Annotated in this window: 57 protein-coding genes, 4 tRNA genes, 12 pseudogenes and 2 riboswitches (2 of these 75 running past the window's edge); of the genes and pseudogenes, 21 read left to right on the top strand and 52 right to left on the bottom strand. The window is 42.8% G+C overall.

Annotated elements, in window-relative coordinates; translation table 11 throughout:
- Together JCM19055_RS07975 and JCM19055_RS07970 are read left to right on the top strand one after the other, a co-directional pair.
- Positions 1–289, top strand: a pseudogene (locus tag JCM19055_RS07975) (arsenic resistance protein) (it extends 672 nt beyond the left edge of the window).
- An 89-nt stretch (positions 290–378) separates the two neighbouring features.
- Complete coding sequence (locus tag JCM19055_RS07970; RefSeq protein ID WP_042359362.1) at positions 379–1239, top strand: hypothetical protein; 861 nt, start codon at positions 379–381, stop codon at positions 1237–1239.
- A 65-nt stretch (positions 1240–1304) separates the two neighbouring features.
- On the opposite strand, the pseudogene JCM19055_RS07965 reads toward JCM19055_RS07970, so the two are convergent.
- The 4 genes and pseudogenes from JCM19055_RS07965 to JCM19055_RS23265 all read right to left on the bottom strand — a co-directional run bounded on the left by JCM19055_RS07965 (position 1305) and on the right by JCM19055_RS23265 (position 3640).
- A pseudogene (locus JCM19055_RS07965) lies at positions 1305–2223 on the bottom strand (ABC transporter substrate-binding protein).
- A gap of 78 nt (positions 2224–2301) precedes the next feature.
- Positions 2302–2404: riboswitch (TPP riboswitch) on the bottom strand.
- A 111-nt stretch (positions 2405–2515) separates the two neighbouring features.
- On the bottom strand, positions 2516–2695 hold the full coding sequence (locus JCM19055_RS07960) for a hypothetical protein (RefSeq protein ID WP_042359361.1): 180 nt from the start codon (positions 2693–2695) through the stop codon (positions 2516–2518).
- A 62-nt stretch (positions 2696–2757) separates the two neighbouring features.
- On the bottom strand, positions 2758–3270 hold the full coding sequence (locus JCM19055_RS23270; protein WP_052366092.1) for a LysR family substrate-binding domain-containing protein: 513 nt from the start codon (positions 3268–3270) through the stop codon (positions 2758–2760).
- Positions 3215–3640, bottom strand: a complete 426-nt coding sequence (locus JCM19055_RS23265; protein ID WP_052366091.1) for a LysR family transcriptional regulator — start codon at positions 3638–3640, stop codon at positions 3215–3217. Before JCM19055_RS23265 ends, JCM19055_RS23270 begins: the two co-directional genes overlap by 56 nt.
- A 126-nt stretch (positions 3641–3766) precedes the next feature.
- Between JCM19055_RS23265 and JCM19055_RS07950 the strand changes: the two genes are divergently transcribed.
- Genes JCM19055_RS07950 through JCM19055_RS07945 form a run of 3 tightly spaced genes read left to right on the top strand, consistent with a single transcriptional unit; the run spans position 3767 to position 6536 of the window.
- Entirely contained in the window at positions 3767–4825 is a 1059-nt protein-coding gene (locus tag JCM19055_RS07950) for a Xaa-Pro peptidase family protein (RefSeq protein WP_265181937.1), read from the top strand.
- Positions 4797–4949, top strand: coding sequence for a hypothetical protein (locus JCM19055_RS28945; RefSeq protein WP_265181936.1), 153 nt, complete (start codon positions 4797–4799; stop codon positions 4947–4949). The genes JCM19055_RS07950 and JCM19055_RS28945 overlap by 29 nt, the downstream gene beginning before the upstream one ends.
- 15 nt (positions 4950–4964) lie before the next feature.
- A complete protein-coding gene (locus JCM19055_RS07945; RefSeq protein ID WP_042359360.1) occupies positions 4965–6536 on the top strand; it encodes a glutathione ABC transporter substrate-binding protein in 1572 nt (523 codons plus the stop codon).
- A gap of 132 nt (positions 6537–6668) precedes the next feature.
- On the opposite strand, the gene JCM19055_RS07940 is transcribed toward JCM19055_RS07945, so the two are convergent.
- From JCM19055_RS07940 to JCM19055_RS07920, 7 genes and pseudogenes are all read right to left on the bottom strand, one after another.
- Positions 6669–7787 carry a DUF418 domain-containing protein gene (locus JCM19055_RS07940; RefSeq protein WP_042359359.1) on the bottom strand — a complete coding sequence of 373 codons (1119 nt, stop codon included), beginning with the start codon at positions 7785–7787 and terminating at the stop codon, positions 6669–6671.
- 159 nt (positions 7788–7946) lie between these two features.
- The gene (locus JCM19055_RS23260; RefSeq protein WP_052366090.1) at positions 7947–8300 is read right to left on the bottom strand and encodes a gamma-glutamyltransferase; all 354 of its coding nucleotides are present in this window, start codon (positions 8298–8300) and stop codon (positions 7947–7949) included.
- Positions 8301–8307: 7 nt separating this feature from the next.
- A pseudogene (locus JCM19055_RS23255) lies at positions 8308–9305 on the bottom strand (gamma-glutamyltransferase).
- Positions 9306–9811: 506 nt separating this feature from the next.
- Positions 9812–10087: a GNAT family N-acetyltransferase gene (locus JCM19055_RS07930; RefSeq protein ID WP_042359358.1), complete on the bottom strand. Its 276-nt coding sequence runs from the start codon at positions 10085–10087 to the stop codon at positions 9812–9814.
- Positions 10088–10112: 25 nt separating this feature from the next.
- Positions 10113–10547, bottom strand: a complete 435-nt coding sequence (locus JCM19055_RS07925; RefSeq protein WP_052366087.1) for an NADPH-dependent FMN reductase — start codon at positions 10545–10547, stop codon at positions 10113–10115.
- Positions 10528–10677, bottom strand: a complete 150-nt coding sequence (locus tag JCM19055_RS27235) for a hypothetical protein (RefSeq protein ID WP_193745360.1) — start codon at positions 10675–10677, stop codon at positions 10528–10530. The genes JCM19055_RS07925 and JCM19055_RS27235 overlap by 20 nt, the downstream gene beginning before the upstream one ends.
- Positions 10678–10790: 113 nt before the next feature.
- Positions 10791–11390 carry an alpha/beta hydrolase gene (locus JCM19055_RS07920; protein ID WP_042359357.1) on the bottom strand — a complete coding sequence of 200 codons (600 nt, stop codon included), beginning with the start codon at positions 11388–11390 and terminating at the stop codon, positions 10791–10793.
- 88 nt (positions 11391–11478) lie between these two features.
- Here JCM19055_RS07920 and JCM19055_RS07915 point away from each other — a divergent pair.
- Positions 11479–12428 (top strand): annotated as a pseudogene (locus JCM19055_RS07915) (ring-cleaving dioxygenase).
- Positions 12429–12461: 33 nt separating this feature from the next.
- Here JCM19055_RS07915 and JCM19055_RS07910 read toward each other — a convergent pair.
- The 4 genes from JCM19055_RS07910 to JCM19055_RS07895 all read right to left on the bottom strand — a co-directional run bounded on the left by JCM19055_RS07910 (position 12462) and on the right by JCM19055_RS07895 (position 14285).
- Positions 12462–13001 carry a TSUP family transporter gene (locus JCM19055_RS07910; protein WP_265181935.1) on the bottom strand — a complete coding sequence of 180 codons (540 nt, stop codon included), beginning with the start codon at positions 12999–13001 and terminating at the stop codon, positions 12462–12464.
- Positions 12998–13228, bottom strand: a complete 231-nt coding sequence (locus tag JCM19055_RS07905; RefSeq protein ID WP_042359355.1) for a hypothetical protein — start codon at positions 13226–13228, stop codon at positions 12998–13000. Before JCM19055_RS07905 ends, JCM19055_RS07910 begins: the two co-directional genes overlap by 4 nt.
- A 148-nt stretch (positions 13229–13376) precedes the next feature.
- Positions 13377–13694: a hypothetical protein gene (locus JCM19055_RS07900; RefSeq protein WP_042359354.1), complete on the bottom strand. Its 318-nt coding sequence runs from the start codon at positions 13692–13694 to the stop codon at positions 13377–13379.
- 72 nt (positions 13695–13766) lie between these two features.
- Positions 13767–14285: an STM3941 family protein gene (locus JCM19055_RS07895; protein WP_042359353.1), complete on the bottom strand. Its 519-nt coding sequence runs from the start codon at positions 14283–14285 to the stop codon at positions 13767–13769.
- Between the two features lie 175 nt (positions 14286–14460).
- On the opposite strand from JCM19055_RS07895, the gene JCM19055_RS07890 reads away from it, so the two are divergent.
- From JCM19055_RS07890 to JCM19055_RS07870, 4 genes and pseudogenes are all read left to right on the top strand, one after another.
- Positions 14461–14958: a biotin transporter BioY gene (locus tag JCM19055_RS07890; protein WP_193745359.1), complete on the top strand. Its 498-nt coding sequence runs from the start codon at positions 14461–14463 to the stop codon at positions 14956–14958.
- Positions 14959–14962: 4 nt separating this feature from the next.
- Positions 14963–16447 carry an AMP-binding protein gene (locus JCM19055_RS07885; RefSeq protein ID WP_042359351.1) on the top strand — a complete coding sequence of 495 codons (1485 nt, stop codon included), beginning with the start codon at positions 14963–14965 and terminating at the stop codon, positions 16445–16447.
- 4 nt (positions 16448–16451) lie between these two features.
- Positions 16452–17610, top strand: a pseudogene (locus JCM19055_RS07880) (thiolase family protein).
- 1024 nt (positions 17611–18634) lie between these two features.
- Positions 18635–19045: a GNAT family N-acetyltransferase gene (locus tag JCM19055_RS07870; RefSeq protein WP_042359349.1), complete on the top strand. Its 411-nt coding sequence runs from the start codon at positions 18635–18637 to the stop codon at positions 19043–19045.
- A gap of 245 nt (positions 19046–19290) precedes the next feature.
- On the opposite strand, the pseudogene glmS reads toward JCM19055_RS07870, so the two are convergent.
- The 11 genes and pseudogenes from glmS to JCM19055_RS07815 all read right to left on the bottom strand — a co-directional run bounded on the left by glmS (position 19291) and on the right by JCM19055_RS07815 (position 27104).
- A pseudogene (gene glmS / locus JCM19055_RS07865) lies at positions 19291–21092 on the bottom strand (glutamine--fructose-6-phosphate transaminase (isomerizing)).
- 363 nt (positions 21093–21455) lie between these two features.
- Positions 21456–22803, bottom strand: a pseudogene (gene glmM / locus JCM19055_RS07860) (phosphoglucosamine mutase).
- Positions 22804–22837: 34 nt separating this feature from the next.
- Entirely contained in the window at positions 22838–23713 is an 876-nt protein-coding gene (locus JCM19055_RS07855) for a YbbR-like domain-containing protein (RefSeq protein ID WP_042359348.1), read from the bottom strand.
- A gap of 55 nt (positions 23714–23768) precedes the next feature.
- Positions 23769–24092, bottom strand: a complete 324-nt coding sequence (locus tag JCM19055_RS07850) for a hypothetical protein (RefSeq protein ID WP_042359347.1) — start codon at positions 24090–24092, stop codon at positions 23769–23771.
- Positions 24085–24906 (bottom strand): diadenylate cyclase CdaA, encoded by an 822-nt coding sequence (cdaA, locus tag JCM19055_RS07845; RefSeq protein ID WP_042359346.1) that lies wholly within the window; start codon positions 24904–24906, stop codon positions 24085–24087. The genes JCM19055_RS07850 and cdaA overlap by 8 nt, the downstream gene beginning before the upstream one ends.
- 337 nt (positions 24907–25243) lie before the next feature.
- Complete coding sequence (locus JCM19055_RS07840) at positions 25244–25873, bottom strand: anti-sigma factor (RefSeq protein ID WP_042359345.1); 630 nt, start codon at positions 25871–25873, stop codon at positions 25244–25246.
- Positions 25870–26456: pseudogene (gene sigW, locus JCM19055_RS07835) on the bottom strand (RNA polymerase sigma factor SigW). Before sigW ends, JCM19055_RS07840 begins: the two are co-directional and overlap by 4 nt.
- Before the next feature lie 200 nt (positions 26457–26656).
- Positions 26657–26730: transfer RNA gene (locus JCM19055_RS07830), tRNA-Gly, on the bottom strand.
- Positions 26731–26775: 45 nt separating this feature from the next.
- Positions 26776–26850 (bottom strand) — tRNA-Gly (locus JCM19055_RS07825).
- A 7-nt stretch (positions 26851–26857) separates the two neighbouring features.
- Positions 26858–26942: transfer RNA gene (locus tag JCM19055_RS07820), tRNA-Tyr, on the bottom strand.
- Between the two features lie 87 nt (positions 26943–27029).
- A tRNA-Glu gene (locus tag JCM19055_RS07815) sits at positions 27030–27104 on the bottom strand.
- Positions 27105–27384: 280 nt separating this feature from the next.
- Here JCM19055_RS07815 and JCM19055_RS28940 point away from each other — a divergent pair.
- Entirely contained in the window at positions 27385–28041 is a 657-nt protein-coding gene (locus JCM19055_RS28940; RefSeq protein ID WP_052366085.1) for a 3-hydroxyisobutyryl-CoA hydrolase, read from the top strand.
- Complete coding sequence (locus JCM19055_RS28935) at positions 27984–28433, top strand: enoyl-CoA hydratase/isomerase family protein (RefSeq protein ID WP_370543051.1); 450 nt, start codon at positions 27984–27986, stop codon at positions 28431–28433. The genes JCM19055_RS28940 and JCM19055_RS28935 overlap by 58 nt, the downstream gene beginning before the upstream one ends.
- A gap of 52 nt (positions 28434–28485) precedes the next feature.
- Here the strand turns inward: JCM19055_RS28935 and JCM19055_RS07805 are convergent, their stop codons facing one another.
- The 13 genes from JCM19055_RS07805 to nagA all read right to left on the bottom strand — a co-directional run bounded on the left by JCM19055_RS07805 (position 28486) and on the right by nagA (position 40621).
- Entirely contained in the window at positions 28486–29934 is a 1449-nt protein-coding gene (locus JCM19055_RS07805) for a CoA-acylating methylmalonate-semialdehyde dehydrogenase (RefSeq protein ID WP_042359344.1), read from the bottom strand.
- The gene (locus tag JCM19055_RS07800; RefSeq protein WP_042359343.1) at positions 29931–30839 is read right to left on the bottom strand and encodes an NAD(P)-dependent oxidoreductase; all 909 of its coding nucleotides are present in this window, start codon (positions 30837–30839) and stop codon (positions 29931–29933) included. Before JCM19055_RS07800 ends, JCM19055_RS07805 begins: the two co-directional genes overlap by 4 nt.
- A 14-nt stretch (positions 30840–30853) precedes the next feature.
- Positions 30854–32470: an acyl-CoA dehydrogenase family protein gene (locus tag JCM19055_RS07795; protein ID WP_042359406.1), complete on the bottom strand. Its 1617-nt coding sequence runs from the start codon at positions 32468–32470 to the stop codon at positions 30854–30856.
- A gap of 119 nt (positions 32471–32589) precedes the next feature.
- Positions 32590–34101 carry a sigma-54-dependent Fis family transcriptional regulator gene (locus JCM19055_RS07790; RefSeq protein WP_052366083.1) on the bottom strand — a complete coding sequence of 504 codons (1512 nt, stop codon included), beginning with the start codon at positions 34099–34101 and terminating at the stop codon, positions 32590–32592.
- A gap of 2 nt (positions 34102–34103) precedes the next feature.
- Positions 34104–34310, bottom strand: a complete 207-nt coding sequence (locus JCM19055_RS07785) for a CBS domain-containing protein (protein WP_042359342.1) — start codon at positions 34308–34310, stop codon at positions 34104–34106.
- A 145-nt stretch (positions 34311–34455) separates the two neighbouring features.
- Complete coding sequence (locus JCM19055_RS07780; RefSeq protein WP_042359404.1) at positions 34456–35463, bottom strand: NADP-dependent oxidoreductase; 1008 nt, start codon at positions 35461–35463, stop codon at positions 34456–34458.
- 109 nt (positions 35464–35572) lie between these two features.
- On the bottom strand, positions 35573–35884 hold the full coding sequence (locus JCM19055_RS28930; RefSeq protein WP_265181951.1) for a hypothetical protein: 312 nt from the start codon (positions 35882–35884) through the stop codon (positions 35573–35575).
- Positions 35815–36786, bottom strand: a complete 972-nt coding sequence (locus JCM19055_RS07775) for a D-alanine--D-alanine ligase (protein ID WP_265181933.1) — start codon at positions 36784–36786, stop codon at positions 35815–35817. The genes JCM19055_RS28930 and JCM19055_RS07775 overlap by 70 nt, the downstream gene beginning before the upstream one ends.
- Positions 36787–36825: 39 nt before the next feature.
- Positions 36826–38424 carry a UDP-N-acetylmuramoyl-tripeptide--D-alanyl-D-alanine ligase gene (locus JCM19055_RS07770; protein ID WP_042359341.1) on the bottom strand — a complete coding sequence of 533 codons (1599 nt, stop codon included), beginning with the start codon at positions 38422–38424 and terminating at the stop codon, positions 36826–36828.
- Between the two features lie 4 nt (positions 38425–38428).
- A complete protein-coding gene (locus JCM19055_RS28925; protein WP_265181932.1) occupies positions 38429–38686 on the bottom strand; it encodes an alpha/beta fold hydrolase in 258 nt (85 codons plus the stop codon).
- A complete protein-coding gene (locus tag JCM19055_RS07765; RefSeq protein ID WP_265181930.1) occupies positions 38655–39200 on the bottom strand; it encodes an alpha/beta fold hydrolase in 546 nt (181 codons plus the stop codon). Before JCM19055_RS07765 ends, JCM19055_RS28925 begins: the two co-directional genes overlap by 32 nt.
- A gap of 252 nt (positions 39201–39452) precedes the next feature.
- Positions 39453–39602 carry an amidohydrolase family protein gene (locus JCM19055_RS25285; RefSeq protein WP_081833534.1) on the bottom strand — a complete coding sequence of 50 codons (150 nt, stop codon included), beginning with the start codon at positions 39600–39602 and terminating at the stop codon, positions 39453–39455.
- Positions 39599–40621, bottom strand: a complete 1023-nt coding sequence (gene nagA / locus JCM19055_RS07760) for an N-acetylglucosamine-6-phosphate deacetylase (RefSeq protein WP_052366082.1) — start codon at positions 40619–40621, stop codon at positions 39599–39601. The genes JCM19055_RS25285 and nagA overlap by 4 nt, the downstream gene beginning before the upstream one ends.
- 106 nt (positions 40622–40727) lie before the next feature.
- Between nagA and JCM19055_RS07755 the strand changes: the two genes are divergently transcribed.
- The 4 genes from JCM19055_RS07755 (at position 40728) to JCM19055_RS23225 (ending at position 42471) form a co-directional block, all read left to right on the top strand.
- Positions 40728–41006 carry a hypothetical protein gene (locus JCM19055_RS07755; protein ID WP_042359340.1) on the top strand — a complete coding sequence of 93 codons (279 nt, stop codon included), beginning with the start codon at positions 40728–40730 and terminating at the stop codon, positions 41004–41006.
- Between the two features lie 112 nt (positions 41007–41118).
- On the top strand, positions 41119–41562 hold the full coding sequence (locus JCM19055_RS23235; protein WP_052366081.1) for an MFS transporter: 444 nt from the start codon (positions 41119–41121) through the stop codon (positions 41560–41562).
- Between the two features lie 179 nt (positions 41563–41741).
- Positions 41742–42119, top strand: coding sequence for a hypothetical protein (locus JCM19055_RS23230; protein WP_052366080.1), 378 nt, complete (start codon positions 41742–41744; stop codon positions 42117–42119).
- 19 nt (positions 42120–42138) lie between these two features.
- The gene (locus tag JCM19055_RS23225) at positions 42139–42471 is read left to right on the top strand and encodes a hypothetical protein (protein WP_052366079.1); all 333 of its coding nucleotides are present in this window, start codon (positions 42139–42141) and stop codon (positions 42469–42471) included.
- Between the two features lie 334 nt (positions 42472–42805).
- Here JCM19055_RS23225 and JCM19055_RS07745 read toward each other — a convergent pair whose 3' ends face one another.
- From JCM19055_RS07745 to thiD, 3 genes and pseudogenes are all read right to left on the bottom strand, one after another.
- On the bottom strand, positions 42806–43576 hold the full coding sequence (locus JCM19055_RS07745; RefSeq protein WP_042359339.1) for a DNA glycosylase AlkZ-like family protein: 771 nt from the start codon (positions 43574–43576) through the stop codon (positions 42806–42808).
- Entirely contained in the window at positions 43542–43943 is a 402-nt protein-coding gene (locus JCM19055_RS07740; RefSeq protein WP_042359338.1) for a DNA glycosylase AlkZ-like family protein, read from the bottom strand. The genes JCM19055_RS07745 and JCM19055_RS07740 overlap by 35 nt, the downstream gene beginning before the upstream one ends.
- Before the next feature lie 22 nt (positions 43944–43965).
- Positions 43966–44768: pseudogene (thiD, locus tag JCM19055_RS07735) on the bottom strand (bifunctional hydroxymethylpyrimidine kinase/phosphomethylpyrimidine kinase).
- A gap of 72 nt (positions 44769–44840) precedes the next feature.
- Positions 44841–44946: riboswitch (TPP riboswitch) on the bottom strand.
- A gap of 90 nt (positions 44947–45036) precedes the next feature.
- Between thiD and cls the strand changes: the two are divergent.
- Positions 45037–46483 (top strand): annotated as a pseudogene (gene cls, locus JCM19055_RS07730) (cardiolipin synthase).
- A gap of 50 nt (positions 46484–46533) precedes the next feature.
- Here the strand turns inward: cls and spoIIP are convergent.
- Positions 46534–47673: a stage II sporulation protein P gene (spoIIP, locus tag JCM19055_RS07725; RefSeq protein ID WP_052366078.1), complete on the bottom strand. Its 1140-nt coding sequence runs from the start codon at positions 47671–47673 to the stop codon at positions 46534–46536.
- A gap of 165 nt (positions 47674–47838) precedes the next feature.
- On the opposite strand from spoIIP, the gene JCM19055_RS07720 reads away from it, so the two are divergent.
- Positions 47839–48135 carry a hypothetical protein gene (locus JCM19055_RS07720; protein WP_042359337.1) on the top strand — a complete coding sequence of 99 codons (297 nt, stop codon included), beginning with the start codon at positions 47839–47841 and terminating at the stop codon, positions 48133–48135.
- Positions 48136–48137: 2 nt separating this feature from the next.
- Here JCM19055_RS07720 and JCM19055_RS07715 read toward each other — a convergent pair whose 3' ends face one another.
- The 4 genes and pseudogenes from JCM19055_RS07715 to JCM19055_RS07700 form a co-directional block, all read right to left on the bottom strand.
- Positions 48138–48482, bottom strand: a complete 345-nt coding sequence (locus JCM19055_RS07715; RefSeq protein ID WP_052366077.1) for a YolD-like family protein — start codon at positions 48480–48482, stop codon at positions 48138–48140.
- Positions 48483–48505: 23 nt separating this feature from the next.
- A pseudogene (locus tag JCM19055_RS07710) lies at positions 48506–49745 on the bottom strand (DNA polymerase IV).
- A 216-nt stretch (positions 49746–49961) separates the two neighbouring features.
- A complete protein-coding gene (locus JCM19055_RS07705; RefSeq protein WP_042359336.1) occupies positions 49962–51071 on the bottom strand; it encodes an ABC transporter permease in 1110 nt (369 codons plus the stop codon).
- Positions 51068–51817, bottom strand: a complete 750-nt coding sequence (locus JCM19055_RS07700; RefSeq protein WP_042359335.1) for an ATP-binding cassette domain-containing protein — start codon at positions 51815–51817, stop codon at positions 51068–51070. Before JCM19055_RS07700 ends, JCM19055_RS07705 begins: the two co-directional genes overlap by 4 nt.
- A gap of 145 nt (positions 51818–51962) precedes the next feature.
- Between JCM19055_RS07700 and JCM19055_RS07695 the strand changes: the two genes are divergently transcribed.
- From JCM19055_RS07695 to JCM19055_RS27230, 3 genes are read left to right on the top strand one after another with little or no spacing between them, the layout of a single operon-like run.
- Positions 51963–52670: a LytTR family DNA-binding domain-containing protein gene (locus JCM19055_RS07695; protein ID WP_042359334.1), complete on the top strand. Its 708-nt coding sequence runs from the start codon at positions 51963–51965 to the stop codon at positions 52668–52670.
- A 10-nt stretch (positions 52671–52680) separates the two neighbouring features.
- Positions 52681–53199: a hypothetical protein gene (locus tag JCM19055_RS07690; protein ID WP_042359333.1), complete on the top strand. Its 519-nt coding sequence runs from the start codon at positions 52681–52683 to the stop codon at positions 53197–53199.
- A 47-nt stretch (positions 53200–53246) separates the two neighbouring features.
- Positions 53247–53402 carry a hypothetical protein gene (locus JCM19055_RS27230; RefSeq protein ID WP_193745357.1) on the top strand — a complete coding sequence of 52 codons (156 nt, stop codon included), beginning with the start codon at positions 53247–53249 and terminating at the stop codon, positions 53400–53402.
- A 40-nt stretch (positions 53403–53442) separates the two neighbouring features.
- On the opposite strand, the gene JCM19055_RS07685 is transcribed toward JCM19055_RS27230, so the two are convergent.
- The 5 genes and pseudogenes from JCM19055_RS07685 to helD all read right to left on the bottom strand — a co-directional run.
- Entirely contained in the window at positions 53443–54339 is an 897-nt protein-coding gene (locus tag JCM19055_RS07685; protein ID WP_052366098.1) for a glycine betaine ABC transporter substrate-binding protein, read from the bottom strand.
- Between the two features lie 20 nt (positions 54340–54359).
- Entirely contained in the window at positions 54360–55007 is a 648-nt protein-coding gene (locus JCM19055_RS07680) for an ABC transporter permease (protein WP_042359331.1), read from the bottom strand.
- Positions 55007–56145: pseudogene (locus JCM19055_RS07675) on the bottom strand (betaine/proline/choline family ABC transporter ATP-binding protein). The gene JCM19055_RS07680 and the pseudogene JCM19055_RS07675 overlap by 1 nt, the downstream one beginning before the upstream one ends.
- 368 nt (positions 56146–56513) lie before the next feature.
- Positions 56514–56816 carry an ATP-binding domain-containing protein gene (locus JCM19055_RS23220; protein WP_052366076.1) on the bottom strand — a complete coding sequence of 101 codons (303 nt, stop codon included), beginning with the start codon at positions 56814–56816 and terminating at the stop codon, positions 56514–56516.
- Positions 56817–56824: 8 nt separating this feature from the next.
- Positions 56825–57671: the 3' end of an RNA polymerase recycling motor HelD gene (helD, locus tag JCM19055_RS07670; protein WP_052366075.1), read on the bottom strand. The gene runs 1064 nt beyond the window's last position; the window shows 847 of its 1911 coding nt (coding positions 1065–1911); the start codon falls outside the window, past its right edge; its stop codon occupies positions 56825–56827.

Genomic DNA, 57671 nt, shown 5'->3' with positions numbered 1-57671 from the left:
GTCCTATGGTTACTGCTTCTTCCGCTGTTGTTGTTCTTTTTGATTAACTTTTTTTTATTTCCTTACTTGCTGGAGGATTCTTCGTTTTCGCTACGAAGACACCGCAAGTTTAAACTTGACGATCATTGCAAGAAACTCTCCAGTGGCACTTGCGATTGTGTTAGCCGCTTTTCCAGAGCAGCCACTCATTGCTCTTGCACTCATTATTGGTCCGCTCATTGAACTGCCCGTACTCGCAGTCATTTCTCAAGCATTATTAAAACGAAGGAAGAAACATTTAGGTCTTTAAGATCTATAATTTCCAAAATCTAGATTGCTCTTCGCGATTTCCGGGTACATATACAGAGTAATAGATAAAGAGAAAAGGGAGCGGTCAGCTTGAAGAAAATGTATCCACTAGTTGGAATGACGAGTGTTTCGATGATTCTCGCGGCATGTGCGACAGACGAAGGAACTAACGACGAGCAGCAAGACGATCCGATTACCGAGAGCGATGAAGAAGTCGCAGACGCAGATGAACCAGAAGACAGTTCAGATCATCACCAAACAGCAGAAGAAATTATTGAAGCTGCAATTGCTGCAGAAGAAGAGCGTCAAAGTTTTTCCATGCACTCAGTTATGACGATGGGGATTGACGCTAGTGTTGATGAAGACATTCCCGAAGAAGAAGACGGTGAAGCTGAAGAGCGGGAATTCGTTGAGTACTCCTACAGTCATGAAGACGGAACCGTTAGCACTCGAAATGAAACGATGGTCGACGGAGAACCGACTGAATATACAGCTGGAGACAGTGAGTATACGTTGTTCTACACAGAAGGTGATGACGTTGCTTACCGCGTTGAACAATTTGAGATTGAAGATGACCCTGCAGACGTCAATCCAATGGCAAATCAATTTGAGCAATTCCTTGAAGACTATGAAGTAGAACTAGTCGGTGAAGAAGAAGTCAACGGGTTCATGAGTTACCACATTACATTTAGCGATGACGTCGAAGTTCGCCATTATTGGATTGAACAAGAGACGTACGAAATTGTGAAGATGGATAATGAACATGAAGACAACCCGTTCCGCATCGGATTAGACGTATTGGAATTTGAAGAGAGCATTGACTATGATGAAGCTTTCTTCAAACTTGAAGATGTACTACCAGAAGACGTTGAAATTGAAGACCGAGATGAAGATGAGCATCTAGAACAAGAACTTGAAGATTCACTAGATGATCTAGACGAAGATCAATAAAGTTACAAAGTGAATGAAAGCGATTGAGCACAACCCTGAGGGTTGTGCTCAATTTTTGCCAACGACTAACGGGTTGTAACTGAACGTACCGTATGAATCAGCTCATTTGTCCAATAGTTGGTAGGCTCAATCACTTGAGCAATTTTTCCTGAGTTCTTCAACCACGTTTGCAATTCATCATAATACGCTTCTGTCATCGAAAAGTCGTACGTAAAACACGGAAGGGTTGCGTTCATAATTGACTGGTTAAGTGGATCGCTTTCATCAGCTTGTGTGAATGCATAATAAATTGCTTTCGCTTCATCAGGGTTCTCATAAAGATAATCAATTGACTTTCTAATTACTTTCATAAATGACGCGAGCACATGTTTTTGTTGTTCGAACACCTCTGGGGATGTAATAAAGATAAGCTGGCAAAAGTCAGGAACTCCAAAGTCCTTTAAAGCAAAATAATCAACATCCAGTCCTCGATGCTTCGCTTCTGCCACTTCAAAATTTCTAAAAACTAAAGTTGCAGCATCGGCCTTATCTTCTACTAATGCATCCGTATGGTAAAAGCCGTTATTCACGGGCTTAAACTGTTCCAACTCACACGCTCCACCGTCATGTTCAACCATCGTTTTGACAATCGCAAGCCCACCTAACCCTGGTGCGCCTGGTATTGGATTCTCTTTCCAATTAGATCGACTGGGCGTTTAATCCCTTTTGCTTTGTTATACATCACACCGCCATTGGTATGTAGAAATCTTGCAAAACCTAGCACCGGTTCGCCAGCTGCACGGTCTTCGACGAGGTGTAACGGTTCTGTAATTGCAATATCCATCTTACCTGCTTTAATTTCATCAATCGCATCGAAATGATCTTCTGGTTCAATCATCGTCACATCTATGCCTTCGTTCGCAAACCATCCTTTTTCCATTCCGATCATCAACGGAATGTGATCTGGTTCATGAACCATTCAAGCCCTACTGAAATCTTTTGCATCTTTCATTACTCCCTTATTAAATAATAAAAAATCCACTTCTTGTCGTAAGAAAGAAGTGGATTTACGTAAACGGGTTATGTAAAAACAACTCACTTCCCTACGCTGGGTTCAACCAGATCAGGTTCTAAGGGTCAAAGCTTTGCTTTTCTCAGCCTACAGTTGGCTCCCCCAGTGAAAGATTGAACTTTTCTAACTTTATTAAAACACAACCGTTTGCCGTGTACAAACTGATTGCATAAAAAAGAAAGGCACACTCAGTGCCTTTCTTACACCGCATACGATTCAAGATTATCAATCTATTGATCGGTTCGTGAAGATGATTTTGATGCTTTTTTTGTCCTTTTGATCTTTCTCTTCACGATACACTTCATCTACTGGGACAGGGTCTTCAAACTCGTTATCTTCAACATCGTTTTTCTTCGGACGATTTTTCTGGAATTGAATAGGATCGTTTTGTTTGCGATTCTTCATTCAAATCACCTCTTAATACTTGTTTTCCACGAAACGACAGTTACGAAACATCCCCAAGTTAATTAAACTTTGAATGTTTTTAGTAACTCAACAACACCGTGAACGAGTGGTGTTTGCGTATGTTTATGCCATGTTAAAACAGTTTTTTTATAGTGAGTAATGTCAATTTCTTTATAGACAACGTTATGATGCTGGATATGTGATGTTGATTCGGGTACAAACGAAATGCCAAACTCCGCGGCAACAAGAGAAACCATCGTTTGTTGTTCTGTTGAATATTGTGCGATATTCATGACAGTGTTCGATTTGATATATAAAGAACGCACCGCTTCAAAGTACCCTTCTCCTGCTTCTCTTGGACTTATGATTAACGGCTCATTAGATACGTCTTCCATTGCGATTGGTCCAGTCGACGAGGCTAGCGGATGACTTTTAGGTAAGCAGACGATAAACTTCTCTTCATAGAACGGATGCGTATTTAACTCTTCGTCACCTACAGGTGGGACAAGAAGCGCTAAATCAATGTCTCCCGTTAATAACGCTTGAATTTGCTGCTTTGTCGTTAATTGTGACACGTGAATTTCGAGCTTCGGATATTGTTTTTTTTATTAGCGTTAAGACCCGTGGCAAAATTTGAAAAACTACCGATCCTCCAAAACCAATCGCTATTTTCCCTCGTTCTCCTCGGTCAATTTCTTGTAAAATTGCAGTCTCCTTCTCAAGACGAGCAAGCATCTGAACAGAGAGCTCATACAAATACTCACCAGCTTCTGTTAAGGCAACAGAACGATTCGTTCGTTCCAATAATTGTACATTTAAGTTCTGTTCGAGCTCTTTGATTTGCGCACTTAATGGCGGTTGTGAAATGTTCAAACGTTGTGCAGCATTACCAAAGTGCAGCTCTTCAGCGACAGCGATAAAGTAACGCAAATGACGAAGTTCCATCTTTAATCCTTCTTTCCATACGTAATACGTATCAACCTCATAGTAAAGAGTATCATTATTTTGTACAAGGTTTGTTAGGATAGATTAAACACTGAATTGCTAAAATTTTTAATCAGAGGAGATCACATGGTTTTAAAAATACCAGAGACAGAGATCTTGGCACGTCAACAATCCTTCAAAGAAAAATTCAGAAAAGAAGGAATAGATGGTGCCATTATACACGCATCGATTGATATATTTTATTTAACAGCATTTCACTTCAGGCCATCAGAACGACCGATTGCACTCATTTTTGATCCTCAAGGAGATAGTCACCTCTTCGTACCACTTATGGAGAAAGGACATGCCGAAGCTTATGCGCATGTTGACCATGTTCACGATTATCCTGAGTATCCAGGAATCCAGCATCCTATGAATATTTTAAAAGACTATTTAACCTCAATTGGCATGGCTAACATTCATGTTGGCATCGATGGAGACGGGTATTCCTCTCCAAAAGGTTATCGGGGACCGAAGCTAAGTGATATTCTCGTTAATCAGTATACGTCGATCTACGGATTCATTGAATCGATGAGAATGATAAAGTCTGAAAACGAATTGGCACTTATTAAAACGTCTGTACGTTGGGCCAACTATGCACATGAGCTTCTCGTCAACTATTCAAAGGTTGGTCGTTCAGAAATTGAGATTGAAACGAAGGCAACATCCGAAGCAACCATCGCCATGGTTGAGACACTTGGCCCAGATTACATTCCTAACGGGTCACCTGCTCATGCCTTTTACCGAGGACAGATTGGACCACACTCTGCATTTCCACACTCACAAACGCAAAACTTACGACTTGAAACAGGATATAATGTCGTTTCTCAAGCAGCCGCTCACGTGTACGGCTATATTAGTGAACTAGAGCGAACGATGTTTATCGAAGAAGTAAGTAAAGAACAAGAGAAGTATTTTCATCACATAAAGACCGCCCAAGAAATTGCATTTGAACATATTAAGCCTGGTGCAAAAGCTTCTGCTGTGGATGCTGCTGTGCAAGCTTATTTCAAAGAAGAAGGCGTACATCATTTAACGCTTCACCATACGGGTCATGCACTTGGACTTGTTCATACGCACGAAGCTCCGTTCTTCGACTTAGGAGACGATACGACGCTTGAAGCTGGAATGGTTTTTTTCCGTTGAACCGGGTCTATTCGTAGAAGGACTTGGAGGGTTTCGTCATTCCGATACGATTGTCGTTACCAAAGACGGAATGGAACCACTAACCTATTATCCACGAGATCTAGAATCATTAATTATTACATAAAGGGGACAAAACAACATGAAAAAGCAGATGATCTTTTTACCTATCTTTTCTGCAATTGCACTTGCAGCATGCTCATCTGATCCAGGGGACAGCACAAATGCGACCGATTCTTCCACTACTAGCGATTCGTCAGACGAGACGATCACGATGGCAATTACAGCAGATATTCCTGACTTAAACCCACAAGGGGCGAGTGAGCGAATGTCTGGTTCAATCAAGTTCCATGTTTTTGAAACACTCGTCGCACCTGATGAGAATATGGATTTACAACCTTTACTAGCTGAAAGTTATGAACAATTAGATGATTTAACGTGGGAGTTCAAACTCAAAGAAGGTATTTCGTTCCATGACGATCAGCCGTTCAACGCTGAAGCGGTGAAAACCAATTTCGACCGAGTTCTCGATCCTGAAATTGCCTCTCCGATGTTCGCCCAATTCAATGTAATTGACGAAGTCGAAGTCATCGATGATTATACAGTGCACTTTATTACTGAGGAACCGTTTCAATCATTACCGAACAACTTATCACACTTTGGCGGGGCCATCATTAGCCCGAAAGCAATAGAAGACGCTGAAAACGGAGACCACAACTTAGACCTTGATCCTGTCGGCACTGGCCCCTTTGTCTTCGACTCTTGGACTCAAGGGGAGAGCATCAATTTTGAGAAGAATGAAGACTATTGGGGAGATGCTGTTGATTTTGATGCGTTAACCTATTTGATCGTTCCTGAACAATCGACACGTATTGCAATGCTCGACACGGGTGAAGTAGACATTATTGACGACATTGAGCCTGTTAACACCGGACAAGTCGACGCGATGGACGGCGCAAGTCTAGTAGCTGTTGAAAGCATGCGTTCCAACTATATCGGCTTTAACTTAGATGTTGAGCCGTTGGATGATGAACGAGTACGCCAAGCATTCGCCCATGCGATTGACCGTGATACACTCGTCACCGGCTTCTATGGTGAGTATGGCTCAAAAGCAACGGGTCCAATTAGCGATTATATCTTCGGTTATAACCCTGATTCTGACTTTCCTGAATACGACATTGAACGTGCCAGAGAACTTCTTGCCGAAGCAGGGCTTGAAGATGGATTTACAACGTCCATTTGGTTAGAAGAAAGTGATTCGGTGGCAGTTCAAGTCGCCCAGCATGTTCAAGATCAAGTGGCTGAAATCGGTATTAATCTTGAAATTCAACAATTAGAATGGACGACGCTGATTACCGAGACGACTGAAGGTAACCACGATCTCTTCTTACTCGGATGGTCGAACAACTTAGGGGATCCTAATGACGCCATTTACCGCCAGTTCCACTCTGATAACATCGGTGCAGCGGGTAACCGCATGTGGTACAGCAATGATGAAGTTGATGAACTGTTAATTGATGCACGTAAAGAAAGTGACGACGCTGTACGTGAAAGCATGTACCAAGAAGTTCAGGCGATCCTCGCTGAAGAAGTTCCACGAATCGATTACGTTCACCCATACTATATTCTAGGTGTAGGTGACCACATCGAAGGATTTGAACAATTCGTAAGCGAGCATCATTCCTTTAGAAACGCCTCCATCATCGAAAACTAACTGGGGACAGTCCCCCATTGCTTTATAGCGCTAAAGTTAATAGATCAAAAGGCACTTCTGCTAGTTATGCAGAAGTGCCTTTCTCATGAACGACCACTCATGATTGAAAGTTACAGTTAATTTTCCACTGCGTCACTTTTTCTTCTTAATTGAAACACATGACCAGTACGTACCCATTCTCCACAACCACTCAAATGGTCCGTAGCGAAATGGTTTGAGCCACAAGTAGCTAAATAGCATCTGGCTAATAAATAGAAGGATACCAATACTAAGCGCAAAAATGTAACTCGGTTCTGTCCAAATCCCTACGTCTTCAAAAATCGTTCTTCCGCTTCCCCGGAATAAGCAAACGAACACGAGCGATTGCAAGAGATAGTTTGTAAACGCCATCTTCCCAATTGAATTGAAAGGAAGAAGTGCTTTCGACATTGCCGTCTTACTCGTCCCCCACAAAACAATGAACAAGATCATACCAATCGTCACAACGAAAGGGAAAAATCCATTTAATACTTGAATTGATTCATTATAATGAAGCACCGTCTTTCCTGCTAAACCAATCGCTAGGCTAAGGAAAGTAAGTACCCACATTTGCGTTCTACGATTTGAGATAGCGGTGAATATGCCCTTATGAAAGGCAAACATCCCAAAAAGGAAGTAACCTAAATGCTCAACCATCGAAGCAAACTCTATAATAAGATATTCCGTTCCTTTAAACGGTTCTTCAGAACCAACAAAAACGCTTTTCAAACCTTCTTCGAGGGAAAGCTCACCAGAGAAGAAGTAGCTAACGACTTCAACTCCAACTGTATAGCCTAACCAGAGGATTAACGCAGCGAACAACAAGCCTCTCGCAGGCAACGTTGTAAATAACAACAGAACAAATCCTGCCATTGCATACATTAATAAAATGTCCCCTGCCCAAATCGCATAACCGTGTACAGCACCGACAATCGCTAACAAGAAAAACCTTCTTAACAAAATAGGATAGGGATTCATACCCTTTTCTTTTAATCGGTTATAGATGAGCATTACACTCATCCCGAACATAAATGCAAATAATGGCCTTGCGCTATCCGTCAAAATGATGGATAGAACATCATTTAATCCTTCATTAAGTGCCGATGGATGTTCCTTATTAATCTCTGCAAGACCAGGTATATTGGCTAAAAAAATGGCGAGTAATGCAACTCCACGCATTTGGTCTAATATCGCAATTCTTTGATGTTTATTGATATCATTACTCTTTGTCATAGAAACCTCTTCAGTCATTAAGCTTGGAAAGAGTCAAGCAAACGATCGATGTACTCGAAAACAAAACTACTTATACCTACTCTGTCGTCTCCTTACGCCAAGCACCTTCACGTCTATCGTCGGTTGCTCCTTCTAATTCACCAGTTTCTCGGTCGATGGCTAATGCTTGAATCGATCCAAAATATAGCGGTGTCGGAGGTTCACGAACATCTTGATAACCTTTTTGAAGAAATGCTTCACGTTGGTTGGATCAACGTCTCCTTCTATAACTAGCTCATCTTCAGTCAAATGAAAACGTTCCGTTTCCACTGCTTGCTCTAGACCGGCTTCTCCACCAACCCAATCGGCAATCACTTGCGTAAGCATAATAGGAATCCGCTCTCCCCCGGGGCTTCCAATCCCCATCACCGGACCTTTTTCATCAGCTAAAATAAGCGGAGAAGACCACGTAATGGATCGCTTCCCTGGTTCCGGTTCATTATTCCCCTCACTACCTATGCTAAACCTCGACATCTGATTGTTAAGAAAGAAGCCCTGGGTATAGTCTCCTGAGCCAAAAAAAATCAGTCAATGTATTTGTCATTGAAACGACGGTGCCTTCATCATCTATAACGGTAATATGAGTCGTATTCGGGTCTGAGTCATGAACAACCAGCTCATCTCCAGACAACAAACGGTCAGAAGAGATCTTTTCTGCCAATGCTTTGTTTTGTTCTGCGTTTGTAAGGTGATCAATTGTAACATCAACGAAAGAAGGATCATCAAATTCTGTTTGAATCGTGTGGTGTGCAATTCTCCAAGACATCGCAATGTCATGAATAAAATCTGTGCTATTGCGACTCTCATTGAGAGTCCCTAGTTCTTCAATGATTTGCAACATTTGGATGACGCTTGCGCCAGGAAGAGGTAATGGAGCACCAATCACGTCATATCCAGCAAACTCTCCAGTGACCGGTTGATGACGTCCAACACGATAGTCTGAAAGTGAGTTCATGTTTAAGCCTTCGATTTCAGATACAAGACCTTCAGCAATTTCTGCCTCGTAAAACGATTCTCCCCCACGATCGCGGATGAGACGTAACGTATCCGCTAGTTCTGATTGTTCGATGTCGTCTCCCGCAGAAAGGGGGGTGCCACCAGGGTAAAAGTGCTCTAATCGTTCAACTGGCAATCGACCTTGAGCGGACTGAAGTTGCTCAGCGAACGTTTCTGAAACTGTCGCATGTTCAGCTAATTCAATGGCTGGATTAAGCACCTCTTGCCAATCTGATCTTCCATAATCATCGTGCATCGTCGTCATGCCAGCAACAAAACCCGGGACACCACTATTGGATGAGGGAATGCCGTCTTCTGGTACCACTTCACGATAATCATAGGCTTCAGCGTCTTCTCCTTGCTCTTGCACGAGCGTCACTCCGCCACCACCAATTCCTGAAGCAAAGGCTCAACGACCGAAATCGCATACGCCGCGGCGATGGCAGCATCCACTGCATTCCCGCCACTTTCAAGCACCTTCATTCCAGCTTCTACAGCATCTGGATGACCAGCACTCACACCATATGAAGTTAGGCGTTCCGCCTCATCTACAGACCGCTCAGTTGCACCTTCATCTTCTGCATTTGGCTTCTTAGAAAGTTCGATTTCGTTCTCCTCCTCTCCACCTGATGCACAACCGCCAAGCAAAAACACCGCCATTGACGCTTGAATAAAGAGAACGTGGTAGTTGACCTTGATTCTCTTCATTTTTAGTTGCAATCCATCCACCTCATCATCGCTACAGATTCTATCAACATCGAATTGCTTAGTCTTTGTCATTTAACTTGCTGTCATTTTACAAGTCGTGATCAACATGTCAATAGAATAACTTTTAAAGAATACGAATGATCTACTTTTAAAAGTTGAAAAATCAACGTCTCTAGTCTAATACGTCTACCTTTTACTTCTAGTGATAAAAAGGGGCTATAAGCGTTATCCTCATATAAAAAAATTAAGCCATAGCGATTTGCTATGGCTTAGTTCTCAGGCTATTTCTCTACTTGGATGTCTTGATACGATGGATTGCGCTCGAATTCCGCTTTTGCAAATGGACATAAAGGAAGAATGACCTTCTCCTCGCTTCTCATTCTTTCAACAACCGAATGCACCAACTCTTCAGCGATCCCTTTTCCTCGATGCGCTTCCTTTACGATCGTGTGGTCAATGATGATTTTCTTAGAACCGATTGGCTTAAACGTTATTTTACCCATTTCTTCTCCATGCTGATCTTGATATACATGTTGTTTCTCTTCCTTACTAATCATGTTACCCTTCACCTCACATGTACGTTTATTTAAAATGCAACATCCATTCCTCAAAGGCACCGAGGAACTTTTCGACACGTTTAATTGTGGCTTCATCCGCAATTTCAGACTGATCTTCATTGAGTTTGTTATGAACAGAGCCGACCATAATCTTTGGACCTGGCATAATATAGGCGTCTAGCGTGAGTAACGTTTGACGCGTTTGCCCTTGGGATTGCACTGTGCCTGCCCCTCCTGGACTTGCACCTGCTAACGCAAATGGTTTGTGTTTTAGGACTGTGCCTTTGGCAGGGCGTGATGCCCAATCTAAAGCGTTTTTCAGAACAGCTGGACTGCCAGAATTGTACTCTGGTGAAACGACAATTACACCATCCGCTTCATCAATCGCTTCTTTCAACTGTTGTACACTTTCTGGATCCCCTTCTGCTTCAACATCTTGATTAAAAAAAAGGAATCGCATCAATTTCAATTTCTTTCATTTGCCAATGGCTCGGTTTCTTTTCAATCATGACTTCCATTAACTTCCGATTGTACGATTGCTTTCGTAGACTTCCACAAATCATTGCAATCTTAAGATTTCTATCCGCCATAACAACCTCCTAAATGATTAAACGTTACGCTTCTACTAGATTGGTTAAATCATAGCACAGATCGCCCACAACTCGTATAAGCTACACAATTGCCGCGTCCAGTGCTACGAGCATTACGCTTTCACCTCAGTGTTCCACCAACTTGTCGCCTGTTTTATCTCTTCATCCGTTAATTCATGCCCGTAATCAGTCAGTTTCACCGTCACTTGCGCACCGTTATCACTTAATTGCTTCTTCACAGCCATCACATCCCCTGGCGTTGTGATCACATCCCTTGCTCCAGATGTAATGAATACAGCAACATTGTCGAGTGACTTCGCTTCAACATGGGAAAATAAATGACTCGGATGAAGTAAAATCGCAGAATCAAACAAGTCGCTATGTGAGAGCAATAAACTAATCGCTAGATTTGCTCCATTAGAATAGCCAACGAGGTGAATGGATCGACCCGTTCCTACTTGTTCTTTAATAAAGGAAGCGATTCTGTCTGTATTCTCTTGGATCTCTGCATAATCAAACTGTCCGTCTACCGGTCTGTTAAAGTACCGAAAGCCTTTGTTATTGTTCGATACATCACCGCGAATTCCTAACACAGAAAGGGAATCATCGATTTCACCAACGACATGTAGTAAGTCTGTTTCTCTTCCTCCGCTACCGTGTAAAACGATGAAGACATCTTGACTCGTTTGGCTATGATGATAGAACGATTTCATTGTGTTATCCCTCTCTTTCATAATATTGACTTACTATAGTTTAACTGTAAACTGATAGTAAGTCAATGTAGACGAAGGAGGAAGCTTCATGAGATTAAAAGGGTTGCACCACATCTCTTCACTGTCCGCCAATGCTGAGAAGAATCTCGCGTTTTACAGAAACATCCTTGGTATGAATCTTGTTAAAAAAAACAGTAAACCAAGAAAACACATCGAACTATCACCTGTTTTATGCTGACCAACAAGGATCACCAGGTACAGAGCTCACATTCTTTGAAATTCCTAACCTTGCTGCAAAACGAGACGGCACGAACCGTGTGTCTTCCATTTCATTACTCGTACCTTCGATAGAATCACTCACATTTTGGAAAGACCGCTTTACACGATTTCAAGTGAATCATGAAAACATTCAAGAGATAAATGGCATACCTTCACTGCCATTCGAAGATCCTGAAGGTCACCGGATGGTTCTTACTCCAGATGTTCACGCTACATTAGACGTTACTAATCAGACCGATGACATTCCACAGGATCAAGCTATTCTAGGTTTAGGACCTGTAACGTTAGTCGTTCAATATTTAGAAGCGACAAGTCAAGTATTAACGAATGTTTTAGGTTTAACACAAGTCGGCTCTTATGAAAAAAAACGACACGTCTGTCCATGTCTTTGAAATGAGCGACTCTGGGTTAAATGGTCAAGTCCATGTGGAACAACAAAAAGACACCCCGAAATCTCGAGAAGGACGGGGAAGTGTTCACCATATCGCTTTTCGGGTGGAGACAGAAGAAGAATTAAAACAGTGGGTAGAGCGACTCGAAAATGAAGGATTTCAAACTTCTGGATTCGTCGACCGCTACTACTTTAGATCGCTGTATTTCAGAGAACCGAACGGGATCCTCTATGAACTAGCAACGGATGGTCCAGGATTTGATATTGATGAAGACTTAGCGTCCTTAGGAAAGAAGCTCTCTCTTCCTTCATTTTTAGAGCCGGACCGAAAAGAAATCGAAGCTAAATTAAAACCACTTAGAACGTAATAAAAAGGAAGCGAAGTAACTACTTCGCTTCTTTTATATGATAGAAATTAGATCAACAATAACGGTCATAATAATAATAAACAATAGTGTATTTAGACTAAGTTTTAAGATTGCATCAGGAATTTTTGCACTTAATGAAGGTGCGATTAAACCCCCAATCAGCCCACCAACTCCTAGTAAAATAGCAAACTCCCAGTCCATTGAGCCCGAAGGTATTCTTGCAATGATTGCAAACAACGAGATGAAAACGCCAGTGAATGTCGTAATGGCAATCGTCGTCTTGAGTGAATAGTGAAGAACATACACCATATATGGAATGATTAAAATCATACCACCAACACCGATCACCCCTGTGACCACACCTAGAAAAAACATCAACCCCATCCCAAAAATCATAGACATCCGCTGATTCGGGTCGATGTTCGGCTTTCTAAAGGGAATTAAATTAAACGTTAACGAAATGATAGCAATAAAAAGAAATAGGCTAAGAAACACCAATTGATTCACATGTTCAGCCAGAAACATGCTCGACAAAAAAGAACCAATCGACCCGAACAACACATAAAAAATCACTTTTTTTTATAAGGAATTCGCTTGGCAAAATGATGACGTACTGTTGCAGCACCCGTTGAAAATAACGTAAGAACAAGCGCCGCCGACGTGATCGTTTGTACCGTTAACGACTCCCCTACCAATGATGGATATACATATTCGAGCAACGGAACGACCAACATGGAGCTTCCCGCTCCTAATATGCTTGCAATTAGACCACAGATCAATCCGATGATAATTAGAATCATGACAACCACTCGTTTCAACAAAGCTACAACCATATTTGACCATGTAATCGTATCATAATTCTTTTAGAGCAACTCGTTAATTTAGCTACATGGGAAGCTTATCAAGAGGAGGAGGTATTTCGGTTTGTACTTTATTTCTCACAACTCGCTACTCATTTATTCTCTCAATCGAGAGTGCATGAACTTGAGGAGGATCACTTTCCATTATTGAGCCATCGAAACCAATGACCACTGTATCCCCAACTTTCGCCCTTGAAGGAATGTCACTATTTCTAGTGTTTACGACTAATTCATCAAACGATTCATGCTCTGGTGCGATAGAAAAGCTATTTGAAAGAAATCCCATACTAATTATTTTTCCTTCTATTGAATGAGAAGCTACATGATCAGTTTGCTCAATTGCGGTTGTTGAACAACCCATAAGTAATAAACATAAAATTGGGATAATCATTAATTTATTCATCATAAGTAAAAATCCCCTTTAATTAATGCACGCAGTGTACTACTAATATTTCCAACCTAAGACACTTCCTTATGCTCACGGTTCATCAAACGTCCTTTTTTTATCGTAAACAGGGATGCCTTTATCCATGAGCATTTGAAGCAATACTTTAGGTTCTGTCACTTGTTGATAACCCAAACTGAATACAGGGAATCCAGCCTTCGTTAAGGTATCGTAAATATAACCAGGAATTTGCCCAGAAAAGTGGTGTTCATACTTCGTATCATCATCCGTAATAAAGAAGATGACCGTATGCAAATTGAAATGAAGCAAGCGGACAGATTGTACATCTTCCCAAGGTACTAAACCAACCGTAAACATCATCCCTTCCTCATTCAAGGTGATGATCGGACCTGTCTGATGTAAGTTATAAAATATTTGAAAACCGCAGCCAAACAGGATAAATGCCAAGAATGAGAAAATTAATGTACCCTCACCATCCGGATTCAACCATGCTACAAATGCGAAAAATAACATGATTAATCCCGACACTACGCTTAGCCATATCACCAAGTAACTTCTCTTTTTTGATAAGTAAAATGATTTTTCTATCATTGGTATACTCCGTTCCAGGTTGTTGATATGTAAATGGACTAATTTTCTACCTCTTTTACTGTTTATATGTTAACCTATTTTTAAATGTGGTTAACAATCGAAAGGAGGGCTACACATTAAAACAAAAAATCTCATTTTCATTTCGATGTTCACTGCGTTCTCAGCTGTTTTTGGGTTGTTACCACCGATTCCGATCCCTTTTATTCCTGTGCCCATTACGCTCCAAACATTCGGCGTCATGTTAACAGGAGCTTTGCTCGGTTCTAAGAGGGGGTTCCTTAGTATACTGCTACTCGTAGCACTTATTGCGATCGGCATCCCCCTGTTATCTGGTGGTCGAGGCGGTCTTGGTGTCCTGACTGCACCCGGAGGGGGCTACATACTGTCTTGGCCACTCGCTGCGTTTATGATTGGGTGGTTCACCGAACGACTCAACCACTACTCTATGCGTAACTTAATCTTCATCAATGTTGTTGGTGGTATTCTATTCATTTATCTATGTGGGAGTTTATGGTTCTCTTTTACAACCGACCTTCCCTTTCCACAAAGCTTCATCGCGAATCTCGCTTTTTTGCCTGGCGACGCTGTTAAAGTTGTGCTCACCGCTGCCTTAACGATCAAGCTTAAACAAACCGGTACGGTTCCAATTCTAAATGAAACGATGAAAAGGTGATCTTATGAATCTTGTTGCACCAATCTTTAACTACGCTGAAAAGAACCCCGATCAACTAGCCATCGTTGATGAACGTTCAACGATCAACTATCGCACACTCGCTTACACAATGGGGCAAGTCATGATTGGATTAAATAAGTACAATAAACCGCAAATGGCGGTTGGCGTTCTCGCTCATACCCATCGTGAAGTCATTGAGACATTATGTGGCGCTGTTGCAGCTGGCCATATTATAGTTGTTCTTGATCCGAAGTGGTCACAGAAGCAATTGAAGGAAAGCCTTAAACACGTTGATATCCTTTTTATTGACGAACAATTTCGAGATCTCGTGCGTAATCACACGACTGTAGACGTTATTCCTTACAGAACTAGCAAAAGTACTGGTACATTCTATTATACAGATTGGCGCGATCTACATACAGGTACATTCCCAACTTTAGCAGCAGGGGATACAGAACCTTTTTACATTGGATTTACATCTGGTACTACGAGTAATCCAAAAGCATTCATCCGTCATCATCAATCTTGGATTGAGAGCTTTACCGCGTGTCATTCCGTTTTCAAGATTGACCAAAACAGCCATGTCGTTGCACCTGGTTCGATCGTTCATTCTTTATTTCTATTTGCTGTTTTTCATGCACTTTTCAATGGGGCAACGTTGTACGTATTGAATCAGTATTCTTCAGCAAAGTCACTCAAACTCATTCAAAATCACCCTGTCTCACATATGTACCTTGTGCCTACAATGGCAGAATCACTTTTAGCATCACTTGAACCCTCTGAACAACACACACAACCTGTCTCACTGATCACATCTGGTGATAAATTAACGACCGAAACAAAAGGGCGATTGCAAAACGCTTGGCCAGACGTTCAGCTGTTTGAGTTTTACGGTGCTTCTGAATTAAGCTTCGTATCGGTATCTACGCCAAGTGATCATCTACGTAACCCTGAATCTGTCGGTAAACCATTTCCGAGCGTTCAATTGGAAATTCGAGATGATTCAGGAAACCCACTACCACCTGAGCAAATCGGTACACTACACGTAAAGAGCAACATGCTCTTTAGCGGGTACATAAACGATGACAATGAGACAGCAAACGTTCTCATCGACGGCTGGGCGGTAACAGGCGACTTAGCCAAGCTCTCCCACGATGGCGATCTCTACCTCGTAGGCAGGAAAAAGAATCGCATTATCAGCGGTGGGTGGAATATCTTCCCTGAGAAAATCGAAACAATTGTTAAAACGTACTCAGACTTACATGAAGTTGCTGTTATTGGTCTACAGAGTAGGTTTTGGGGAGAGATTCCAGTTCTTGTAATTACAGAACAATCAAATGGTGACCAACAAAGCACTTTACGATCCATCTACAAAGAGCACCTGCCAAGACATGAATGGCCACGAAGAACATACACCATTGACGCTTTTCCTTATACATCTAGTGGCAAGATAGCTCGAGCGCGCTTAAAAGAACTCATTCAGAGGTGATTACGTGCACACTCCCGTTATTGTAAAAACCAAAAGAACAGCCATAGCAAAAGCCGGTGGCGCATTAAGTGACGTACGTCCCGAACATTTAGCCGCTCCTGTCTTGCAATCATTACTCACTGATACAGGGATTGAAGCGAAACAAATTGACGAAGTCGTACTTGGGAATGCTGTCGGACCCGGTGGAAATCTTGCTCGACTCGCTTTATTAAAGGCAGGTTTCCCACTCGAAATACCAGGCGTCACGATTGATCGTCAATGCGGTTCAGGTCTAGAAGCGATTGTTTATGCCGCTCGCTTTATTCAAAGCGGGGCTGGAAGCATCTACATTGCCGGTGGTGTCGAAAGCGAGAGCTTTGCACCTCTAAAAGTTGAAAAACCAACGAGTGATCACGCAGAGCCTCTTGAGTTTACAAGGGCACGGTTTGCTCCAGATGACATTGGTGATCCAGATATGGGGATCGCGGCTGAAAACGTCGCAAGAACGTTTGGCATTACACGTGAAATGCAAGATGACTTTGCGTGGCGAAGCATCAGCTCGCTTCTATTGCGCAAGCAAAAGGTCATTTTAACAATGAAATCGTACCCGTGGAACGTACAAACGGTACGATCTTTAATCAAGACGAATGTATACGAAGAAACGACATGAAGAAACTGCTCACTCGCCTCAAGCCGGTGTTCGAGCAACACGGGACCGTCACCGCGGGGAATTGTTGCCCAAAAAAATGACGGCGCTGCCGCTACTTTAATCATGTCAAAGGAACAAGCGCAATGCTATACGTTAAAACCCGAAGCAATCTTCTTAGACGCAGTCACTGCAGGAGTTGACCCGAACCTCCTCGCATCGGACCAGTTCCTGCCATCCGTAAGCTACTTATGAAGAATAAGTTAACCATGAATGAGATCGATCTTGTTGAGTTCAATGAAGCCTTCGCTTCCCAAGTCATTGCCTCACTACAATTACTAGACATCCCTCTAGAAAAAGTGAATATAAACGGTGGTGCATCGCCTTCGGACACCCGTACGGTGCATCTGGCAGCATTATCGTAACAAGACTTATTGAAAATATGAAACAAACAAACGCACAATACGGAATTGCTACGATGGGCATTGGGGGTGGGCTAGGAACCGCGATATTATTACGAAGGGACCCGGAAGAATAAAAAAAAGCACATATAGGTCTAGACCAGAACATGTTTATGTAACTTCACCATCTAAGTTAATCAAGCAATCACAAAACTTCTTTAGGAGATTGCTATGGAGATATCAGAAGAACGTTTACCCATAGTAGCTGTTAAAGTCTTAACTTATGTGGCAGTGCCAATAATTAGCCTAAATTCGTTTATTATTGAGTTGCGATCTTTGTGTTTGCTGCTCTCTGTTTCTTCCTTTTTTCTATTAAAGAGTTGGAACATTATAATGGAAAGGTCGCTCAAATGTGAGCGACCTTCAGAGTGTCGAAAAAGTGCTGTTCTTATATAAATATGAAGTAGAGAGTTAATGAACTTGTAGATTTTAAAGTATTAAAGTTATACATTTTACTTTTGTTTTTACAGACTCAATATGCTGTATAAAAGCGGCTGTCGTGGCGAAGACGCCTGCGGGAGTAGCGTTAGCCGAAGATCATCGTGCGAAGCACGATAGCTGAGCAACGCCCGCGGCAAGCGTAGCCACAGAAGCCGCTTACTCATTTAAGAGTACACTTTTGGTCCGTTTAAGTTTCTAAACAGCCTGAGGTCGCTCAAATGTGAGCGACCTTTTTTTTGTAATTCAGTCAACTAACCAAGCTAAAATAACAATATGGTTTAGTTCTTCCATAAAGTGGTATTGGTTAAAAAGGAGTGTATAAATATGACTACGTCTATATTTAGTGCGACACTAATTCTAGCTAGCATCATTATTTATATGGGTACTTTCATTACTACCGCTGTAGTCTCAGGAGGTGGAGTAGACATTACAGAGATGATCTATTCATCAATGTGGGACTCCTTCCCTTTACATGTTATTTTATCCGTTGTAATGCTAGTTGGAGGTTTAACTTTAATGAGCTATGAAGTAATCCAAACTAGAAAGTAAAACTTTTTGGCTTGTCCCATTAGCTACAAACAAACTAATTCGGTTGAGGAAGTTACTCTTCTAAATTTGATTGTTTGTAACATACATTATACGAATGGAGTTAGTGTATCTATGAACATAGACTACAGAGAAGAAAAAGTCTTTAATGAGTTAGTATTAAAGTCACTCTACGATGATGTAGGCTGGACTGCATACACTAAAAATATGCCTACATTAATTGCAGGTTTTAAAAATTCATTAGCTGTCATTTCAGCATGGGATCATGATAAATTAATAGGGTTAATTAGAGTTGTTGGTGATGGCAAAACTATCATATACATTCAAGATCTCTTAGTATTACCAGCATACCAAAATCACGGGTTGGGTTCCAAGTTGTTGGTGAAAGTATTATTTAATTATAAAAATGTAAGGCAAAAAATCTTATTGACCAATGATGAACCCAGAGTGAGAGCATTTTATGAAAAACACTTATTTTCCTCGTGCGATCAAGGTGATCTAGTTTGCTTTGCCAAAATAAGTTGAATATGATTAATATGAAATAAGGATTAAACTCGTTACGATACATTTCACAATTATCATTTACCACTGTATTATAAACAGAATATTAATTTAATTATCCTGAGTATTGAAAACTCCACCTTTATATTGTTGATGTACTGGCAACTTATTACGGTATAAACTGATATTCTACAATCAATAAAAAGGTCGCTCAACGTTTTGAGCGACCTTTTATAATGCACTTAAATTGTGAAACTCACTCGCTAAACCTATTCAACCGTTACACTTTTTGCAAGGTTACGAGGCTTATCAACGTCACATCCACGATGCAATGCTGCGTAGTACGAGATGAGTTGCAATGGAATCACTGAAGCGAGTGGCGTCAAATAGTCATGGACTTTTGGAATGACGACGTTGTCGCCTTTACGGTTCAATCCGTCCATGCTGACGACACATGGATTTGCCCCACGAGATACGACTTCTTGTAAGTTTCCTCGAATGTTCAAGTTGACACTTTGTTGTGTGGCAAGTGCGATGACGGGTGTTCCGTCCTCGATGAGTGCGATCGTTCCGTGCTTTAATTCTCCTCCAGCGAAACCTTCCGCTTGAATGTAGGAGATCTCTTTAAGCTTCAATGCACCTTCTTGAACGACGTGGTAATCAAATCCGCGACCGATAAAGAACGCATTGCGTGTTTCGAGCAAGTAGTCTCTTGCGATTTGTTCCATTTCGTCTTTCGCATCTGTGAGCACTTCAATCGCATTGGCGACAATGCTTAATTCATGGATCGCATCAAAGTCTGTATCAATGCCTTTTGCAATCGCTGCATCCATCGCTAAGATAGACAGAACTGCCATTTGTGCCGTGTACGCTTTGGTCGATGCTACCGCAATTTCTGGTCCTGCATACGTGTACAATGCAAAGTCGGCTTCACGATCAAGCGTTGACCCTGGTACGTTCGTAATTGTAACGGACGGCAGTCCAGCTTTCTTCACATTGACGAGAACGCCGCGGCTATCCGCTGTTTCTCCACTTTGTGAAATGAAGATGAACAATGGCTTCTCTGACAACAATGGTTGGTTGTACAGGAACTCACTTGCGATGTGAACTTCAACTGGAATTCCAGAAACCTTCTCCAAGAGTTCTTTTCCGACGAGACCTGCATGGTAGCTCGTTCCTGCTGCAATAATATAGATGCGATCTGCATTTCCAACGCTTTGCGGATGTCTTTGGAGAGCTTAATTTCGTTTTGCTCATCTTGGTATTGTTGAATGATGTTGCGGATTACGAACGGCTGCTCATCGATTTCTTTTAACATATAATGAGCATACGTGCCTTTTTCCGTATCACTTTCATCAAGCTCAGCTGTGAATGGTTCACGATCGACCGTTGTACCATCTAGCTTCTTGATTTGTACACCTTCACGATTCACGATGACGGTTTCTTCATCCATTAGCTCAACGAATGTCTTCGTCACGTGTAGCATTGCCATTGAATCCGATGCCACAACGTTTGCATCATCAGCAAGACCAACGAGCAACGGGCTCTTGTTCTTACCAACATAAATCGTATCAGCATCATTCGCATCAAGCATAGCAATGGCATAAGAACCTTCCAATTTAGAAAGAACCTGACGGAACGCTTCTTCCGGTGTTGCACCTGCGTCCGCAAACTTCTCGATCATTTGCACGATGATCTCTGTATCCGTATCACTCGTTAACGTCACGTCACTTAAAAACTCCGCCTTAAGCTCTTCGTAGTTCTCAATCACACCGTTATGAACGAGTGTGAAACGCTTCTCATTACCTTGATGAGGGTGAGCATTCGTAATGTTTGGTACACCATGTGTTGCCCAACGCGTATGACCAATTCCAATCGTGCCATCCGCATCCGTTGCTTCTGCTTTCTCTCGAAGGGTCGCAATTCTTCCCTTTTCTTTAATCACATTTACATTCTCATCAATGACTGCGAGTCCAGCTGAGTCATAGCCACGGTACTCGAGTTTCTCTAATCCTTTTAATAGGATATCTTTCACTGTTTGTGTTCCTACATAACCGACAATTCCACACATAACTGATTTCCTCCAATAAGGGGACAAGCACATTACGGGACAGTCTCTTGTCCCCACTCTATAGTCGTAAATTCACTGTCATGGTCATTGCTTTTGTACGAAGAGTCACCTCTTCGTTTTCAGTCAATGACTTTCGGTTGTGACAAAACAACCGGGAGGCATCCGCCGACGTTCGATGAACCTCCTCCTCGTCAACTGCATCGACTTGCAGTCCAGGCGCTTTATGAAACTAGTAAATCGTGTGACAATGCCCCTTTCCATTCTAGAATGAATACCGCAATCGTACTATAATTTGTCAAAAAAACGTCAATAAATGAAGATGAGCTGTCGAATAATGTTCATGAACGACAGCTCCTGTTTATCTTATGCATCCGTTCCGAGTTGTTCTTGGACAACCGCAGAAATTTCATTCACATATTCAAAGCATAACTCATCGGTTTCCGCTTCGACCATCACGCGAACGAGAGATTCTGTTCCACTTGGTCGAACGAGCACACGACCGTTACCAGCCATCTTCTCTTCAACTTGCTCAATCACAGCTTTTACAGCATGATTTTCTTCAACTGCATGCTTGTCGCTCACACGAATGTTCACAAGTTGTTGAGGGAATGTCTCTAATTCCTCAGCGAGTTCCGAAAGCTTCTTGTTCTTCACTTTCATTATATTCACGAGTTGCACTGCTGTTAACATTCCGTCTCCACTCGTTGTATGGTCAAGGAAAATAATGTGTCCTGACTGCTCGCCACCAAGGGTAAAGCCACCTTCACGCATTTTTTTCCATTACATACTTATCTCCAACCGCTGTCTGTTGCGTTTGAATGCCTGCCTTTTGCAACGCTTTATACAACCCAAGGTTACTCATCACTGTCGTAACCACTGTGTTGTGTGCAAGCATCGCTTCTTCCTTAAGAAACTTCCCGCAAATGTAGAGAATTTTATCTCCGTCTACGAGTTGCCCTTTTTCATCAACAGCGATTAGACGATCCGCGTCGCCGTCAAAAGCAAGACCGATGTCTGCTTCTTTTTCACGAACGAGTTGTACGAGTTTCTCAGGGTGAGTTGATCCTACCCCGTCATTAATGTTCGTACCATCAGGGTTGTTGCCAATCGTCGAAATGTCTGCATCCAAATCTGCGAACATTCTCGGTGCAACTGAAGACGCAGCACCGTGCGCACAATCAATAGCAATGTGCAGTCCTGTAAATTCTTCGTCAACCGACTGTTTTAAATACTGAACATACTTTTGTACACCTTCATAATAATCACTAACGTTGCCAAGTGAAGCTCCTGTAGGTCTTGGGAGTGTATCTTCTTTGTCGATGATCGTTTCAATTTCTTCTTCTTGTTCCTTGGAAAGTTTAAACCCATCTCCACCAAAGAACTTAATGCCATTATCTTCGACCGGGTTGTGTGATGCTGAAATCATGATTCCTGCATCTGCATTGACAGCTTTTGTAAGAAAGGCGACTCCTGGTGTCGTTATGACGCCAAGTCTCATCACTTCTGCTCCAATAGATAACAACCCTGAAACTAATGCACCTTCTAGCATTGTCCCAGAAATTCGTGTATCACGGCCGATGAGAACTTTTGGCTGTTCGCTCTCTTTGGCTAACACATATCCTCCAGCACGCCCTAATTTAAACGCAAGCTCAGGCGTGAGTTCAGTGTTAGCTACACCCCTTACACCATCAGTGCCAAAATACTTACCCATTCAATATCTCTCCTTCATGCTTACCCTTAATAAGCTATTCACCTGCAACGGTTTCGGTTATTTCTACGGGCACTTCTTCAACTTCCAAGCGGTATTCTAAATCATTCGGACCCTCAACTTGAATTGGAACGACTTGCTCCCCTGTTTCTAGTTCCTCTTCGCTAAAATCAATATAAAGTCGAATGTCTTCCTCGCTTAACTCAGAAAGTGCTTCTTCATCTCCGTGAACCGTGACACGATAGGCACGATCTCCATCTTGTTCTTCAGGGATCGATGCGTTGTATGTCTCAGGCAGATTGTCCATTTCGATCTCTAAATCTAGAGACGTCGATTCTTCGAATTCATCAAGAAGAATATCGAGCTCAATCACCTCTGGTCTTACGTAACTCACACCATCTGGAAGAGGGATTTCCACTTCCCGTGTTTCACTCTCTTCTATTGAACTTAAATCAAGCGTCCCAATATGAATCGAATCAATGTCGTTAATGTCATCATATCGACCGTAGATCGTTACTGCTTCGTCTGACAAAGTCATTTCAAGGACTTCAAGTCCATCTTCCAATTCTCCGGTCGTATCGTATTCTAATGGTACTTCTTTGGAAGGTAGTCGGATTGGGACTGTGATCTCTACCGCCTCTGGGTCAATGTGAGCATCCAGTTGCTCTCCATAAGGTCCGTAAGCAATAACCTCAACGACCTCTGTAAACGTTTCGTCTGCCCCTGCTACATCAACAAACGCTTGCAACGATGTAATGTTATCAAGCACCGAAGCACCTGCATGAACTTCTACTTCTCCTGGATTCACTTCGGGGTCACCAATTGTATGACCTTCTGCGATTTGTTCTTCATTCATTAATTCAACGTCAACAGGTAGGGTAACCGCTTGACGTTCTTCTAAGACGACTCTCACTGTGCTCGGCTCAACACTAACATTTAGTCCACTTGGAAAATTCGCTGTTTGAACATCAACGTATGAACCCTGTCCCGTGCTCAGATAAGTCTACATAGACTTCATACGAAGGGTTTGTGACTTGGAATAACGTCAGTGCACTCTGTGTGCCGGAGACACGAACATCAATGTCATCATCGATGCTTGCAATTGCATATTGTTCGTCATCGTAATAAATATCTAGCTCTGCTTCATCTAGTTGAATTTGTTCTGTACTCATAATCGGTGTTGCACCAGGACGATTCCCAAAGTCATCCATATTCACAAACAAAAACAACATCGTCGCGATGACTAATGAAATTAACTTTAAAAACCAATTGTTATTGAAGAGCCTATCCATCTTTACGCCCTCCCCAATTCCAAAACGACGTATTGGATGATTTGGATGCCTGTAGTAATTCTTTCTCAAGCATCTTGCGAATCGTTTCATCGTCTAAGTCTCGATGCAACTCACCATTCTTTGTTGCAGAGATGGCGCCTGTTTCTTCTGAAACGGTTACGGTTAATGCATCCGTTACTTCACTCACACCAATTGCAGCGCGATGCCTCGTACCGAGTTCTTTTGAAATAAATGGATTCTCCGAAAGCGGCAAATAACACGCCGCAGCAACGAGTTGATTGCTACGAAGAATGACTGCGCCATCATGTAAAGGCGCATTTGGCATAAAGATGTTCGTTAAAAGCTCTGATGAAATCTGAGCGTTTACGGCGACTCCGGTTTCAATGTAGTCGCTCATCCCCGTCTCTTTCTCAATTGAAATCAACGCACCGATTCTACGCTTTGCCATGTACTTTAATGAACTCATAATCGCATCAATCGTCTTCACTGAATCTTCTTCTTCAGTCGATTGTCCACGCCCGAATAGACGTCCGCGGCCTAATTGTTCTAGTCCTCTACGCATTTCAGGTTGGAAAATAATGATGATCGCTAGCACACCATATGTAATGACAAGATTCATAATAAACGACATCGTATGCAAGCCGAAGAAGTTACTCAAGAAGCCTGCTGCTAAGATGACGATAATTCCTTTTAATAACTGAACTGCCCTCGTTCCACGAACGATTGAAATCAATTTATAAACTACAAATGTAACGAGCAATATATCAATAATTCGGCGTAGCCACGTAAGTAATTCGAACTCCTCACCAAACATTCATTTGCCTCCCACTAGGATTTAAAAGCGAGAAACCTCGAGAGGTTAACACCATTACTAGTATAACATAGCTCTCGATTTAACTGGTAGCAACTCAGCGATCCTTAGAAATCATTCAGTATCTACACAGTATAACTCTTCTTCGTTTCTCTTAACCCTTATGCTTTGTGATCATCTACTTATTACTACGTGTTCTTTACCCACTTGTTACACCGGCTTCCTCAAAAACCCGCTTAAAAAAAACCGCAATCCCCTCTAAATCAAATGTAAAATTCTCAACAACATCCTTTTCCTTCATAAAAACAGTAAAAACCTTGCTAGTACTTCTAGCAAGGTCTCAATCTTCTTGATCTGGTGAGAGGTTAGAGAACAATTCTTTCGTTTCGTACCATAACCAAGACAGTACTTGATTCACTTCTTCAATGTTGCCTGCCACCTGACCAGCTGAAGCCATATATTGCTCACCGTTAATGACAGTTAAATCTCCTTGAACCTCACCTTGAACGTCCACATCTCCATTGCGAACGGTTAAATTCCCTTCAATTACTTCACCTTCAGGGATGATGACCGTATTGCTTTCTTGGTCAACTTCAAAATTACCGACCCCAGAAATCGCCATCTCTCCACCACTCATCCCTGTCCAGTTAAGCCAAGTCATTGACGACATAAATAGAAGAAACACTGCTGCAGCAACAAGGACGGATGGTTTTTTTGACCATTTCTTCCAAGCGAACGTTCGCTTCTTTTTCTTTTGAGGTAATGCACTCATAACATTTTCTGTGAAATCCTTTGGTGCTTGAATATGTGAAGCGCTTTGAACAAGCGCAATCGATTTCTTAACTTCATCATAATGCTCTTGGCATTCAGAGCAACCCTCTAGATGTCGATAGAGCTGTTCACGCTCAATTTGAGTCATCTCACCATCAAAATAACGGTGAATCGAATCGCTGTGTTTCAAACAGCTCATAACCTTCTACGCCCCTTTGTTACCATTTTTTTTAGCTTTTTACGTAGTGCTTCTCTACCTCGATGAACGTGCGTTTTCACCGTAGCAACTGGAAGATCAAGAATTTCGCTCATCTCTTGTAACGACAAATCCTCCATATATTTCAAAATAATTGCAGCTCGATACTTCGGTGGCAACGTATCAATTTCATTTTGGATGGAAGCTTGCCACTCGAGCGTTACAACTTGCTCATCTGGAAGTGCATCTGTTGCAGCAAGTTGGGCGTAACCATCAAGCCTTCTGCGCCATTCACTTCTGCGTCTAAAGAAAAGTCTGGCTTCTTCTTTCTAAGTCGGTCGATGCTTAAATTCGTCGCAATGCGGAATAGCCACGTGGAGAATTTCCGATTCACATCGTAGCGCTCAATATTCGTATACGCACGGATGAATGCTTCTTGCGAAACGTCTTGCGCTTCTTGTGCGTTCCCGACCATTCGATAAGCCACTTGATACACTTTATCTTTGTACGCATCAACAATTTGGGCAAAAGCTTCCGTCTCTCCTGCCTTAACTTCTCGTATACATTGATTTAGCCAATCATCCATGCAAACCCCGCCTTGTGTCCGTTCTCTATGATTACGCTTTTCCAATCGTTATGGTTTCAACAAATTTGAAAAAAAGCGCTAGAATTTTTTTCGTCCAATCGTTTTATTTTAGCATGAATTATTTTGCCCACTTTAATCTTAATAAAAATACAATAAAAAAAGAGCAAAACATGATGTTCTGCCCTTAGTAGTTATGTAATTGGAGCGGGTGATGGGAATCGAACCCACATCATCAGCTTGGAAGGCTGAGGTTTTACCACTAAACTACACCCGCATTTAAGATACTATGTATCCTATCATACTTAAAAATAAAAATCAATGGAGCGGGAGACGGGATTCGAACCCGCGACCCCCACCTTGGCAAGGTGGTGTTCTACCACTGAACTACTCCCGCATGAAAATGGTGGAGGGGGACGGATTCGAACCGCCGAACCCTGAGGGAGCGGATTTACAGTCCGCCGCGTTTAGCCACTTCGCTACCCCTCCATCTTAAAAATGGAATGATCTTCCAGTATTCACAAATGATAAAACCAGCAAATGGCTTTGCTGGGAAGTCATCGATATAAGTTAAATTGGTGACCCGTGCGGGATTCGAACCCGCGTTACCGCCGTGAAAGGGCGGTGTCTTAACCCCTTGACCAACGGGCCATTTCGTTGGTGTGTCTCTTGCTGACAAATAATATTATATGATCTTCTCAAAGAAAAAGCAATAGGTTTTTAAAAACTTTTTAAAGAAAATTTTTCAACCCCGGAAACCCCTATTAGTATAGGCTTTTAACGACGTTATAAGCAACTGTTTTGTTTTTGAAAACAGGTAAATCACTTGATTCTTTCGTATGATCCCCAATAATGAATGCAGGAATACGAGAAGCTTTTGTCGAAAATGCACCAATGTACATTTTCGAACACAAACTTGAGGAGGATTACTTTGACAACGACAACGACAGAAGTGACGTTTTCTACAACGACAACTGGCGTAGGGATCATTACGCTTAACCGACCTAAAGCATTAAACTCCATTACGAACAACATGGTTACTGCAATGCTACAACAACTAAAGCAATGGCAAAATGATAAAGCTATTTCTGTAATCGTTTTCAAGGGAAGCGGTGAAAAAGGGTTTTGTGCAGGAGGAGACATTAAAACGCTCGCCTCTGCAAAAGAAGGTGACGAACAATTTAATAATGCGAAGCAGTTTTTCGTCGATGAATATGAGCTTGATCTCCTACTTGCAAACTACTCAAAACCAATTGTATCGCTTTTAAACGGCGTTGTGATGGGCGGTGGCGTTGGGCTTACTCAAGGAACGAGCCACCGCATCGTTACGCATAATACAAAATGGGCGATGCCTGAAATGAACATTGCATTCTTTCCTGACGTCGGGGGCGTTCATTTCTTAAATCAAGCGCCTGGATATACAGGAATGTATTTGGCGTTGACCGCAAAAACCATTCGAGCTGCTGACATTCTTTACATCGGAGCGGCTGACTTCTACGTAGAAGACCTTCATGTGCTTGAACAAAAAAAATTGTCGATTACGACTGGACGAATGTTGAAGAAGCTGACCACAAACTGGACGAGCTAATTGGTTCACTTGCAGCAGAGCCACCTCATGGAGAACTAGCAGCATTGCAAAATGACATTGATGGCACGTTCCACTTATATTCTGTTGAAGATATTGTTGCCAAATTGCGTGGTCGTGGCGATGCATTCGGTGATGAGCATGCGAACATCCTTCTTTCCAAATCACCGGTTTCTTTAAAGGTTACTCATAAGTACATGCTCGACTATGCCCACCGCTCACTTGAAGACACGTTGAATATGGACGTTGTCGTCGCAATGAACTTCTTACGTAACAATGACTTCTATGAAGGTGTCGATGCTGTGTTAATAAAAAAGCATCAGTCACCGAATTATGACTACCCAACGCTTGAAGATGTAGACGATGAACTCGTTGATTCTTATTTTAAAGCGTAACGAAAGAAAAGAAGCGTGACCTGGACGATGATGTCAGGTCACGCTTCTTTTGTTAAAACCAACGTTCCGTGACGACTTTTTTCCTCGTATAAAATTGAACGCCATCTTTGCCATTCGTTCCTAAATCACCGAAAAACGATGCTTTGTTTCCTGCAAATGCAAAGAACGCCATCGGTGCTGGAACATTTACGTTCACGCCGACCATCCCTGCATCAATTCGATCGCGGAATGTCTGAGCAGACTTCCCACTCGACGTATAAATGACCGCACCATTTGCAAATGAGGAAGCATTCGTAACTTCAATCGCTTCATCAAGATCTTTTACGCGAACGATACTTAACACCGGTGCAAAAATCTCATCTTGCCATATCTTCATTTCTTGAGTCACATGATCAAATAACGTAGCACCGACAAAATAACCCGCCTCTACTTGATCCCCTTTTTCTCTCCCATCTACGAGTAGCTTGGCACCTGAACGAACACCGTCATCTATATAGCCAAGTACTCGTTCTTTATGGGATTCGCGAATGAGAGGACCAACAAAGTTCTGATCATCGTGACCATCACCAACCGTTAAGGCTTTCGTCCGTTTCGTTAACTCATCAATAAATTCATCTGCAATGTCCTCAGTGACAACAACAACAGAACAAGCCATACAACGTTCTCCACTACTTCCAAATGCAGAACCAATGACCCCTTCAATAGTTTTGTCTAACTGACAATCGGCAAGTACCGTCGCATGATTTTTTGCACCTGCAAGCGCCTGGACTCGTTTTCCATGCTTGGTGCCTGTTTCGTAAACAATTCGAGCTACCGGCTCTGAACCAACAAACGAAATCGCTTCGATATCAGGGTGAGTGAGAATTCGATTGACGACATCTTTTGCCCCGTGCACAAGATTTAATACCCCTTTTGGAAATCCAGCTTCGTAAAACAGTTCAACAAGCCGCTCGGCAAGAACCGGTGTTCTTTCAGATGTTTTCAGTACAAACGTATTGCCACACGCAATTGCGAGCGGAAACATCCACAACGGAACCATCATCGGGAAATTAAATGGCGTAATCCCAGCAACAACGCCAAGGGGATAGCGCCAGATTGAACCGTCAATCCCTCCAGCAATGCGCGGCAACGCGTCTCCCATCATTAAGTTCGGGGTCGAAGTCGCGAGTTCAACAACCTCAATCCCTCGTTGCACTTCACCGTGTGCGTCTTTTAACGTCTTACCATTTTCAAGCGTAATAATGTCTCCTAATTCTTGTTTGTTTTCATTTAACAAGTGCAAATACCGAAACATGAGTCTTGCTCGCTCAGGTACAGGTACGAGCGACCACGTTTTATACGCTTCTTTTGAAGCTTCAACCGCTAAATTTACATCTTCTGCTGTTGAGATTGGCACTTTCGCAATTTCCTCACCTGTTGCAGGATTCGGCACAGATTCAAGGTGTCCACCTACGGATTCTTGCCACTGATCATTAATATAATTGCGGATGGTTTTTGTCATGACGTTGACTCCTCTCGTTTTGCTTGAAATGTAATTTTTTGTTTGCCAACATGTTCATACAAACTCGCCATATCTTTTTCCCCATAGCCTGCGTCTTCGGCTTCCTCGTACACATCTAGAAGCACATTCGTCACCGGCAGGTCGAGCCCCACTTGTTCCATCGTTTCTTTTACAAAACCTAAGTCTTTTCGAAGGAGACTAAGCGTGAAGCCCGGGTTGTAATCCTTCGTTGCCATAAACGTTTTATAGTTGCGTTCATAAATTCGACTTTGACCGTAGCTCACATTCATCACATCAAATAATCCATCCAAGTTCATTCCTTGTTTCTTCGCAAGCGCAACAGCCTCGCTCACACCAGCCGTATAAAACCCGATGAGTAAATTGTTAATAAGCTTTGTCATCGTGCCACTACTGATTTTTTCGTCAATATGAAATACGTTTGCACCGAGCGTATCCATAATCGGTTTAGCATCCTGAAAGACTGAGGCTTTACCACCTGCCATAAACGTTAATGTCCGGTTTTCAGCACCGACAACCCCGCCACTTACGGGCGCTTGCAAAAAGCGCACATTGTAGTCGTTGGCTACCTTTTCTACATTTTCGTTGTTCTCTGGAGCAACCGTGCTCGTATCGATGAGAAGTACACCGGGCGCTGCGTGACGGATCAAACCATCTTCTGCCAAATACACATGTTCATACGCAACAACTGAAGGTAGACTTGTCATCACTACGTCACACGTCTTCGCTAACGATTCAACCGACTGTCCGACTTGACCACCGAGTGCTTCGAACCGTCGCTCCATTTCCGGATTTAAGTCTAATCCGTACACGTCGTATCCAGAATCGAGTAGATTCCTGCTCATCGGATAACCCATATTCCCAAGTCCAATAAATCCGATTTTCATTTTCAATTCCCCCTTCACGTTGTGTAGCGTTTACGATCAATAACGAGTTCTGCAATGTGTCGCTTCACCTTCATCACGTTGCTTGGAGTCGGTACATTCAGTTTCAATTCCTGCGCTGGTTGTTCAATAGCTTGATAGACACGTTGCACGATGCTTTGCACTTGTTGGAATCCTTCTTCAAGTACGACTAGCGTAATGTTCCTTTTCTGGTCACTTTCTTTTGTTCTGGATCGTAAATACGAAGACCTCATCATTGAAATTGTCCCGTACCCATCTGCGATCCACCTTAGAACTTCTTGCTCACGTTGCTCAGGCTTGTCAGTAAGCGCTTTCAACATTTGCGTATAAATCATCTCAGCAGCAACGATCCATTGTCCTTGTTCATCTTCTGCATGCGATACATTGACTTGTCGTTTCAATACTGCTTTTGCTGCAGCAAGACGATTGATCTCATTCGTCCCTTCAAAAATACGATTAATCCGCGCATCTCGGTATAAACGCTCAACTTCATATTCTTGCATATACCCATAACCACCATGGATTTGTACCGCTTCATCTGTTGCAAATGCCAACACTTCAGAAGCAATTGTTTTACACATGGCACAATCTGCAATAAACAATGCCAACACACTTGAGTGATCGTGATCCCCATCTGACTGAAGAGCTTCATCTAAACGACTTGCCGTTTGGTACGCATAACTCTCAATTGCATAGATCGCCGAAGTCACTTCTGCAAGTTTCTCTTGGATTAACGTAAACGACGCAATGGGGGTTTTAAATTGAACGCGCTCCGTCGCATACGTGGTTGCCAAATGTAACGCTCGCTTCGCTGCACCAATATTATTAAACGCCAATTTCAAACGAGCTAAGTTTAGCGTATTGAGTGCAATTTTGTGACCTTTTCCTAGCTCTCCTAAAATGTGCTTTTCTGTCACAACAACTTGATCAAGAAGAAGTGTCGCTGTCGATGAACCTTTGATCCCCATCTTCTTCTCTTCTGGTCCGATTGAAACGCCTTCCATCGTGCGTTCCACAATAAAAGCAGTCATCCCTTCTGAAGTCTGAGCAAATACAATGAATACGTCCGCTACATGAGCATTCGTAATCCATTGCTTTTCACCAGTGATCTGATACACATTCTTCTCTTTATCAAAGACCGCTTTTGTTTTCCCATTTAACGCATCTGATCCTGCTTCTGGCTCCGTTAATGCATAGGCACCAATCCATTCTCCTGAAGCAAGTTTCGGTAAGTACATCGACTTTTGCCACTCTGTACCGTAATACATATATGGAGTCGTCCCTACCCCCACATGAATGTTAAACGATACACTAAATGATCCACCGCCGTTCCCAACTTGTTCTGCAACGACACCCGATAGTCGCTTGCCAAGACCTAATCCCCCGTATGCCTCCGGTACCTCTACTGCTTGTAAACCAAGTTCACCAGCAGCCTGAAAGCACGTCTTTATCCAAGATTGGTCTTGTTGCTCCGTCTTCTCTGGGTTTTGTAAGGGATAACCCTCAACAAACTGCTCTGCTGTCTTTATGATCATTTGCTCTTCACTCGTACGTTCTTCCGGACTGAACGAAGAGTCATCAAGAGTTCCTCCAAAAAGCATGCTCGAATTCATCAAATGAATGGCCTCCTTTCCATACTTAATAAGCAAAGTCTGTGCCAACATTTAAATACGGCGAAACAAGGCATCGCACAGTTGAAAATGTCTAAATGTATAGACACTGTCGATCCTTATTAAACAGAAAGACCATACTTAGCCAACTTGTTGTATAACGTAGCTCTAGAAATCCCTAATTGCTTTGCCGCCTCAGACTTGTTACCCTTCGCTTCCTTAAGTGCCTCGTAAATGAGTTCTTGATCAGAGGTGGGTGGCGTCATCGATGACGCCGGAATGAACGTACGCTGCAGCAACTCTTTCGGCAAATCTTGTTCATTAATAATGGGCCCCTCAGAAAGAACATACATCCGTTCAAGGTAATGAAACAATTCACGTACATTACCTGGCCAGCTATACGAAAACATGCGCTCCAACACTGCTTTCGTGAGCGTTTTCTTCTGAAATCCTTCTTGTTCACGGAGTTTCAAATGATGAGCAATCAATGATGGAATGTCTTGCTTCCGTTCTCTTAGCGGTGGAATTTCAATGTGAATTACGTTCAAACGATAATACAAATCTTCTCGAAATGTGCCTTGCAACATTTTCGCTTTAAGGTCTTGATTCGTCGCTGCAACTAAGCGAAAGTCTACGTGAACAGGTGTCGAACCACCCACCCTTTCCACTTGCTTCGTCTCTAATACACGTAAGATTTTCGCCTGGGATTCAAAGGGCATGTCACCAATCTCATCGAGAAACAACGTCCCCCCGTTTGCAAGCTCTACTTTCCCCACTTTTCCTTCTGCACGCGTCCCAGTAAATGCTCCTTTTAAATAGCCGAACAACTCCGACTCAAACAAGCTTTCTGGAATGGCAGCACAATTCACTGCAACAAACGGACCTTTCTGATGATGACTCTTATGGTGAATCGCATGAGCAAAAGGTTCCTTTCCAACCCCTGTTTCTCCTGTTAGCAATACAGGCACCTCGGTCACTGCCGCTTTTCTGCCTATTTTCTTCGCACCTGCAATTGCCGGACTTTCCCCAATAATATCTTCAAAGCGAACACTCACATTGCTTTCAGTATGTTTGTGCCAACGACTCTCTTCGATGGCTGCTGCTTGCGGAATGCGCTCTAACCGTTGCAACGTTTCTTCTAGTTCAGTCTTCCCTTCAAACACGAGCATGCCAACTGCCCCGATGATTTCTCCTTCTTGCCACATCGGCAACCGATGGACGACGAGTTCTTGACCTTGCAGACGGTGTGCTTGACTACGTTCAGGCACACCCGTCTTTAAGACAACAGGGATCCTTGTATTCTCAATCACTTCCTCGACTGGTCGACCAATCGCTTCTTCCTTCGTTACACCGACAAAGCGGCTATACGTTTCATTAAACACTTGGATGATGCCTTTGTGATCAACAATCACAACGCCCTCATACGCCGTATCCAGACTATGCATTAACCATCGATTCATCTGCCTTTGTTTCTCTTCTTGCTCTTCAAGATAATGGGTAAATGCAAGCCGTTCATCCATACCAATAACTCCAGAAAGGACACCACTCTCGTGATGCACAACGTATAATAATGACTCTTTACGTTCTCGTAATGAGCAGCGTTCATCTACAATCGCATGTGGTCGTTCGATCACGTTCACCACCGTTTGTTGGTCATCATCACTTCGTAAACAACGCCATATTCGAATGACCCTAAAAAACGTCCATCCTCTACTACGGCCATTTCTGATTGCTCTTGCATCGTCATCATTGACTTGGCTTCTCGTATCGTCATCGTTACGTCAATCGTAGTCGGTTGAATATTCATCCACTGACCACAATGATTTCGAGTATGAAGGAGCATACGCTTCCCTTCTTTCGTTAATTGTTGACTACTCAGGAACTGTCAAAGTCTTATGTATAGTTGTTTAGACACTGTACGAAAAATTCCTTTATTCCACATACAAAAAAACCCAAAGGTAACTACCTTTGGGCGAAATAAATTCACGCTATTTCTCGGATACTTTTACGAGCTGTTTGCCAATGTTCTCGCCTTTAAAAAGACCAATAAACGCTTCTGGAACTCGTTCAAGACCTTCATGAATCGTTTCTTCGTATTGAAGCTCACCTGCTTCAACGTAACTTGCTAATGCTTTGTAGGCTTCTTGGAATTGATCTTCAAAGTCACGAACGAGGAATCCTTGCATTTTCACACGAGCTTTTACGAGAAAACCTTGCACTCGCACCCCGATATCTCTCTCACCTTTTTCGAGATTGTACGAGGAGATCGATCCACAAACCGGCACACGAGCAAATGTGTTTAAGTGAGGCAGAATGTGATCGCTAATTTCCCCTCCTACATTTTCAAAGTACACATCAATGCCATCGGGGCAGTGCTCTTTTAGAACTTCTTTCAGATTATCGGTTTTATAATTAATCGCTTCGTCAAACCCGAGGGATTTAATGTAATCGGCCTTTTCCTTTGATCCGACGATTCCGATCACACGGGCTCCCTTAATCTTAGCAAGTTGTCCCGCAACTGAACCGACCGCACCTGCAGCACCTGAAATGACGACCGTTTCTCCTTCTTTCGGTTCACCAATTTTATACATACCAAAGTATGCTGTGAGTCCAGGCATTCCAAGTACACCGAGTGCCGTAGAGCTTGAAACACCGTGTAAATCAAGCTTACGAACCGCATCGGCATCAACTGTATTGTATTCTTTCCATTCCAACATCCCCGTCACAACGTCACCTTCTTGAAGGTCACTTGAATGACTCTTTGTTACAACAGCCACGATCCCGCCATTTAATGGCTCTCCAACTTGAAATGGAGCCGTATATGATTTCGCATCGTTCATTCTTCCTAGCATGTACGGATCGACTGAGAGGTACAACGTTTTGAGTTGTACTTCCCCTTCAGTCGGTTGAACAACATCCGTTTCTCCATATTGAAACGTGCTGCTTGTTGGCATTCCGTTCGGTCGCTCTTTAAGTAGAATTTGTTGCTGTTTCATGATCTTCCTCCTTTTCTTCTTCTGTTCCTCGTTTTTGACATCATTAAACAACGTGTCACCTTGTTCATTCGCCAAAAGGCACAAAAAAACCTGTTGAATAATCAACAGGTTATCGTTTGCTTCCACCCTTGCTGCCGCCTTTTCCTCCGCCTCCACCTTGGAGAGAGAAAAGGTTTGAATCAATTGAGAACGTTAGTCTTTCACGATCTCGTTGACGCTTAAGAGCTAATTGAATCAAGTCATTGGTTAGCGTTTGGAAATCTTTATCCGCCGCTTCCCATAAATAAAACGACAATGATCCAGGAATTGTATTAATTTCATTCACGTAAATGGTATCGTTCGCTTCGTCTTTCATAAAATCAATTCGCGAAACGCCACCACATCCGAGTGCTTTAAACGTTGATACCGCAAGTGTTTGGATCTGCTCTGTTTCTTCGTCTGAGATCGGGCAGGAATAATACGATCTGTACTTTCCATTCCGCCACCCATCGATTTAGAACCATTGCCACCTTTACTTCCACCTCTTGAGCTACCTTGATATTTATCCGCATAACTCAAAATGTCTTCGGTCTTTAATACTTCTTCAATGACAGATGCTTCTGCTTCGTCAGTATCCCCTAATACGGAACAGTTCATTTCCTTAAGGTCCGTGATTAAAGGTTCAACGATTAGTTTCGATGCGTACTCAAGCGCCTCTTCAATGGCAATTTCCAAGCTTTCTTGATTGCGGGCAACTCCAATTCCTACGCTCGACCCTAAGTTTGCTGGTTTAACAATCGCAGGCAAACCAATCTCTTCTTCAATTCGTTTTACAATCGACGCTGAATCCTCTTGCCACTCACGGTTATAGAACCAGACATCGTTTAGTACAGGCAACTTTTCGTTACGAAGCACTTGCTTCATCGTCACTTTATCCATACCAAGAGCGGATGCACCGACATCACAGCCAACATACGGAATATTCATCAGTTCAAATAACCCTTGAAGTCCTCCGTCTTCTCCAAACGTCCCATGTAAGACAGGAAAAGCGACATCGATCTGACTAACTTCACGCTTCCCAAAACGAGGGGCTGGATTCTTCTGCAAGACGATCCCACCATTGTCAGCCGCTACTGGGATAACTGGTGTTGCTTCGCTTAAAAGAGCCTTCAAGTCTTTGTATGCTTCAATATCTGTTAACTTCTCACCTGTATACCACGTGCGACCCTTACTAATGTAAATCGGAATGGCTTCGTAGCGATCAGCATCCATCGCATGAATGGCTTGCAAACCGGAAATAACCGATACTTCATGCTCGACGGAGATGCCGCCAAAAAAATACACCTACTCTAGTTCTCACGTTTTCTCATCTCCGTTCTTTATCTACTCTAAAAACGTATCTGGTAGGTCGTTTTCAAGTAAAACAACCGAAGGCTCTGACGCTGTTACTTTCCTCATCACGTCTAGTGCTTCTTGTAAATTGGAAGCGACGTGATACTGCTCTTCTGGGTATCCAGCTTCTTTGAGACCATCTTGAAGGTGAACCGTTTGTTTCTTACCGACAAGAATAATGTAATCACACACCTCAGCTGCATGCATACCGAGACGTTTGTTCAATTCGTACTCTTTATCACCAAGTTCAATCATCCCCGGTGTAATGAGCACCTTCTTCTCTGGCATATAACCGAGTACTTCAACTGCCATCTTTGAACCCGTCGGATTGGAGTTAAAGCTATCATCAATAATCGTTAACGTGTCACTTGTTTTCTTAAGCTCTAGGCGGTGTTTCACCGGTGCTACCCCTTTAATTGCACGCGCAATCGTTTCAAGAGGAATATTCTTCTCAGCACCAATGGCAATAGCCGCTAGGATGTTATAGATGTTGTGTCGGCCAAGGAGTTTCGTTTGAATCTCGGCACTCGTTCCATCGTATTTGTGAACGGTAAATGTTGTACCTTTTCCAGAATAAGAAATGTCGGTTGCACGGTAATGCAAGTCTTCTGCATCAATACCGTAATACATCGTCCGAACATTGTTCATCTGTTGATACGATTGGATATTCTCATCGTCTTTATTTAAGAAAGCTGTCCCGTCATGAGGAAGCGTTTCAACGATCTCAAACTTCGTCTTCTTAATCGTATCTAGCGTCTTAAACGTCTCTAAATGCTGTTCTCCAATTGCAGTTACGATTCCGTATTTATGGTTTACAAGTGTGCAAATCTCTTCAATGTCATGCTCTTGTTTTGCACCCATTTCTGCAATGAACAACTCATGGTATGGCTTTAAATGTTCCCGAATCGTTCTAGTAACACCCATTTTTGTGTTGTAGCTTTCTGGTGTCATCAGAACATTATATTTACTAGATAGAACGTCTTTTAAGATATGTTTTGTACTCGTTTTCCCAAAACTACCCGTCACACCAATCACTTCAAGGTGCGGCATGCCTCTTACGATGCGCTCCGCATCATGGAAATAGTATTGGTTGATCTGACTTTCAATTGGCAACGTAATCACATTCGCAATCATTACAAAGAAATACGCAATAAACGTAGCAATCGTAAGGAGAGCAATAAGTGCTGCCATTGAGAAGCTGTCTCCAGAACTTATCCAAACCGCGCAAATGGCAAACAAGACGTACAATATGGCGATCGCAGCTAAAAGACGCTTTACTCGAGGGGTATACACGAGCTTTTTCTTCTCTTCAAATTGTGGCCTCATGACCGTGAGTAACGCAAACAAAATGACAGCAATCGCAGACATCACATAAAACGACATAGCCTCAGAAAACGGCAGTGCAACGAGTGCGAGTACTGGCACTAAATCTACAAATCGAAAGGCCTTTAAAGGTGTGCCTTTCATCCATCGAAAATATCGTTCATTTCGATAAGAGTTTAATTGAAGCATATGGACATTGCGTTTTACCCGTATGGCCGTATACAGCGCCCAAGCAATGAGTAGCAGTACAATGAGCAAAGTTTCCATACGTCTAGTGGGCCTCCTTGTCTTTTTCCAGGAAATTGTTGACGATAATCAAGAATTCTTGGAGGTTATCAAGGTATGCAAAATGCCCAGCGCCTTTCAAAACGACGAGCCCCGAATTAGGTATTAACTTTTCCATCGTTTGACCATGAGAGACTGGTGTATCATCATCCTTTTCTCCCCAAACGAGCAATGTTGGCACCTGAATCTTCGGCATAAGGTGTTGCAAGTCTTCATTGACAACCTTCACGAGTGTTTGTTGCATAATTCCTGATACGTTTTGATAATCTGTCGATCCTACTTTTTTTCTTCATTTTTGTGAGGATCTCGTCTTTTTTAGATCGTAAACCTGGTAAGCTTAATATTTTCTTTGCAGTTTTAAATGAATATACTTTAACGTAATAATTGAATTTGCGTTTTGGTTTTACTCCAGCACTATCAACGAGGATAACTTTGTGTACCGGGTATTTTGTCGCGTATTGAATTGAAATTCGTCCACCATTTGAATGTCCGACAAGAATCGGATCTTCAATATTATGATGTTCGATAAAGTTTCGAAGCCATTCTGAATAGTCGTATGATCCCCACGGCTCTGATGGTTCATCACTTTCTCCAAATCCCGGTAAATCAATCGACCATACTTTAAAGTGTTTTTCTAAGTTTGAATGAACTGGTGAAAAAGCTTGAATATTAGCTCCCCAACCGTGCAAGAGCAGGACGTCCTTCCCTTCACCTGTACAATGGAAATGAACCTGCATTCCATGAATATCTGTAAACACGCATAAACGCCCCATTCTATAGTAGAAACATAGGTATTCGTTACTGTTGAACGCTCATTTCTTTATCATACCACATTTTTATTTTACACGATGCTCTTGATTTGCAAAAGGTGTGATCTCCTCATTTAAACCTATGTCACGAGATTGCCATCTGTGCTGAACGCCTCTATGACTTTAGCAAAAAAAACTTCTCCATCAACAGATGCAGAAGCCTTATTTCTTTTCATCGTTTACGAGTGTTGGACGAATCTCTTAGTGTCGTTTGTACATTCGATGACCACCACACCACGTCTCGGTAAGTTGATCGTTTTGGTAAACCACAAAGTCTGCATCACAGTTTTTAGCAATGCGTCCCTTTTTCGTAGTGATTTGCAAAGACTTAGCTGCGTTATACGAAGTCATTCGTACAATCTCTTGCCACGTTGCCCTGTAATTGAACGCATCTTATCAACTGCATCATTCATTTTGAGTACACTTCCGGCAAGCGTCCCGTCTTCTAATCGCGCCTGCCCATTTGAGACGATTACTCGCTGTCCACCAAGTTCATAACTTCCATCACCCAATCCTTTTGCTCGCATCGCATCCGTGATCAAGATGAGCTGTTTTGCACCAATCGCCCGATACGCCCCACGAATAGCTCCTTCATGAACATGATGACCATCAACGATTAACTCACTGAGCAGACGATCATGGGATAACGCCGTCCCAACAACACCAGGTTCACGGTGATGAAAACCACTCATTCCATTAAAAAGGTGTGTAACGTTTGCGTCGCATTCTTCTTGTTCCAAAAAAGTTAAAACGTCATCGTACGTGGCATTTGAATGACCAATCGACGTTCGTACGCCCTCTTTTTGCAGTTGCTTTTGAAGTTCTGTAGCACCTGCAAGTTCAGGAGCGAGGGTGACGATTTTAATTTTACCTTGTGCGAATCGTTGAAACGTTTCGTATTGAGGAACGCTCGGCAATTGAAGATGGACGATTGGCTGGGCGCCACGCTTTGATTCAGAAAGAAACGGACCTTCTAAATGAACCCCTAGCATTGTCGCCGCTCCGTTTTCTTCTTTATGAGTCGCCGCCTTATGAAGCGCTCGACTTGTCTGTTCCACAGAACTTGTGATTGTCGTTGCTACGTAGGATGTGGTGCCTTCTTCTGGTAATCGCTTGCCTAATCGCGCATAAACTTCATCCGTACCATCCATCACATCTACCCCGTAACCCCCGTGAATATGAAGGTCAATAAAACCAGGCAAAAGAAACGATGACTCATCAAGGTGATAACGCTCCACCCCTTTGAATTGCTTAGAGGTTAAGTCTTGGCCCACGTCCGCAATCTTTCCTTGTTTCACATAAATATACCCATTGCTCCAAGCTGAGCGATGATCAATGATTGTTGGCCCGTGTATGATAAACGACTCCATGTGCCACACCTCTTTCTTTCGTTACGATATCATGCTTTTAATTTTTTAGGTTTGAGGACAACCTGTCCGGGGAACAATTTCACTAGATACAAAAGGAGGCTACACCATGAAAGTAGATGCACTATACGCTGATGGCGGCAAAGCGATTACATTCCGTACTGGTGAATTAACCATACATGAAAACGACCAATGGAAAGGAACGTTTCACCAAGTTGAAGAGCAGAGCTTGATGTTTGATGCAGTGAGTACGAAGAAGCCGATGATGTTTAAGTTTGAAACGAGCGGCGGTACGTATGAAGGGCAAGGATTCGTTGCAGACATCGATAGTGAGAAGACTGAGAACATCATTCACATTGAAAGTAACGGCAACCTTACGAAGCAATAAGGTCGGTAGAGGCTCCCAATTTCGGGAGCCTTTTTTTGTTTAGGTTCTCGAAACTTTTCCGTGTTTCTCCTCGAAGAAAGCGTTATGATAAAAAGTGGAGGAGGAGAAATTTATGGAAATGTCCCCCAGTCATAAAAAGAACCTCGTGCGTTTACTTGCAATTTTACTTACGTTTACAGTCATTAACGGTACGATGTTTAATGTTACGATTCCAGACATCGCCGAATCATTTAACTTAATGCCTTCACAAGTGAGCTGGGTAATGACCGGCTATATTCTCGTTTATGCGATCGGTTCAGTCATGTACGGAAAGCTTGCCGATGTGATTCCATTAAAGCGCTTACTTACAATTGGTATCGTTCTATTTTCCTTTGGTTCCATCTTAGGGTTTCTATCACCGAACTACACGACACTTTTAATTGCGAGAATCCTTCAAGCTTTAGGTGGAGCGGCTATTCCAGCTCTCGGGTTTATTATTCCATCACGCTATTTCACACATGATCGTGGTAAAGTTTTTGGCATCATTTCATCACGGTTGCCTTTGCATCTGGAGTAGGGCCAATTGCCGGCGGATTAATTGGTGGCTTTTTAGACTGGCGCTTTTTATTTCTCGTTCCAGCAAGCGCAGCACTTGCCATTCCATTATTTAGACGTTGGTTACCTGATGAAGAAGTTCGCTCGCAGAAAATTGATTACTTCGGCGCCGTACTCGTCGCTATTTTCGTTGCCTCACTCTTGTTGTTCGTAACGATGCTCATTTGGAGCTTATTACTTATTTCAATTATAGCGTTTGCCTTACTCGTCTTTCACATTAACCGAGTGGACTCACCGTTTATCGATCCTGTTCTCCTTAAAAACCGACGTTATACGATCACGATTTTTACAAGCTTTCTCGGCACGAGTGTCATGTTCGGTCTTATCTTCGTTTTGCCGATTATGATGCGCGACTTGTATGACGCAACTACACTTGGAATTGGTCTATTGCTCTTCCCAGGTGCAATGGCAGCTGGAATCTTCGGGCGATTTGGCGGAACACTAATCGATAAAAAAAGGAAGCATTTATGTCCTACGGATCGCGCTTTTACTCGTTGCGATTGGTGTTTTCTTTATTAGCGTATTCACTAGTTCATCCTTGCTCCTCTTAGGTAGCGCTGTGTTTATCGCCTACATCGGCTTCCCGCTACTGCAAAGCGCAACAGCCAACTTGTTGTCTCATATGTTAACAAAAGAAGAAACCGGCGTTGGCATGGGACTTTTTAACTTGTGTAATTTCATTTCTGGCGCTTTTAGTTCGGCCATCTTCGGAAGCATTCTAGACCTTGAAGGCATGACATTTTCAATCAACCCTTTAAACGCTAACGGCGACCATGCGATTTATAGCAACTTGTATCTCGTACTTTCAGTCGTAGCTGTGTTTGCTCTGTTCATGTTCTTCGCGTTTTATAACCGATCAAAAAAAGCATAAGAATAGTCTTATGCTTTTTTATATTAATCATATCTTTTACAGTCGCAATATTCACACACACTGTAGCCTTGTCCATCATAAGCAAGTAACTCGTCTGCTGTTGCGACAAATTCTTTCTTATTGATGCTTTTATGCTGACATGCATCCTTTACGTACCTCATGTTGTGGAGCACTTTCTGGTCATGGTCCAATAAATACACGCTGCGGCCCCTTTCATACTACTCCGAACGATTATTTTTATCCTAGTTCTAATATATCATTAATTGCAACATTATTCAGTGCCCATTGAAATAGGCAAAGAAGTAACCCTCGCTCTATAAGAACGGGGGTTACTTTAGCTTTCACGAACATGAATGTCTTGTGCACCGAGACGCTCAGCAAATGCGCGCAACGCCATCGCTACTCGCGGCTGCTGAGCCACACCTTCAAAACTCTGAACATGAAGGACCTGTTTCTCTCGGTCAAGCCACGGGTCAATACGACCGATCAGCTGATCATCAACGAGCACTGGCATTGTATAAGGACCGTAACGACGCTTAGCTTTCGGTACGTAAATTTCCCATCGATACGTCATGCCAAACAAGTCTTCAACTCGAGAACGACTCCAAAGAAGTGGATCGAGGGGTGGCAAGAACATGACACGTTCATTTGTTAACTTTGTATGAGCAAGTTCTTCTGCGTCTTCTTCTAGAACATAATAGTCCCTAGATGCACCTTCAATCACCACTTTGACGAGCTCGTGGTTCTTCCACTTGTCATGTACAATTTGCTTCCGTTTGGCCGCACTGAATTTCTGCCAGCCAAACCTCGCATCTCTCGGGTCAATCAAACGATAAGCCCGCATGTATTTTTCTAAGAGGAGGCGGTCAGCTTCATTACTAGATATACGCTTAGCCTCTTCTTGTACCGCTGCTGGGATTTGCTCCTCCGTAAGTGCAAAGTGCCTCGTACTCCCCGTTCTCCCACTTACTTGGATCTCGCCACATTCGAATAAAATCCTCAGCGCGTGTGTCGTTTCCTTGGTCGTTGCTTTCGTCGGATGATCCCAACCGCCAACAACTTTACGATCACTAAAAAAACGCTTGCGATGGCTTTGGTCCTTCATTAGCTAGAAGTGTGACAATCTCCCTCATCGCATCACTGTATTGCGCCTGCTCTTCTTGCCATCGTATTCGTATGCGTTCACGTACCCCCTTTAAAAGAGGATAGTCTTCTATCGGCAAAAGGCATGCTGCATTCGCAAAATGTTCAAACGCGAGCTTTTGCTGGAGCAACTGTCCGTAATCATCATTGTGATACGTTTCGTTCCTGTTCATAAATACGAGGTGATGGTTACGCTCAACGACAGCGACCGGATCCAGTTGAACCGCTTCCAATGTTGTTAACGTTTGAAGAGCATCGGAACAATGCGGAAGTAACTTCTCAATCAAAAATTGACGTGCAACCGTTGGTGTTACATGAAGCTCTTCCACCATCATTCCTCCTTATTAGTGGCTACTTAGTCGTTAATCGGTGTCCCCAATGATTTGTTGGACCTTGGCCTTTACCAATCTCTAGTGGATTACTAATGCACTCGTAATAAACGACTTGCCGTGCTCAACGGCTTGATTCAACGAATCTCCTTCAGCAAGACGTGCCGTAATGGCCGCTGCATACGTACAACCACTTCCGTGCGTATGCTTCGTATCAAAACGTTTCGCAGAAAACTTCAGAAACTCTGTCCCGTTGTACAAATAATCGTCTGCTTCACCTTTGTAGTGTCCACCTTTGATTAAAGCGGCTTTCACGCCATATTCTTCTACGAGTATGCGCCCTGCTTCTTTCATATCTTCAATCGTTTCAATCGTAAGCCCGGTTAACGCTTGGGCTTCAGGCAAGTTTGGTGTGACTAACGTTGCTAGCGGTAATAGTTCTTCTTTTACCGACTGGCGAGCTTCTTGTGAAATCAACTCATGACCACTTGATGCAACCATTACAGGGTCAAGAACATACTGACTTACATTGTATTCCTTTAGTTTCTTTGCCACGATGGCAATCGCAGAAGGGTTGGAAAGCATGCCTGTCTTAACTGCATCTGGACGTATATCTTCAAACACTGCATCAATTTGACTTTCGATAAACTCTTCATGCATATCGACAAAAGACCGCACGCCAAGCGTATTCTGGCTCACAACCGATGTAATAACACTCATCCCAAATACACCGAGTTCTTGAAACGTCTTTAAGTCTGCTTGTATACCGGCTCCCCCTGTAGGGTCAGTGCCTGCAATGGTTAATGCTTTCGATACCATATCAATTCTCCTCCTCGTGATGCGCAAATAAAAAAACCTCCTGGTCAACACAGAAGGAGAAGGGCTTAGACACACAGATGTGCATACCATCCACTTTCCTCCGCCGCTGTACGGATCAGGTTCAAAGGGTTTTAAGCTTTCGCTGTCTCTCAGCGCTCCATTTCGCGCACCCCTAGTGGTCTATTTTCGTTCATTTTAGCATACATATTATAAGATGTATGCAAATTAACATGATACGATATGAACGTATACCTAAAAAGAAGGGGGGATACATATGGACATTATTTCAATTTTACTTAGCTTACTCGTCCTTCTAAACATCATGTTAGCTGCTGTGATCGTCTTTATGGAACGTAAAGACATTCATTCCACTTGGGCTTGGCTCTTGATCTTAATGTTTCTCCCGTTTATCGGATTCATTCTTTATTTAATTCTCGGTCAGAACTTAAGCCGTAAACGCCTTTTCAATTGGGATGGCATCGAGAAGATCGGTCTTAAAGACAGCATCGACACACAGCTCCGCCAAATTGAAGATGGCAGTTATCACTTTCACAGTGACACAGCTAAAAACAATGTAAACCTCATCACATTGCTCCTTCGAAGTGATGGTGCACTACTCACTCAAGACAATGATATTGACGTTTTCACAGATGGAATTGATAAATTCTCGGAGTTAATTACAGACTTAGCCGCTGCGAACGATCACATTCATTTACAGTATTACATCTTTCGAAATGACAGCATTGGCAAACGAATCATTGCTTTATTAACAGAAAAAGCGCTTGCAGGTGTACAAGTCCGCGTTCTATACGACGACATGGGTTCAAGGAAACTTTCAAGAAAGCACTTTCGCTCACTCATTCGAGCAGGTGGCGAAGTCGGTGTCTTCTTCCCGTCACGCATTCCTTATGTAACTCACGGTTAAACTATCGCAACCACCGTAAAATCGTCGTTATCGATGGCGAGATTGGTTATGTTGGCGGCTTTAACGTTGGGGATGAATACCTCGGGCGCACGAAGCGATTTGGCTATTGGCGCGATAGCACCTCAGGCTACGAGGCTCTTCTGTGAAGGCTTTACAAACCCGCTTTATTTTAGATTGGAATCAAGCAAGTAAAGACCAGCTCATTGAATACGAAGATCACTACTTCCCACCTGTTGAGACAAAAGGTGAGCTCGCTACGCAAATTGTATCCAGCGGACCGGATACTGAATACGAAGAAATCAAAAATGGGTATATTAAAATGATTACGTCAGCGAAAGACTCTGTCTACATTCAGACTCCCTATCTGATTCCAGATGCAAGCTTACTTGATGCTCTTCGTATTGCAGCGCTTGCTGGCAAAGATGTGCGCATTATGATCCCAAATAAGCCTGACCATATCTTTGTTTATTGGGCGACTTATTCATATATGGGTGAGTTACTGAAAGCAGGCGCCCGCTTCTTTATTTACGATGCTGGATTTATCCACGCTAAAATGATCGTGGTTGATCGAAGCGTTGGTTCAATTGGCACTGCCAACATTGACGTTCGTAGCTTCCGTTTGAACTTTGAGGTCAACGCCTTCTTGTATCATGATGCGATCGGTAAAAAGCTTGCAGCGATTTTTGAACATGACCTTGAACAATGTTCTGAAATGACCGCACAACGGTACCGAGATCGAGGGGCTTGGATTCGGTTTAAAGAGTCGATCTCACGTTTGTTATCGCCAATCTTATAAACCGTACCCACTTCAAAAGAAGCAAAGGTTTGACCCTTTGCTTCTTCGTGCTATTCTTCTTCCTCAAGCTGTTCATAGATGTACTCTTGAATGACGTCAGTCATAACGTCGGCACTACGGTGTAGCTCTTCAAAATTATTGTCAACGCCACCAAACTCAATCAGTGTAGAATTCGGGGAAAGATCTTGATTGTAAATGCCATTTACACCCGCTCCCCCACTTGCAATAACCCCTCGGCTAAGTCCTGGGTAGCGATCTTCCAAGCGATGATGCAATTCAGTCGCCATTGCTAAATTACGTTCGTAATTCGGATGATCTTGACCAATTACAAACATCGTACGCGCATAGATTTCTCCGTTAATCGTTGCTGTAGTGATGTCTTTCGGTTGTGAATCTCGATGAATATCAAAGAAAAACTCTAAGCTCTCATTAGTGTCAATCGCTTCAGTTACGATCTCCCTCGAGACGTCGTAAGACTGACTGTAAGAAAGCCCACGCTCATGCAATCGACTCTCAATGGAATGCTCAGACACTTCAACTGGCAAATCGTAACTTCGGAATTGTTCACCTAGGTACTTCCCTAATTGAACGATGTTGATTTCGGAATGGTTCGCTACATCGCCCTCAATCTCAGGCAAAAACGACTCCGTATCATGAGTGTGTACGATGTGGATAATCGGATCATCATCTGCGTCGATGTCAACATTCGGCCCTTCCTCTTCTTCATCTTGAGGAGTCGCAGGATACGTTTCGTCATACCATCCAGGTGGTGGTGCTGACTCCATTGGCATCGTCGTATAATCTGTTCCTTCACCGGCAACGATAATCTCTGCATCAAACGCAGAAAAGCCTGGCACTTCTCGACCTAATAATGTTCTCGGTTCTTGCAAGTTAATGCTTGTCGTCAATTCAAATGCTAGTTGTGTTGCACTTGGCAATTCGGTATGTGTTTCGCCCATTTGGAAATAACGATTCTCTGTTCCAATAACGTGTACGAACCAATCAGCTTGTACATCGCTGACCCAACTATGAATTGTAGACGATGAAAAGTGCTTTTCTACTTCTGTTGTTGTCATAACGAATATCATCACAAAGGTAATGACAATCACCGCAATGATTGCAAGCATAACGAGTTGCAGTTGTTTGAGCATTCTTGCGATCACTTTCGTCATCGTTGTAGATCCAATCACAGCCTGTCCTCCTGACTTGCAAAGACTATAACTGAGTCTATGTCTAGAATCCGTTCACTAGAACATGGCTCATCCTTTTCACCGTGATTGAGTCTTTTCGCTTATAAAAGATACGATCTTATTCTTTTTTTGAACGCAACATTTAGAAACCAAGAGGTGATAACATTGACTGAACATGATCACACACTTGAAAGACTCTTTCCAACCGAAGGGGTTCTCTGGGTCGCTCTTCTATGTGTAGCCATTCCAACATTCAGCCTTTGGAACCGTCCATTTATGACAATCCATCTCCACCTCGCACTGGAATCACTCATTTACATTCTCTTAGGTACGATCTTCCTCGTAAAAAGACACCAGAATCGCATACGAAAGCAAAGTACGAGAGCGTTTATCTTCTTAACACTTGCCATCGGTTCTTATTCACTCACAGCCATTGCAATCCTTTCTTTCTTCACCACTTAGCCTCATGAACAAAGCTCAACATGCACGAGAGAATGGAACTTCACGTAATGAACATCTTCTGTCGCACTAACGATATGAAACTGTTTTTGGGCATGATTCAAATAGTCACAATGCCCTTCTACTTCATGGAATTCCCCTTCGTTATAATACGTAAAAACAACCGGTCGGTTGTACGTCATCGCTTCTGATAATGTGAATTCAAACTCAAGCCACTGTTGTTCATCAAGCGTGGGTTGTTCAACTTTCTTTCGTGCCTCTCGCTCTTGAAGCCAAGCCTCTCGGTATTCAGGCAAAATCATGCGAGACGACTCCCATCGCATGTTCGAATTCGGGGTCAACTTATTCATCATGGTCATCCTTTCACGTTTAATTATTTATAGTGGCCGCCAAGCTTCTTCGCTCGAATGCGCGCTTGCCCACCCGCAGTTAGCGACGTCGCATGGAGTACCGCTTCCGATCCGTATCGATATTTGAGACGGTCAACTGTCACGTTTAACTTCTCTCGGTCCACATCATCCCGGAACAAACTGAGCTGTCGGCACTCATCACTCACAAGACCATCTAGCTGATCCCAAGACTTCTCACCGCATCCCGGTTCCAATGCCTTAAAAACAAGTGTTTGACAGCTTCATAGATCACTTTACCGTCATTTGTAACATCTGGTAATTTCATCTGACGATGAAATCCTGATGGCTGTTGAAAATGGTTATGGCCACGCGCTCCCGCCGTAACCGTCCCTCCGAGGTATCCATTCACTCGCACACGTCTGGCTACTTCTTCTGAAAGCTCCAATAATACCGTCTTAATCTCATCCCACGTCCGGTAATCTCTCGGCAACGTCATGTTATGACCAATCGCTTTACGCCGAATGTGTGTATCCACAGTAACTGGGGCTTCATCTTTGCCGTGTGCTGTACGCCACAACACTTCTCCGTTAATCCCCCAACGCTTTTGTAGATCCGCTAACTCCGATTTCGCTAACTGACCGATGGTGCGAATTCCAACATTCAAAAAGTGTTGATTCATTCGCTTTCCAACCCCGAACAACTTCCCGATTGGAAGGGGCCAAAGCTTCTCTTGTAGATTCACCAAGTTCAATGTGAAAATCCCATCGTCTTGCTTCTTCGAGAATGATCACAAGCCATTTTAGCAAGCACCTTATTCGGACCGATGCCAACCCGGGCAATCATTCCTGATTCCCTGCGAATCTTCGTAATGATCTGTTCCGCCGCTTCTTCAGCAGTCATGCCAAGCCTCGGCAACGCGTAAGTCATTTCCACGAAGATCTCATCAATGCTATACGGTTCAACAAGGTCGGTATACACTTCAAGTGAAGCCGCAATCGAAACCGAAACGTCCAAGTACAATTGCATACGCGGTCGAACGACAACGAGGTCGGTACACTTCATTTCTGCTTCCCAAAGTGCTTCTGCTGTCTTGACGCCTCGTTTCTTAGCAGTCGGGCATGCAGCGAGAATAATTCCACTACGTATCTTAGGATCCCCAGCAACTGCAACCGGTTTGTTCTTTAACTCTGGGTGTTCGATCTTTTCTATATTTGCGTAAAACGACTGCATATCAATGAGAAACACGACCCGCTCCATGACCATCACCTTCTCGCAAACGTATGTTCTTGTTAGTAGTATACCCGAACGAACGTTCTTATACTACTAGAAATTATTCCCCACACAAAAAACTGAAACGCAAGTGCGTTTCAGTTTTCTTCAATAGGTTTGGGATATATGTGGGGATTTTAATACGTTTAGTTTCATTCCAAGAACCAAATCCCATCATAAACCGCTACAGCAGATAGATCTTCATTGTCGTTAGCTATGCCCAAGGGCGTATTTATCTTTTTTGAACATGCGGTTTGTAATCATATAGATCACAGACACAATAAGCATCGTTGAACTAATCGTCAGCACATAATCGCCTAACGTTAATACATTCGCACCGGCGAAATCAAACACCACAAGCGTAATGTTAATCGGTGGAATCAACAACATCCAAGAACTCCATGCCGTTGCAGGAACGATCATCGCGACGAACGGTCCAATCATCCACACGATCGATACAGGAGAAAATAAATTTTGCATATCTTTATACGAATCTGTCAGCAAACTAAACCAGACGAGAAGTGCTGAATTTAGCGCAGAAAAGGCAACAACTGCAAGGAACAAGAGAATATACTTACTTAGCGGAACAGCTGCTAAAATTTGTTCCACTTCGGTAAAGTAAATCATCATCAGAACGATAACCAACACGACCGACAACAAACTACTTAAGATCGTATACAAGAAAACGACCATCGACTTCGCGAAAAAGATACGCGTGCGGGAAAGAGGTATCATTAAAAGCGGTTCCATCGTTCGTTTTTCTTTCTCACCGGCAAACATGTCTGCTGCTGCAGGGAGTCCACCCGCTGCAACCGTCAAAAGAAAGATAAATGCGAGCATGAACCCCATGCTTCCATCGCCACCCTCACCGAGAAAGTCACGATCCCATTCGTATATCGATGGTCCATTTTCTTCAATCCCTTGTGAGGTGACCCATGCATCTAGACTTTCACGTTCATAGTCAATCCACATTTCCATTAGTTGTTGCGCTGCTCGCATGCCACTATTGCCAAAGTCTCCACGAGCCGTTAACGTGTTTCCTTCTAAAACAATTGCAAAATCATACGCACCGTCTAGCAATTCTTCGTTGATCGTACCACTAACTGTGAGATGCCAATGTTCTTGTTGCTCCTCTTGAAAGGATTCAATTAGACCCGCATCAATGTTTTCATCAATGCCAATGTGAACGTCCGAGGTATTAAAGAAGCTGAAGAAGAAAACAAGAGCGAAGACCGAAATCATTGGAATCGCCGTCGTAAAGAACACCGTTCTACGATCACGATACGTATCTTTCATTTCTTTAAGAATCATCGTCATCATGTCACACGACCTCCTCTAGCGAGCATCGCCATCAAGATCATGTTCATGTCGGTCGTTTCTTCTTCTTTATATAAGTTTTGAAGGCTTCCGTGATAAAGCACAGCACCTCGGTGCAAGATCACCACATCATCACAAAGCATATCCACTTCTTCCATTAAGTGTGTCGAAAATACAATGGTTTGTTGATCTCGTTTTAATTGCAAGATTTTCTCGCGAAACATGTTCGCAGAAGTAATATCTAGCCCCGTTGACGGTTCATCAAGCAAGTAAATGGACGGGTTATGAATCATTGCCCGCGAGATCGCTACTTTTTGTCGCATCCCTTTTGAGAGCTTACGAACCCGTTTGTTCAAAAAGTCACGCATCCCTAATTCATTGCTCAACTTCGTAATCCGCTGCTTCGTCTCTTGCTTTGGGATAGCATATAGCTTGGCGAAGTACTCCAAGTGCTCTCTTGCGGTTAGACGATCATATAGACCTGTATCACTACCAAAGTGCACACCGATGGAGCTCCTTTGACGATGATTATTAAGGTCAAATGGTACACCATCTAATGCAACTTCGCCGCCGGTTGGTTCATACAAGCCAGACAATAAGCGAAGAAGCGTCGTTTTTCCCGCACCATTCTCCCCGAGCAACGCCGTCACTTTCCCTTGTTCGAAGGTGATGGAGATGTCACGGAGCACCCGGTGACTTTGATTGTGTTTTTCATAAAATGTCTTGTGAACATTCGTAAGCGTAATCATATAGAGGCTCCTTTTAGAGAAGTTCCTAGCCCCTAGTATATACGAGCGCCACTGAAAACCTACAAATATGTCGCAAAGCGTTCGAATCATGTTATGACTTTGCTATAATGGGGAATATACTAAAAAAAGTTAAAGTAGGGGTCGTATGATTCGAATCGGGATGTTAGATGACAATCCGAATGACTTAAATGCAATGGAACAATGGCTTCAAACTCAAGCAGACGTACATATTGAATGGCGTTGCCATACAGCGCTCGAAGCCTATCAGTTGCTAAAACACTCAACCATTGATCTATTAATTGCAGATATTGAGATGGAAGGGCTCACAGGGTATGAACTTGCAGAGCGATTACGTGCGCAAGGGATTAGCGTAGATATTATCTTCGTGACCGGGCACTCCGGCTTTGCGGTCCATGCGTTTGACCTCGACGTTGTCGATTACGTAATGAAGCCGATCTCACCTTCACGGATGGAGAAAGCATTGCAACGCTTTCGTTCCTTGAACGCTCAAACAGACGGACCAAAGCTCACGATCCAACAACAAGGAGATATGATCGTCGTCAGCGAAAACGACATTTTGTATATTGAGCGTACAGGTCGCTCATCGACCATCCACACAGCAACTGAAGAGATTTCGACGTATCAATCGCTTCAAGAAATTGAACAAGAACTACAAAGCACGCAATTTTTCCGAACGCACCGTTCTTTTATTACAAACTTGAAGAAGATCACGCAATTTGCACCGTATACAAAGCATTCTCTTGAGATTAAATTCCAAGGAAGCGATAAGCGTGCACTCGTTACGAAGAAGAACTTAAAAACGATCCAAGATCAATTCCCAATTCTTTCTTGAGGTAAAGCCGATGATCATCTTAATCAGTCTACTTATTATCGTGATAGTTAGCAGCGCGCTACTCATCATGAAATTGCATCGCGAACAACGACGCGCTTTTCTCGATGCACAGGCTTTCCAAGACCATGTACAACACCTACACGAATCGTTAAAACAGGAAAAGCACGATCTCAGAACCCACTTAGAAGTGATGAAGAAACTGACCAAAGAAGGAAACCATGAACAGTTTGAAGATTACGTCACATTGTTGCAACAAGACAGTGAACAGAACCCTAGTGCAGGGGCTGATCGAGCAGTAGGAGCCTCCATTGCTTACGTTAAAGCAAAGGGTGAGCAATACGGCATTGCTGTCACGACGTCGATCCATGCAAGCTTAAATCAAAGCATGCTCTCGCAAAGTAAAGAAATGCAACTCGTCGTCAACATTTTTAGCAATGCACTTGAAGCTGCTAGAAAAAGTAGCGAGTACGTAACATCACCATTTATCGATATCGAAATCAAAAAAACAATACGGCATCATCATCGTTGATGTAAAAAAACAGCACAGCACCAATCCCAAACAAAACGCTCGAGCGTATGTTTCCAAAGCAACACCCCGTCATTGAAAAAAGAGGTCTTGGTACGTACCTCATTCAACGCGCGGTAAACGATGCAGAAGGCTCGCTCGACTTTTATGTTGAAGAGCATCTCTTTCACCTTGCCATTCGTTTACCGAGCATGGCTGCTCAATAAAAAAGAAACCTCAGAGAAATCTCTGAGGTTTCTTTTGGTATTATTCTTCGATTAACCCTTGCTCGACTAAGAAGTTACGTGCAACCACTTCTTCAAGCTCTGCGTTAATGTCAACTTCTGCGTTAAGCTCTGCCATCGTTTCTTCTGTCAACAACGGTCCAAGCTCAAGCAATAATTCTTCAATTTCAGGGTGTGCTTCAATCGTATCATTCATGACGATTGGTGCTGCATAATACGGCGGGAAGAAGTTAAGATCATCCGCAATCACTTCAAGGTCATACGCTGGAATTCGTCCGTCTGTCGTAAATGCCGCAATCACATCGACTTCTTCGTTACGAAGGGCATCATACATTAAGCCTTCATCCATTTGCGTTGTTGTACCCCAATCATAGCCGTAACGCTCATTCATTGGCATAAGACCGTCTGTACGCTCCCCGAAGTTTGCATTGTGAGCAAGCGTTAGCTCTCCTGCAATGGATTCAAGGTCACTCATATCCGCAACGTCCGCTGCATCATCTGCACGCATGACGAGTGAATAACGATTTTCAAAGTCGAATTCATCTAACCATGTAATGCCGTACTCTTCATCATACTCAGCCTTAACCGTATCATAGACTTCCTCAGCAGATGGAGGGTCTTCTGGGTCAATTTCATAATCTAGGACTGTAATATAAGAAGTACCTGTATACTCAACATACAAGTCGATATCTCCGTCCATCATCCCTTGCGTAAGAATTTCGGTATTACCGAGGTTGTCTTCACGTTCAATCGTAAGGTCTGTATTCGCTTCAAGCAATTCTGCAACCATATGCGTTAAAATGATCTGCTCTGTAAAGTCTTTTCCTCCGACAACAACCGTATCTTCGTCACTGCCACCGCCCCCACAAGCAGAAAGTACAAGTGCTGAACCTAATGCAACTGGTAAGAACTTTTTCATCATTAATTGCCCCTTTTATTCTATTTTTTTAACCCTTTTGGCGTTGCTAATATTTCAATGCGCTTCAGAATGAAGTCCGCAATAATCGCTAAAATAGCTGCTGGAATCGCTCCTAGCAACGTTAATGCACTGTTTTGCATAGCAAGTCCGCGCATAATAATATCCCCAAGACCACCGGCTCCAACAAACGTCGCAAGCGTCGCTACCCCGATTACGATAACCGTTGATGTTCTAATCCCTGCCATAATGACTGGCAAGGCGAGGGGAAGCTGAATTTTCGTTAAGATTTGACCACGAGTCATCCCAAGACCACGACCCGCATCAACCGTCGCTTTATCCACTTCTAAAATTCCCGTATACGTATTACGTAAAATTGGAAGTAGCGCATACACGGTTAAAGCAAAGATGGCGTTGTTTGTCCCAATTCCGAGTACAGGAAGCATAAAGCCGAGTAATGCAAGACTCGGAATCGTTTGTGCAACTGCAGCAATTCCGATAATCGGTTCAGATAGACGCTTCATGCTCGTGAGCAACACACCAAGCGGTACAGCAATCAGGACCGCTAAAGACATGGATACGAATACTAAGAAAAAGTGCTCTTGCAAAGCATCCCATACGTCACCTTGACGAACTTGGAACAGTTGCCACATGTCTGTCAGTAGTTCCATTATGCGTCACCTCCTGCACCTTGATGCTCCCATTCCGCAATACCACGGATCATGCTCGTTCTCGTAATTACACCGATGAGCTCACCGCGATCCACAACAGGTAACGTGTACACATCTTCACCGTTAAATTTAGCAGCTACTTCTGCCAACGTAACGTCAGGAGAAACGATCTCTTTAATATCTGTCGTCATAACATCGAGTACCATCTTTGTATCATCTTCAAAGTGTTTGTCCACTTGTTCGAGGGTAATAAGCCCTTCGAGTTGACCTTCTTTGTTGCGAACAAAGAGTTGATCCACATGACTTTTCTTCATATAGTTAAACGCTTCAGCAAGCCCTCGGTTCCCACGAACCATGGCGACATCTTTGGTCATCAAATTTCTCGCCAAAGGTTGACCGGCGTTTTTGTTTAGACGTTCTGCCCCAATAAAATCACGCACGAAATCATTTTTTTGGGTGACGCAAAATACGATCAGGTGTATCCACCTGAACAATTTCCCCATCACGCATAATGACAATACGGTTCGCAATCTTGATTGCCTCGTCCATGTCATGCGTTACAAACACGATTGTCTTATTGATTTCATCTTGTAATTTCACGAGTTCGTCTTGCAATTGCTCTCGACTAATTGGATCAAGCGCACTAAACGGTTCATCCATTAGAATAATTGGCGGATCCGCTGCTAAGCCGCGAATAACACCAATCCGTTGCTGTTGCCCACCAGAAAGCTCAGATGGGTATCGCTTTCGGAACGTTTTCGGATCTAGTCCTACGAGATTGAGTAGCTCATCGACTCGTTTTGAGTAACGTTCTTTGTCCCATTTTTTTAAGTTTAGGAACAATCGTAATGTTGTCTTCAATTGTCATATGAGGCAATAAACCAATTTGCTGAATCACATAACCACTATCTCTTCTTAACTGAACAGGGTTTTTTTTCTTAATGTTCTCACCGTTTACGAGAATTTCCCCTTCGCTCGGATCAATCAAGCGATTAATCATTCGCATTGTAGTCGTCTTCCCGCATCCAGACGGTCCAATTAGTGCAACGAGTTCCCCTTCTTCAATACGAAGGTTTATATTCTTTAACGCCTTAAATCCATCATCATACGTTTTCGAGACGTTTTTAAATTCAATCATTTTCTCACCTTCAATTCATTTAAAATATGTTAAAAACATGAACATCAAGGCACTAAAACTACATTACATGATTTTCGACATAAAATAAAGATTATCCTAGATTTATTCGTAATGTTCGACAATTCTAAGCATAAACATTTACATATAACCCTTATTTAAACAATTTATAGCAATATACTTACATTTTCCTCCTAAATCCTACCGATCCATCTTAGTGAAGAAATCATATTTAAGCTGGAAAATGTTTGCTATAACGAAATAAAAATATAAATCCGAAGTTAAATGTTCGGATTTCCGACGGAACAACGCTTGAAATTCACACGTGAAAATACCCCGATCCATTAAAGGACGGGGCATCTTTCTTTTCATCAACCATCAATCCATTTGTATAGATCAGTATCAATCGACTGCAACACCTGTTGTGGTTGGCCTACAACAAACCATTCTAACTGGTGCATCGCTCTCGTACAGCCTGTATAGAGCAAATGATAGTCGTTTTTCGTTTGATACGTTTCATCGTCAACACCATACATAATCACCTCATCAAACTCAATCCCTTTGGCAAGGTATGACGGAGCGATGAGGACTTGTTTTTTGAAACGGTCGGTCGTTTCTGTAATTAACTGCGCATACTCATGACATGCATGCGCCAGAATATTCGCCTCGGCCATCGTTTTCGTCAGAATCGCAAGCTTGCCATCTCCTTGCCATCACTCGCCTTGTCAAGCATCGCCTGTTGCATCGCTTCATTAGAGACAAAGCTACGAATGACCGGTAAGTCCCCTTCACGTTGGAACGGGATCATCTCTGGATCCTTTGGAAGCAACTCTTTCGCAAAGTTCATGATGCGAGCGGTTGAACGATAACTTTGTTTTAACGTAATTCGCTCTACGTGACGATCTTCATCATCAGCCAGCGTCAAAATCGATTGGCCTTCTGCTGTATGTTGATGAACCGCTTGCTCAACATCCCCAAGCAATGTGAACCGTGCTCTTGGAAACAGATTCTCTAAATAGCGAATGTGCATGCTCGTGTAATCTTGCGCTTCATCAATAAATAAGAAACGAATGTCTGCTGTGTCCGGACGACCTTTCACTTGGTCATTTAAATAAAAGAACGGTGCAGCATCTTCAAAACGTAAATGCTGATTCACGATTCGATTTGTGAAGTTCTCGTATAATTGTTCCACATCGACGAATTCATGCTTTTCAATTTGTGCTTTTAACGGCTTAATCGTTTGTCGAACAACATATTTACGCACGAGTCGATCTTCTTGAACATGACTATTGTACGTTTCTTTTTCATCTTGCTTTTGCATTACTTTTCGAGAGGCTAACGCATACAGTTCACGTGGCTGGTCTTCCATCGCATCCGTTACCCAATCTTCATGTAGCTGCTTTTTCTCTAATTGTTGTAGACCTGCGACCAATTCACCAGACATAATTTCAATGCGATTCTCAATACTAATCGTTTCATCAAAATCATAAAAACGTCTCGCCAATTCTTCAGCAGATTTCCATACTTGG

The organism is Geomicrobium sp. JCM 19055 (assembly GCF_000698185.1).
GTDB lineage: Bacteria > Bacillota > Bacilli > Bacillales > Marinococcaceae > Geomicrobium_A > Geomicrobium_A sediminis.
Note: the sequence above shows the minus strand (reverse complement) of the source record. Positions and strands in the feature narration are given on the sequence as shown.

What these genes read in the sequence shown, in the direction of transcription:
- nagA (WP_052366082.1), bottom strand. Translation starts at nt 40,621, where the DNA reads ATGGAGTCGTTTATCATACACGGGCCAACAATCATTGATCATCGCTCA.
- JCM19055_RS07785 (WP_042359342.1), bottom strand. Translation starts at nt 34,310, where the DNA reads ATGCTCCTTCATACTCGAAATCATTGTGGTCAGTGGATGAATATTCAA.
- JCM19055_RS07805 (WP_042359344.1), bottom strand. Translation starts at nt 29,934, where the DNA reads ATGACAAAAACCATCCGCAATTATATTAATGATCAGTGGCAAGAATCC.
- JCM19055_RS07900 (WP_042359354.1), bottom strand. Translation starts at nt 13,694, where the DNA reads ATGATGAATAAATTAATGATTATCCCAATTTTATGTTTATTACTTATG.
- JCM19055_RS07780 (WP_042359404.1), bottom strand. Translation starts at nt 35,463, where the DNA reads ATGAAACAGCAACAAATTCTACTTAAAGAGCGACCGAACGGAATGCCA.
- JCM19055_RS07930 (WP_042359358.1), bottom strand. Translation starts at nt 10,087, where the DNA reads ATGATTAGTAAGGAAGAGAAACAACATGTATATCAAGATCAGCATGGA.
- JCM19055_RS07950 (WP_265181937.1), top strand. Translation starts at nt 3,767, where the DNA reads ATGGTTTTAAAAATACCAGAGACAGAGATCTTGGCACGTCAACAATCC.
- JCM19055_RS07885 (WP_042359351.1), top strand. Translation starts at nt 14,963, where the DNA reads ATGAATCTTGTTGCACCAATCTTTAACTACGCTGAAAAGAACCCCGAT.
- JCM19055_RS07755 (WP_042359340.1), top strand. Translation starts at nt 40,728, where the DNA reads ATGAAAGTAGATGCACTATACGCTGATGGCGGCAAAGCGATTACATTC.
- JCM19055_RS07705 (WP_042359336.1), bottom strand. Translation starts at nt 51,071, where the DNA reads ATGATGACGATGATTCTTAAAGAAATGAAAGATACGTATCGTGATCGT.
- JCM19055_RS07960 (WP_042359361.1), bottom strand. Translation starts at nt 2,695, where the DNA reads ATGAAGAATCGCAAACAAAACGATCCTATTCAATTCCAGAAAAATCGT.
- JCM19055_RS23220 (WP_052366076.1), bottom strand. Translation starts at nt 56,816, where the DNA reads ATGGCCGAGGCGAATATTCTGGCGCATGCATGTCATGAGTATGCGCAG.
- JCM19055_RS07795 (WP_042359406.1), bottom strand. Translation starts at nt 32,470, where the DNA reads ATGAATTCGAGCATGCTTTTTGGAGGAACTCTTGATGACTCTTCGTTC.
- JCM19055_RS27235 (WP_193745360.1), bottom strand. Translation starts at nt 10,677, where the DNA reads ATGGCGGATAGAAATCTTAAGATTGCAATGATTTGTGGAAGTCTACGA.
- JCM19055_RS07745 (WP_042359339.1), bottom strand. Translation starts at nt 43,576, where the DNA reads ATGAAGGACCAAAGCCATCGCAAGCGTTTTTTTAGTGATCGTAAAGTT.
- JCM19055_RS07870 (WP_042359349.1), top strand. Translation starts at nt 18,635, where the DNA reads ATGAACATAGACTACAGAGAAGAAAAAGTCTTTAATGAGTTAGTATTA.
- cdaA (WP_042359346.1), bottom strand. Translation starts at nt 24,906, where the DNA reads ATGTTTGGTGAGGAGTTCGAATTACTTACGTGGCTACGCCGAATTATT.
- JCM19055_RS07895 (WP_042359353.1), bottom strand. Translation starts at nt 14,285, where the DNA reads ATGATAGAAAAATCATTTTACTTATCAAAAAAGAGAAGTTACTTGGTG.
- JCM19055_RS28925 (WP_265181932.1), bottom strand. Translation starts at nt 38,686, where the DNA reads ATGCAACAAACACTCGTGAAGGTTGTCAATGAAGACTTGCAACACCTT.
- JCM19055_RS07920 (WP_042359357.1), bottom strand. Translation starts at nt 11,390, where the DNA reads ATGAAATCGTTCTATCATCATAGCCAAACGAGTCAAGATGTCTTCATC.
- JCM19055_RS07770 (WP_042359341.1), bottom strand. Translation starts at nt 38,424, where the DNA reads ATGGAAACTTTGCTCATTGTACTGCTACTCATTGCTTGGGCGCTGTAT.
- JCM19055_RS07905 (WP_042359355.1), bottom strand. Translation starts at nt 13,228, where the DNA reads ATGATTCTAATTATCATCGGATTGATCTGTGGTCTAATTGCAAGCATA.
- JCM19055_RS23265 (WP_052366091.1), bottom strand. Translation starts at nt 3,640, where the DNA reads ATGGAACTTCGTCATTTGCGTTACTTTATCGCTGTCGCTGAAGAGCTG.
- JCM19055_RS07925 (WP_052366087.1), bottom strand. Translation starts at nt 10,547, where the DNA reads ATGCGATTCCTTTTTTTTAATCAAGATGTTGAAGCAGAAGGGGATCCA.
- JCM19055_RS07840 (WP_042359345.1), bottom strand. Translation starts at nt 25,873, where the DNA reads ATGAGCTGTTTGAAACACAGCGATTCGATTCACCGTTATTTTGATGGT.
- JCM19055_RS07700 (WP_042359335.1), bottom strand. Translation starts at nt 51,817, where the DNA reads ATGATTACGCTTACGAATGTTCACAAGACATTTTATGAAAAACACAAT.
- JCM19055_RS07690 (WP_042359333.1), top strand. Translation starts at nt 52,681, where the DNA reads ATGATCATCTTAATCAGTCTACTTATTATCGTGATAGTTAGCAGCGCG.
- JCM19055_RS07800 (WP_042359343.1), bottom strand. Translation starts at nt 30,839, where the DNA reads ATGAAAATCGGATTTATTGGACTTGGGAATATGGGTTATCCGATGAGC.
- JCM19055_RS07940 (WP_042359359.1), bottom strand. Translation starts at nt 7,787, where the DNA reads ATGACAAAGAGTAATGATATCAATAAACATCAAAGAATTGCGATATTA.
- JCM19055_RS23260 (WP_052366090.1), bottom strand. Translation starts at nt 8,300, where the DNA reads ATGTCGAGGTTTAGCATAGGTAGTGAGGGGAATAATGAACCGGAACCA.
- JCM19055_RS07850 (WP_042359347.1), bottom strand. Translation starts at nt 24,092, where the DNA reads ATGGATAGGCTCTTCAATAACAATTGGTTTTTAAAGTTAATTTCATTA.
- JCM19055_RS07945 (WP_042359360.1), top strand. Translation starts at nt 4,965, where the DNA reads ATGAAAAAGCAGATGATCTTTTTACCTATCTTTTCTGCAATTGCACTT.
- JCM19055_RS07685 (WP_052366098.1), bottom strand. Translation starts at nt 54,339, where the DNA reads ATGAAAAAGTTCTTACCAGTTGCATTAGGTTCAGCACTTGTACTTTCT.
- JCM19055_RS27230 (WP_193745357.1), top strand. Translation starts at nt 53,247, where the DNA reads ATGTTTCCAAAGCAACACCCCGTCATTGAAAAAAGAGGTCTTGGTACG.
- JCM19055_RS25285 (WP_081833534.1), bottom strand. Translation starts at nt 39,602, where the DNA reads ATGACTTCGTATAACGCAGCTAAGTCTTTGCAAATCACTACGAAAAAG.
- JCM19055_RS07715 (WP_052366077.1), bottom strand. Translation starts at nt 48,482, where the DNA reads ATGAATAAGTTGACCCCGAATTCGAACATGCGATGGGAGTCGTCTCGC.
- JCM19055_RS23235 (WP_052366081.1), top strand. Translation starts at nt 41,119, where the DNA reads ATGGAAATGTCCCCCAGTCATAAAAAGAACCTCGTGCGTTTACTTGCA.
- JCM19055_RS07695 (WP_042359334.1), top strand. Translation starts at nt 51,963, where the DNA reads ATGATTCGAATCGGGATGTTAGATGACAATCCGAATGACTTAAATGCA.
- JCM19055_RS07680 (WP_042359331.1), bottom strand. Translation starts at nt 55,007, where the DNA reads ATGGAACTACTGACAGACATGTGGCAACTGTTCCAAGTTCGTCAAGGT.